This window comes from Lysobacter sp. HA18 (assembly GCF_054057595.1).
Genome location: NZ_JBSRZL010000001.1, coordinates 2,732,017 through 2,788,741, shown reverse-complemented (window position 1 = coordinate 2,788,741; position 56,725 = coordinate 2,732,017). Strand labels below are relative to the sequence as shown.

General features: G+C 65.7%; 52 protein-coding genes and 1 tRNA gene (2 of these 53 running past the window's edge). 40 read left to right on the top strand and 13 right to left on the bottom strand.

What is annotated here, in order from left to right; genetic code table 11:
• The 12 genes from ACVWWW_RS13630 to ACVWWW_RS13575 all read left to right on the top strand — a co-directional run.
• Nucleotides 1–1,732, top strand: the 3' portion of a protein-coding gene (locus tag ACVWWW_RS13630) for a potassium transporter Kup (RefSeq protein WP_027081924.1). Its footprint begins 206 nt before the window's first position; 1,732 of the gene's 1,938 nt are visible here — the last part of the coding sequence; the start codon falls outside the window, past its left edge; it ends in the stop codon at nt 1,730–1,732.
• Between the two features lie 39 nt (nt 1,733–1,771).
• Nucleotides 1,772–2,818, top strand: coding sequence for a Holliday junction branch migration DNA helicase RuvB (ruvB, locus tag ACVWWW_RS13625; RefSeq protein ID WP_027081925.1), 1,047 nt, complete (start codon nt 1,772–1,774; stop codon nt 2,816–2,818).
• 92 nt (nt 2,819–2,910) lie between these two features.
• On the top strand, nt 2,911–3,315 hold the full coding sequence (gene ybgC / locus ACVWWW_RS13620; RefSeq protein ID WP_051234699.1) for a tol-pal system-associated acyl-CoA thioesterase: 405 nt from the start codon (nt 2,911–2,913) through the stop codon (nt 3,313–3,315).
• 88 nt (nt 3,316–3,403) lie between these two features.
• A complete protein-coding gene (tolQ, locus tag ACVWWW_RS13615) occupies nt 3,404–4,204 on the top strand; it encodes a protein TolQ (protein WP_036141013.1) in 801 nt (266 codons plus the stop codon).
• Nucleotides 4,205–4,207: 3 nt separating this feature from the next.
• Nucleotides 4,208–4,645 carry a protein TolR gene (gene tolR, locus ACVWWW_RS13610; protein WP_027081928.1) on the top strand — a complete coding sequence of 146 codons (438 nt, stop codon included), beginning with the start codon at nt 4,208–4,210 and terminating at the stop codon, nt 4,643–4,645.
• Nucleotides 4,642–5,544 carry a TonB C-terminal domain-containing protein gene (locus ACVWWW_RS13605; protein WP_027081929.1) on the top strand — a complete coding sequence of 301 codons (903 nt, stop codon included), beginning with the start codon at nt 4,642–4,644 and terminating at the stop codon, nt 5,542–5,544. The genes tolR and ACVWWW_RS13605 overlap by 4 nt, the downstream gene beginning before the upstream one ends.
• 112 nt (nt 5,545–5,656) lie before the next feature.
• Nucleotides 5,657–6,964: a Tol-Pal system beta propeller repeat protein TolB gene (gene tolB / locus ACVWWW_RS13600; protein WP_027081930.1), complete on the top strand. Its 1,308-nt coding sequence runs from the start codon at nt 5,657–5,659 to the stop codon at nt 6,962–6,964.
• Nucleotides 6,965–7,007: 43 nt separating this feature from the next.
• Complete coding sequence (gene pal / locus ACVWWW_RS13595) at nt 7,008–7,535, top strand: peptidoglycan-associated lipoprotein Pal (protein WP_027081931.1); 528 nt, start codon at nt 7,008–7,010, stop codon at nt 7,533–7,535.
• Nucleotides 7,536–7,670: 135 nt separating this feature from the next.
• Nucleotides 7,671–8,519 carry a tol-pal system protein YbgF gene (gene ybgF, locus ACVWWW_RS13590; protein ID WP_027081932.1) on the top strand — a complete coding sequence of 283 codons (849 nt, stop codon included), beginning with the start codon at nt 7,671–7,673 and terminating at the stop codon, nt 8,517–8,519.
• A gap of 85 nt (nt 8,520–8,604) precedes the next feature.
• Entirely contained in the window at nt 8,605–9,279 is a 675-nt protein-coding gene (gene queE / locus ACVWWW_RS13585) for a 7-carboxy-7-deazaguanine synthase QueE (RefSeq protein ID WP_051234701.1), read from the top strand.
• Between the two features lie 99 nt (nt 9,280–9,378).
• A complete protein-coding gene (gene queC, locus ACVWWW_RS13580; protein ID WP_081671931.1) occupies nt 9,379–10,095 on the top strand; it encodes a 7-cyano-7-deazaguanine synthase QueC in 717 nt (238 codons plus the stop codon).
• Between the two features lie 29 nt (nt 10,096–10,124).
• Nucleotides 10,125–10,200: transfer RNA gene (locus ACVWWW_RS13575), tRNA-Lys, on the top strand.
• 255 nt (nt 10,201–10,455) lie between these two features.
• On the opposite strand, the gene ACVWWW_RS13570 is transcribed toward ACVWWW_RS13575, so the two are convergent.
• The 4 genes from ACVWWW_RS13570 to ACVWWW_RS13555 form a co-directional block, all read right to left on the bottom strand.
• Nucleotides 10,456–11,178 (bottom strand): response regulator, encoded by a 723-nt coding sequence (locus ACVWWW_RS13570; protein ID WP_051234703.1) that lies wholly within the window; start codon nt 11,176–11,178, stop codon nt 10,456–10,458.
• The gene (locus tag ACVWWW_RS13565; protein WP_027081936.1) at nt 11,175–12,221 is read right to left on the bottom strand and encodes a histidine kinase; all 1,047 of its coding nucleotides are present in this window, start codon (nt 12,219–12,221) and stop codon (nt 11,175–11,177) included. The genes ACVWWW_RS13570 and ACVWWW_RS13565 overlap by 4 nt, the downstream gene beginning before the upstream one ends.
• A gap of 8 nt (nt 12,222–12,229) precedes the next feature.
• The gene (locus tag ACVWWW_RS13560) at nt 12,230–13,150 is read right to left on the bottom strand and encodes an alpha/beta fold hydrolase (RefSeq protein WP_036141015.1); all 921 of its coding nucleotides are present in this window, start codon (nt 13,148–13,150) and stop codon (nt 12,230–12,232) included.
• Nucleotides 13,151–13,359: 209 nt separating this feature from the next.
• The gene (locus ACVWWW_RS13555) at nt 13,360–14,766 is read right to left on the bottom strand and encodes a S41 family peptidase (RefSeq protein WP_196804306.1); all 1,407 of its coding nucleotides are present in this window, start codon (nt 14,764–14,766) and stop codon (nt 13,360–13,362) included.
• A gap of 78 nt (nt 14,767–14,844) precedes the next feature.
• Between ACVWWW_RS13555 and ACVWWW_RS13550 the strand changes: the two genes are divergently transcribed.
• The 11 genes from ACVWWW_RS13550 to ACVWWW_RS13500 all read left to right on the top strand — a co-directional run bounded on the left by ACVWWW_RS13550 (nt 14,845) and on the right by ACVWWW_RS13500 (nt 23,188).
• Complete coding sequence (locus tag ACVWWW_RS13550) at nt 14,845–15,435, top strand: winged helix-turn-helix domain-containing protein (protein ID WP_027081938.1); 591 nt, start codon at nt 14,845–14,847, stop codon at nt 15,433–15,435.
• Nucleotides 15,436–15,762: 327 nt separating this feature from the next.
• Nucleotides 15,763–16,173, top strand: coding sequence for a hypothetical protein (locus ACVWWW_RS13545; protein ID WP_155914105.1), 411 nt, complete (start codon nt 15,763–15,765; stop codon nt 16,171–16,173).
• A gap of 761 nt (nt 16,174–16,934) precedes the next feature.
• Nucleotides 16,935–18,998, top strand: a complete 2,064-nt coding sequence (locus ACVWWW_RS13540) for an alpha/beta hydrolase domain-containing protein (protein ID WP_155914107.1) — start codon at nt 16,935–16,937, stop codon at nt 18,996–18,998.
• Between the two features lie 250 nt (nt 18,999–19,248).
• A complete protein-coding gene (locus ACVWWW_RS13535; protein ID WP_027081940.1) occupies nt 19,249–20,082 on the top strand; it encodes a type II CAAX endopeptidase family protein in 834 nt (277 codons plus the stop codon).
• A gap of 16 nt (nt 20,083–20,098) precedes the next feature.
• Nucleotides 20,099–20,545, top strand: a complete 447-nt coding sequence (fosX, locus tag ACVWWW_RS13530) for a FosX/FosE/FosI family fosfomycin resistance hydrolase (RefSeq protein ID WP_027081941.1) — start codon at nt 20,099–20,101, stop codon at nt 20,543–20,545.
• Nucleotides 20,546–20,576: 31 nt separating this feature from the next.
• Nucleotides 20,577–20,924 (top strand): MmcQ/YjbR family DNA-binding protein, encoded by a 348-nt coding sequence (locus tag ACVWWW_RS13525; protein ID WP_027081942.1) that lies wholly within the window; start codon nt 20,577–20,579, stop codon nt 20,922–20,924.
• Nucleotides 20,925–20,980: 56 nt separating this feature from the next.
• Nucleotides 20,981–21,352: a DUF6404 family protein gene (locus ACVWWW_RS13520; RefSeq protein ID WP_027081943.1), complete on the top strand. Its 372-nt coding sequence runs from the start codon at nt 20,981–20,983 to the stop codon at nt 21,350–21,352.
• Between the two features lie 64 nt (nt 21,353–21,416).
• Complete coding sequence (locus ACVWWW_RS13515; protein WP_027081944.1) at nt 21,417–21,869, top strand: VOC family protein; 453 nt, start codon at nt 21,417–21,419, stop codon at nt 21,867–21,869.
• Nucleotides 21,870–21,964: 95 nt separating this feature from the next.
• Nucleotides 21,965–22,303 carry a helix-hairpin-helix domain-containing protein gene (locus tag ACVWWW_RS13510; RefSeq protein ID WP_051234707.1) on the top strand — a complete coding sequence of 113 codons (339 nt, stop codon included), beginning with the start codon at nt 21,965–21,967 and terminating at the stop codon, nt 22,301–22,303.
• 63 nt (nt 22,304–22,366) lie between these two features.
• The gene (locus tag ACVWWW_RS13505) at nt 22,367–22,699 is read left to right on the top strand and encodes a nuclear transport factor 2 family protein (RefSeq protein ID WP_051234709.1); all 333 of its coding nucleotides are present in this window, start codon (nt 22,367–22,369) and stop codon (nt 22,697–22,699) included.
• 84 nt (nt 22,700–22,783) lie between these two features.
• Nucleotides 22,784–23,188: a VOC family protein gene (locus ACVWWW_RS13500; RefSeq protein WP_027081945.1), complete on the top strand. Its 405-nt coding sequence runs from the start codon at nt 22,784–22,786 to the stop codon at nt 23,186–23,188.
• Between the two features lie 91 nt (nt 23,189–23,279).
• On the opposite strand, the gene ACVWWW_RS13495 is transcribed toward ACVWWW_RS13500, so the two are convergent.
• Nucleotides 23,280–24,023: an ABC transporter permease gene (locus tag ACVWWW_RS13495; RefSeq protein WP_027081946.1), complete on the bottom strand. Its 744-nt coding sequence runs from the start codon at nt 24,021–24,023 to the stop codon at nt 23,280–23,282.
• On the bottom strand, nt 24,016–24,936 hold the full coding sequence (locus ACVWWW_RS13490) for an ABC transporter ATP-binding protein (protein ID WP_027081947.1): 921 nt from the start codon (nt 24,934–24,936) through the stop codon (nt 24,016–24,018). Before ACVWWW_RS13490 ends, ACVWWW_RS13495 begins: the two co-directional genes overlap by 8 nt.
• A gap of 64 nt (nt 24,937–25,000) precedes the next feature.
• Between ACVWWW_RS13490 and ACVWWW_RS13485 the strand changes: the two genes are divergently transcribed.
• From ACVWWW_RS13485 to ACVWWW_RS13450, 8 genes are all read left to right on the top strand, one after another.
• Complete coding sequence (locus ACVWWW_RS13485; RefSeq protein ID WP_027081948.1) at nt 25,001–25,510, top strand: hypothetical protein; 510 nt, start codon at nt 25,001–25,003, stop codon at nt 25,508–25,510.
• Nucleotides 25,510–25,758 (top strand): helix-turn-helix domain-containing protein, encoded by a 249-nt coding sequence (locus tag ACVWWW_RS13480; RefSeq protein WP_027081949.1) that lies wholly within the window; start codon nt 25,510–25,512, stop codon nt 25,756–25,758. Before ACVWWW_RS13485 ends, ACVWWW_RS13480 begins: the two co-directional genes overlap by 1 nt.
• Before the next feature lie 317 nt (nt 25,759–26,075).
• Nucleotides 26,076–26,564: a GAF domain-containing protein gene (locus ACVWWW_RS13475; protein ID WP_155914111.1), complete on the top strand. Its 489-nt coding sequence runs from the start codon at nt 26,076–26,078 to the stop codon at nt 26,562–26,564.
• A gap of 307 nt (nt 26,565–26,871) precedes the next feature.
• Entirely contained in the window at nt 26,872–28,611 is a 1,740-nt protein-coding gene (locus ACVWWW_RS13470; protein WP_027081951.1) for a ShlB/FhaC/HecB family hemolysin secretion/activation protein, read from the top strand.
• 11 nt (nt 28,612–28,622) lie between these two features.
• On the top strand, nt 28,623–33,809 hold the full coding sequence (locus ACVWWW_RS13465; RefSeq protein ID WP_081671935.1) for a YDG domain-containing protein: 5,187 nt from the start codon (nt 28,623–28,625) through the stop codon (nt 33,807–33,809).
• A 670-nt stretch (nt 33,810–34,479) separates the two neighbouring features.
• Complete coding sequence (locus ACVWWW_RS13460; protein WP_027081953.1) at nt 34,480–34,905, top strand: hypothetical protein; 426 nt, start codon at nt 34,480–34,482, stop codon at nt 34,903–34,905.
• 318 nt (nt 34,906–35,223) lie between these two features.
• Nucleotides 35,224–36,168 (top strand): cation diffusion facilitator family transporter, encoded by a 945-nt coding sequence (locus ACVWWW_RS13455; RefSeq protein ID WP_456998715.1) that lies wholly within the window; start codon nt 35,224–35,226, stop codon nt 36,166–36,168.
• 92 nt (nt 36,169–36,260) lie between these two features.
• Nucleotides 36,261–37,688: a M20/M25/M40 family metallo-hydrolase gene (locus ACVWWW_RS13450; protein WP_027081955.1), complete on the top strand. Its 1,428-nt coding sequence runs from the start codon at nt 36,261–36,263 to the stop codon at nt 37,686–37,688.
• A gap of 130 nt (nt 37,689–37,818) precedes the next feature.
• Here ACVWWW_RS13450 and ACVWWW_RS13445 read toward each other — a convergent pair whose 3' ends face one another.
• Nucleotides 37,819–39,180: a M61 family metallopeptidase gene (locus tag ACVWWW_RS13445; protein WP_081671936.1), complete on the bottom strand. Its 1,362-nt coding sequence runs from the start codon at nt 39,178–39,180 to the stop codon at nt 37,819–37,821.
• A gap of 612 nt (nt 39,181–39,792) precedes the next feature.
• Entirely contained in the window at nt 39,793–40,086 is a 294-nt protein-coding gene (locus ACVWWW_RS13440; protein ID WP_155914113.1) for a hypothetical protein, read from the bottom strand.
• Nucleotides 40,087–40,250: 164 nt separating this feature from the next.
• Here ACVWWW_RS13440 and ACVWWW_RS13435 point away from each other — a divergent pair, with 164 nt between their 5' ends.
• From ACVWWW_RS13435 to ACVWWW_RS13420, 4 genes are read left to right on the top strand one after another with little or no spacing between them, the layout of a single operon-like run.
• Nucleotides 40,251–41,339 (top strand): AI-2E family transporter, encoded by a 1,089-nt coding sequence (locus tag ACVWWW_RS13435; protein WP_196804310.1) that lies wholly within the window; start codon nt 40,251–40,253, stop codon nt 41,337–41,339.
• 6 nt (nt 41,340–41,345) lie between these two features.
• Nucleotides 41,346–42,884, top strand: a complete 1,539-nt coding sequence (locus ACVWWW_RS13430; protein WP_027081957.1) for an efflux transporter outer membrane subunit — start codon at nt 41,346–41,348, stop codon at nt 42,882–42,884.
• Nucleotides 42,881–43,990 carry an HlyD family secretion protein gene (locus ACVWWW_RS13425; protein ID WP_027081958.1) on the top strand — a complete coding sequence of 370 codons (1,110 nt, stop codon included), beginning with the start codon at nt 42,881–42,883 and terminating at the stop codon, nt 43,988–43,990. Before ACVWWW_RS13430 ends, ACVWWW_RS13425 begins: the two co-directional genes overlap by 4 nt.
• Nucleotides 43,991–43,995: 5 nt before the next feature.
• Nucleotides 43,996–45,030, top strand: a complete 1,035-nt coding sequence (locus tag ACVWWW_RS13420) for a DUF2955 domain-containing protein (protein WP_456998714.1) — start codon at nt 43,996–43,998, stop codon at nt 45,028–45,030.
• Nucleotides 45,031–45,095: 65 nt separating this feature from the next.
• Here ACVWWW_RS13420 and ACVWWW_RS13415 read toward each other — a convergent pair whose 3' ends face one another.
• From ACVWWW_RS13415 to rnk, 4 genes are all read right to left on the bottom strand, one after another.
• Nucleotides 45,096–46,352: an RsbRD N-terminal domain-containing protein gene (locus ACVWWW_RS13415; protein ID WP_027081959.1), complete on the bottom strand. Its 1,257-nt coding sequence runs from the start codon at nt 46,350–46,352 to the stop codon at nt 45,096–45,098.
• Nucleotides 46,353–46,985: 633 nt separating this feature from the next.
• Complete coding sequence (locus ACVWWW_RS13410; protein WP_027081960.1) at nt 46,986–48,356, bottom strand: hypothetical protein; 1,371 nt, start codon at nt 48,354–48,356, stop codon at nt 46,986–46,988.
• Nucleotides 48,357–48,395: 39 nt separating this feature from the next.
• A complete protein-coding gene (locus ACVWWW_RS13405) occupies nt 48,396–48,668 on the bottom strand; it encodes a hypothetical protein (protein ID WP_155914115.1) in 273 nt (90 codons plus the stop codon).
• Between the two features lie 156 nt (nt 48,669–48,824).
• Nucleotides 48,825–49,232, bottom strand: coding sequence for a nucleoside diphosphate kinase regulator (rnk, locus tag ACVWWW_RS13400; RefSeq protein WP_027081962.1), 408 nt, complete (start codon nt 49,230–49,232; stop codon nt 48,825–48,827).
• A gap of 477 nt (nt 49,233–49,709) precedes the next feature.
• Here rnk and ACVWWW_RS13395 point away from each other — a divergent pair, with 477 nt between their 5' ends.
• Nucleotides 49,710–50,099: a BlaI/MecI/CopY family transcriptional regulator gene (locus tag ACVWWW_RS13395; protein ID WP_027081963.1), complete on the top strand. Its 390-nt coding sequence runs from the start codon at nt 49,710–49,712 to the stop codon at nt 50,097–50,099.
• The gene (locus ACVWWW_RS13390; RefSeq protein WP_051234715.1) at nt 50,092–51,960 is read left to right on the top strand and encodes a M56 family metallopeptidase; all 1,869 of its coding nucleotides are present in this window, start codon (nt 50,092–50,094) and stop codon (nt 51,958–51,960) included. The genes ACVWWW_RS13395 and ACVWWW_RS13390 overlap by 8 nt, the downstream gene beginning before the upstream one ends.
• A 6-nt stretch (nt 51,961–51,966) precedes the next feature.
• Here the strand turns inward: ACVWWW_RS13390 and ACVWWW_RS13385 are convergent, their stop codons facing one another.
• Nucleotides 51,967–52,554 (bottom strand): NAD(P)H-dependent oxidoreductase, encoded by a 588-nt coding sequence (locus tag ACVWWW_RS13385; RefSeq protein WP_027081964.1) that lies wholly within the window; start codon nt 52,552–52,554, stop codon nt 51,967–51,969.
• Between the two features lie 85 nt (nt 52,555–52,639).
• On the opposite strand from ACVWWW_RS13385, the gene ACVWWW_RS13380 reads away from it, so the two are divergent.
• The 3 genes in view from ACVWWW_RS13380 to ACVWWW_RS13370 are tightly spaced (each overlapping or abutting the next) and all read left to right on the top strand, a layout consistent with a single transcriptional unit that may run on beyond the window.
• On the top strand, nt 52,640–53,089 hold the full coding sequence (locus ACVWWW_RS13380; RefSeq protein WP_027081965.1) for a DUF2946 family protein: 450 nt from the start codon (nt 52,640–52,642) through the stop codon (nt 53,087–53,089).
• Nucleotides 53,086–55,515, top strand: coding sequence for a TonB-dependent receptor (locus ACVWWW_RS13375; protein WP_196804312.1), 2,430 nt, complete (start codon nt 53,086–53,088; stop codon nt 55,513–55,515). The genes ACVWWW_RS13380 and ACVWWW_RS13375 overlap by 4 nt, the downstream gene beginning before the upstream one ends.
• Nucleotides 55,505–56,725: the 5' portion of a sialidase family protein gene (locus ACVWWW_RS13370; protein WP_155914120.1), read on the top strand. It continues 87 nt past the right edge of the window; 1,221 of the gene's 1,308 nt are visible here — the first part of the coding sequence; the start codon lies at nt 55,505–55,507; the stop codon falls past the right edge of the window. The genes ACVWWW_RS13375 and ACVWWW_RS13370 overlap by 11 nt, the downstream gene beginning before the upstream one ends.

The following is a 56,725-nucleotide window of genomic DNA, read 5'->3' as shown; positions in this document are numbered from 1 at the left end:
CCTGCTGTCGCTCGCGTTCTGGGCGTTGATGCTGGTCGTCACCCTGAAGTATGTCATCGTCATCATGCGTGCGGACAACGAGGGCGAGGGCGGCATCATGGCGCTCACCGCACTCGCGCAGCGGTCGCTGAAGCAGGGCTCGCGCCTCAACTATCTGGTCGGCATCCTCGGCATCTTCGGTGCGTCGCTGTTCTTCGGCGACGGCATGATCACGCCGCCGGTCACCGTACTCGGCGCGCTCGACGGCCTTCGCGTGATCTCGCCGGAATTCGGCCACTGGGTGATGCCGGTCGGCCTCGTCATCCTCGTCGCGCTGTTCGCGTTCCAGCGCTTCGGCACCGAACGCGTGGGCAGGATCTTCGGGCCGGTGATGATCACGTGGTTCGTCGTACTGGCGATTCTCGGCGTCAACAACATCGTCCGCTATCCGTCGGTGCTGACCGCGCTGAATCCCTACTGGGGGCTGCGCTTCTTCATCACGCACGGCGGCCATGCGCTCTTCATTCTCGGCGCGGTGGTGCTGGCGATCACCGGCGGTGAAGCGCTGTATGCCGACATGGGCCACTTCGGCAAGAAACCCATTCGCTGGGCATGGTTCGGCTTCGTGCTGCCGGCGCTGGTCCTGAACTACTTCGGACAAGGCGCCGTGCTTCTGCAGAATCCCGGGGCGCGCGCGAATCCGTTCTACATGTCGATGCCCGACTGGGCGCAGGTGCCGATGCTCGGCCTCGCGACCGTCGCTGCGGCGATCGCCTCGCAGGCCGTGATCACCGGCGCGTTCTCGGTGACGCGCCAGGCGATCCAGCTCGGCTACCTGCCGCGCCTGTCGATCAAGCACACGTCGCGACAGACGATCGGCCAGATCTACGTGCCGTCGATCAACTGGACGCTGCTGGGCGCGGTGATCCTGCTGACGCTCGCGTTCAAGAGCGCGACGAACCTGGCCACCGCGTACGGCCTGTCCGTTACCGGCACGATGCTGATCGACACGCTGCTGCTCGCGCTCGTCGCATACACGCGCTGGAATGACTCGCGTAAATGGGTGCTGCCGCTGTGCGGCCTGTTCCTGATCATCGACGTCGCGTTCCTCGTCGCCAACGGCGGCAAGCTGCTGACCGGCATTGGTGCATGGGTGCCGCTGTTCATCGGCATCACCTCGTTCACGCTGATGCGCACTTGGCGTCGCGGCCGCGCGCTGCTGCACGAGGAAGTGCGCAAGGAAGGCATCCAGCTCGACGTGTTCCTGCCCGGCCTGATGCTGTCGCCGCCGGTGCGCGTGCCGGGCACCGCGGTATTCCTCACCGCCGATCGTGGCGTCGTGCCGCAGGCGTTCCTGCATAACCTCAAGCACAACAAGGTGCTGCACGAGCGCAACGTCTTCCTCACCGTCGAACCGATGACGGTGCCGATGGCGCCCAAGGACAAGCGCCTGAAGATCGATTCGATCGGCGAGAACTTCTACCGGGTGACGATCAAGTTCGGCTTCATGGAAACGCCGGACGTGCCGCTCGCGTTGATGCGTTCCTGCGACAAGGGCGGCATCCATTTCGACCCGATGGACACGACATATTTCGCAAGCCGCGAAACCATCGTCGCCAGCAAGCACCGCGGCATGCCGTTCTGGCGCGACAAGGTGTTCGCGCTGATGCATCGAAATGCCGCACCGGCGACGACGTTCTTCCGCATTCCGGGCAACCGCCTCGTCGAGCTGGGCGCGCAGATCGAGATCTAGCGTCGCACCGGCTGAGCGGCGGCGGGCCATAATCCCGGCATGACCGAGAACCGCATCATCGCCCCCGGCGCCACGCACGAGGACGCCGCCGTCGAGGCCAGCATCCGCCCCAAGCGCCTGGACGAATATCTCGGCCAGGCGCCGGTGCGCGAGCAGATGAAGATCTACATCGAGGCCGCCAAGGGCCGCGGCGAAGCACTCGACCACGTGCTGATCTTCGGGCCGCCGGGCCTCGGCAAGACCACGCTCAGCCAGGTCATCGCCAACGAACTCGGCGTTAATCTGCGGCAGACCTCCGGCCCGGTGATCGAGAAGGCAGGCGACCTCGCCGCGCTGCTCACGAATCTGCAGCCGCACGACGTGCTGTTCGTCGACGAGATCCATCGCCTGTCGCCGCTGGTCGAGGAAGTGCTGTATCCGGCGATGGAGGATTTCCAGCTCGACATCATGATCGGCGAGGGCCCGGCCGCGCGCTCGATCAAGATCGACCTGCCGCCGTTCACGCTGATCGGCGCGACCACGCGCGCGGGGCTGCTCACCGCGCCGCTGCGCGACCGCTTCGGCATCGTGCAGCGCCTGGAGTTCTACAGCGCGGAGGAGCTGACCAAGATCGTGCAGCGCTCGGCGCAGATCCTCGGTATCTCGTGCACGGCGGACGGTGCCGGCGAGATCGCGCGTCGCTCGCGCGGCACGCCGCGTATCGCGAACCGCCTGCTGCGCCGCGTGCGCGACTTCGCGCAGGTGCGCGGCGACGGCACGATCACCAGCCAGACCGCGTTTGATGCGATGACCATGCTGAAGGTCGACCCGGAAGGCTTCGACGAGCTCGATCGGCGCCTGCTCGGCATCGTCATCGAGTCGTTCGATGGCGGGCCGGTGGGCGTCGAATCGCTGGCCGCGGCGCTGAGCGAGGAGCGCGGCACGCTGGAGGACGTGGTCGAGCCCTACCTCATCCAGCAGGGCTACCTGATCCGCACCGCGCGCGGCCGCATGGCGACGCCGAAGGCGTATCGCCACCTCGGATTCACCCCGCGCGCGAAGTCGCCAGACCTGTTCGAGCCGCCGGCCGCGCCGTCGATCGACTGAACAGCCGCTTGCCGCAGCGTCGGCACGGTGAGGCACCGCGGGTAGACTTGGCGCCCCCACGCACGGCCCGCGAATGCGGGCGTTCGGAGCGCATGTACAGCCTGCCGGTCCGCATCTACTGGGAAGACACCGACGCCGGCGGCGTGGTCTACCACGCGCGCTATGTCGCTTTCCTCGAGCGCGCACGCTCGGAGTGGATGCGCGCGAACGGCCACGGACAGGCATCACTGCAGGCCGAAGGCCTGGTGTTCGCGGTGCGTGCGATGACGCTGGATTTCCTCAAGCCGGCCCGCCTCGACGACGCGCTCGACGTGCGTTGCGAACTCGCCGACTGCCGCCGCGCAAGCCTCGTGTTCAAGCAGTCGATCGACCGCGACGGGGAACGTCTTCTCGACGCCACGGTCCGAATCGCTGCGCTCGACGCCGCGACGTTCCGTCCCGCGCCGATTCCGGCCGGGCTGCATGCGCAGCTCGCCGCCCTGCAAACCCCGAACTGATCGTCCGCCGCATGGACCGGAGAGCCCGAATGACCGCATCGCATCGCCCGCGCACGTCCCTCACGCACACGGCTGCAGGGGCCGCCCGATGAGCGCGCTGTCGCTGATGCTGCAGTCCAGCCCCGCCGCGCTGCCGGATGCGACGCCAGTCGATGCGCAGCCGCTCGCCGATGCGGCGCAGGCCGCGAGCGCCGCCGCCGCGCCGCCCGCCGGCTCGCTCGACCTTGTGCAACTGGTCACGCACGCCAGTCTTCCGGTGCAGCTGATCATGCTGCTGCTGATCGTGGCGTCGATCGCGTCGTGGGTGATCATCTTCCGCAAGTCGGCGCTGCTGCGTCGTGCGCGTCGCGAAGCGGTGCAGTTCGAGGAACGCTTCTGGTCGGGTTCCGAATTGAGCAAGCTCTACGAAGGTGCGAGCGGCCGCGGTCGCGGAATTGGCGGCATGGAAGCGATCTTCGAAGCCGGTTTCCGCGACTTCAACCGTCTTCGCCAGCGCCGCGGCGCCGATACCGACGCGCAACTCGAAGCCGCGCAGCGCGGCATGCGCGCTACTGCATCGCGCGAACTCGATTCGCTGGAACACAACCTCGAACTGCTCGCCAACATCGGTTCGACGTCGCCCTACATCGGCCTGGTCGGCACCGTGTTCGGCATCATGGTGACGATGCATTCGCTGCTCGCGAGTTCGCAGCAGGTCGGCATCAAGGACGTTGCACCGGGTATTTCCGAAGCGCTGCTCGCGACCGCGATGGGCCTGTTCGTCGCGATTCCCGCGGTGTGGGCGTACAACCGTTTCGCCACTGCCGTGGAGCGGCTTGCGTCGCGCTACGAGGCGTTCGCAGAAGAGTTCTCGTCGATCCTGCAGCGACAGTCGCACCTCGAGGGCTGAGCCATGTCGGTCTCCCTCCGTCGCCACCGGCGACGCAAGCTCAAGTCCGAGATCAACGTCGTGCCGTACATCGACGTGATGCTCGTGCTGCTCGTCATCTTCATGATCACCGCGCCGCTGCTGAACCTCGGCGTCGATGTCGATCTTCCCAAGTCGAACGCGAAATCGCTGCAGCAGAAGACGGACCCCGTCGTCGTGCAGGTCGATGCCGACGGTAATTACTTTCTCGCAGTGAAAGCGGGCAGCAACGAAGCGGTCAGTGGTGCGGAACTCACCACGCGGCTGTCGACGATCGTCGCGCAGAATCATGACGCGCAGGTGCTGATCGGCGCGGATGCGAAGGCGAGCTACCAGACCGTTACCGACGCGATCGATCTGCTCAAGAAGGCGGGCGTCGACAAGGTGTCGCTGATCAGCTCGCCGAAGGGTCAGGCGAAGTGAGGGTTCGGCCGGCCGACGACGCCACCGCGGTCGCGCTGGCGATCGGCTTGCACCTCGCGCTCGCGTTGCTGCTATGGCTCGCGATGCGACCGCACGACATGACGCAGGCCAGTGCCGGTGGCATGTCCGCGGACGTCGTCGATGTCGGCCAGCTGTCGGCGGCGATGCAGCGCACCTTGAACCATCGTCCGCAGCCTGCACCCGAGCCGTTGCCGGAACCCGTGCCCGAACCGCAGCCGGAACCCGAAACCGCGCCGCCGGAAGCGCAACCGAAGCCGCAGCAACAGCTCACGCAGCCGGACGACGTGGAACAGCAGGCGGTGGTCGAAACGCCGACGCCGCAGAAGGCGATCGAAACCAGGCCGCAGGACGAGAAGCATCGGCAGCAGCAGGCCGACCTCACGAATCCTGTCGATGCGCAGCAACAGGCGCAGCAGCGCCAGCAGGCGGACAAGGAAGCGCAGCTTGCGGAGATCCGTCGTCGCCGTGCGGCGGCGTCGCGCGAGGCCATGGCGGCCGAGGAGCGCCTCGCGCAGCTGACCGCGCCGACGCGCAGCGGGTCGGCCGCGCAGCAGGCGGCGCAGTCGGATGCCGATGCGGGCGGCAGCGGTCCCGCCGATGACGGCCTGCTCGGTCGCTACGCCGCCGCGCTGCAGGACGCGATCCGCGCGAAATGGATCCGCCCCGACAACATTCCGCCGAATGCGATGTGTCGCCTCGTCATCCGCCAGTTGCCCGGTGGTGAGGTGATCGACGCGCAGGTCACGTCCCCCTGCGTGTACGACGAGGCCGGCCGTCGCTCGATCGAGGCCGCGGTGCTCAAGGCGCAGCCGCTGCCCTACGCGGGCTTCGAAAAAGTGTTCAAGCGCGAACTGACGCTCAACTTCCGCGCGCCCTGACGGGACGCGACGGGTCGCATCTGTCAACCCGCTAAACGGTTCAGGTGTGAGCTAGGATTCACGATCGGGCTGCTACCTGTATGCGCCCACACCGAAAGACCGAGGAATCACGATGCGTCGTCTCGTGTCATGGCTGGTCCTGTGCATCGCATGCCTGTTGCCGATGGCGGCGGCCGCGCAGCAGCAGGGCCTGGAGATCGACATCGTCGGCGGCAACGCGGCCGCGCTGCCGATCGCCGTCGTGCCGTTCCAGAACGGCACCGGTGCGAACGACGAAGCGTCGATCGTGGCCGCGGACCTCAACCGCTCCGGCCAGTTCAAGTCGTTGCCGGTCGACGGCCTGCCCGAGCGCCCGACGCGCAGCGAGGACGTCAACTATCCGGTCTGGCGTGCGATCAACCAGGATTACGTCGTCGTCGGTCGCGTGCTCGATGCGGGCGGCGGTGCGTATCGCGTCGAATACGAACTGCTCGACGTCGCCAAGCAGACGCGCCTGCTCGGCTTCGCGCTCACCGCGCGCAGCGGGCAGATGCGCGATGTCGCGCACCAGATCGCCGATGCGATCTACGAAAAGGTCACCGGCGTGCGCGGCGCGTTCTACACGCGCATCGCGTATGTCACGCAGAGCGGTACGGGCGGTGGTGCGCGCTATGCGCTCGTCGTCGCCGACAGCGACGGCTACAACCCGCAGACCGTGGTGCGTTCGACCGAGCCGCTGATGTCACCCTCGTGGAGCCCGGATGGCGCGCGCCTCGCGTACGTCGGTTTCGAAGGCGGTAGTTCGGCGATCTACATCCAGACGATCGCCAGCGGCGCGCGCGAAATGGTTGCGCATTTCCGCGGGATCAACGGTTCGCCCGAGTTCTCGCCGGACGGTCGCCGCCTCGCGATGACGCTGTCGCGCTCGGGCAACCCCGAGGTCTACGTGATGGACCTCGGCAGCCGCGCGCTCACGCAGATCACGAACCACTACTCCATCGACACCGAGCCGACGTGGAGCGCCGACGGTTCGCGCCTGTACTTCACGTCCGATCGCGGCGGTCGTCCGCAGATCTACACGGCGTCGGCATCGGGCGGCAACGCGACGCGCGTGACTTTCCAGGGCACGTATAACGCGAGCGCCACCGTGTCGTACGACGGCAAGAAGGTCGCCACGGCGCAGGGCTCGGGCAACACGTACCGCGTCGCGCTGATGGACTCGAGCCTCGGCAGCCCGCGCTGGAGCCTGTTGTCGCCGGGCAACCTCGACGAATCCCCGAGCTTCGCGCCCAACGCGAGCATGCTCATCTACGCCGCGCGCGAGGGCGGCCGCGGCGTGCTGTACGCGCTGTCGGCCGACGCGCGCGTTCGCCAGCGCCTCGTGCTCGCCGACGGCGATGTGCGCGAGCCGGCGTGGGGCCCTTACCGCACGCCGCGCTGACGCGGCAGACGTCCATCCGAAACGACACACAAGGAAAGAACGAATGAACGCCAAGTCCGCCAGCCAGCTCCTGATCGTCGCCGCGATGTGCACCCTCGCGATGGCGTGCTCGAAGAAGGTCAAGGAAACGCCGCCGACCGATACCTCGACCGGCACCACCACGACCATGCCCGCCACCACCGGCCCGACCACCGCCGGCGCGTACGGCCCGAACGACCTCGATACCGACACCTGCCTGCGCCAGCGCATCGTCTACTTCGACCTCGACCAGGACACGCTGAAGCCGGAGTTCCAGGCGATCGTGAACTGCCACGCGAAGTACCTGCGCGACCGTCCGTCCTCGCGCATGACGCTCGACGGCCACGCCGACGAGCGCGGCAGCCGCGACTACAACCTCGCGCTCGGCGAGCGCCGTGCGAACGCCGTGTCGTCGGCGATGCAGGCCGCGGGCGGACAATCGTCGCAGCTGACGACGAACAGCTTCGGCGAAGAAAAGCCGATCTGCACCGACTCGGGCGAGGGTTGCTGGTCGAAGAATCGTCGCGTCGAGATCAGCTACAGCGCGCGCTGATCGATACGCGGTAGTTCGCCAACGGGCCGCGCCATGCGGCCCGTTTTCGTTGCGGCAGACATTCATCGTGGCGACAGTCGGATCGCGACCTGCGCGCGGCATACTCGCCGCACGCTCCAACACCGGGGAATCGTCATGAACTCACCTCGCGCCCTCGCGCTCGCCATCGCGCTGGTCCTCGTCGCACCGCTGCCCGTATTCGCGCAGCGCGCCAGCCTGGCAGACCGCGTCACCGCACTCGAAGTGCGCGCCGCGAATCCGCAGAACGTCGAACTGGTCAACCAGATCGCGCAGCTGCGTCAGGACGTGCAGTCGATGCGCGGGCAGCTGGAGGAAATGCAGCAGGCGAACGAGCAGCTGCGTGCGTCGATGCGGACGCAATACCTGGATGTCGACGGCCGCCTGCAGCGGATTGAAGGTGGTGCGACGCCGGCTCCGGTAACGCCGACGCCGGCGCCCGCAGCCACTGCGAAGCCCGCAGCCGGTGCTTCCACAGCGACCGCGCGTCCTTCGGCGTCGACCAAGCCCGCGGCGCCTGCGACGACCAAGGCCAAGCCGTCCGCCGCCCCGACTGCCGCCGCCGGCTCCGCGACGCCCACCGGCAATGAACTCACCGCCTACAACGCCGCCTTCGACGCGCTGAAGGCCGGCCGCTACGCCGACGCGTCGCGCCTGTTCTCGGACTTCCTCGACCGCTATCCGGGCGGTGTCTACGCGCCGAACGCGCTGTACTGGCTGGGCGAGAGCTACTACGCGACGCGCAACTACGAGCAGGCCGTCGAGCCGTTCACGCAGCTGCTCGATCGCTTCCCGACCCACGACAAGGCGCCCGGCGCGATGCTAAAGCGCGGCCTGACCCGACTGAACCTGCATCAGGACGACGCGGCGCGCGCCGATTTCGAGGGCGTGGTCGCCCATTACGCCGGCAGCGACGCCTCGCAGTCGGCGGCTGATCGCCTGCGCGCGATGGGCGCCGCGCGCTGACGCGAGCGCCCGCAACGCGACGGGCGTCCTGAACGGCGCCGCCCGTCCGCACCGGCGCGGGCGGGCAGGGCGGTAAAATCGCCGGATGAGCGTCCCCGTTACCGCGGCCGCCGCAGCGCCGGAGCGCTTGCGGCTGACCGAGATTTTCCTGTCCCTGCAAGGCGAGTCGAACAGCGTCGGCTGGCCGACCGTGTTCGTGCGCCTGACCGGCTGCCCGCTGCGCTGCCAGTACTGCGACACCACGTATTCGTTCCACGGCGGCGACTGGTGGGAGATCGACGCGATCATCAAAGAGGTCGCGCGCCTCGGTGTCCGCCATGTCTGCGTCACCGGCGGCGAGCCGCTCGCGCAGAAGCGCTGCACGATCCTGCTGCAGCGCCTGTGCGACGCGGGCTACACCGTGTCGCTTGAGACGTCCGGCGCGCTCGACATCGGCGCGGTCGATCCGCGCGTGTCGCGCGTGGTCGACATCAAGACGCCGGGCTCGGCAGAAGTGCATCGCAACCGCTGGGAGAACATCCCGCTGCTGACGCCGCACGACGAGGTCAAGTTCGTCATCTGCTCGCGCGAGGACTACGAGTGGTCGCGCGCGATCGTTGCCGAACATGCGCTGCCATCGCGCTGCGACGTGCTGTTCTCGCCGAGTTTCGGGCAGGTCGCGCCGCGTGATCTCGCACAGTGGATCGTCGACGACCGCCTGCCGGTGCGCTTCCAGCTGCAGCTGCACAAGATCCTCTGGGGCGACGAACCGGGGCGTTGATGCGTCGCATTGCGTGATGTCGCCTTGCGCGATGCATGCATGCCGCACGGTCCGCGTGTTCGTCGCACATCAATCCGCATTCTTTCGTTCAAAGCACCGATGACTTCCACGTCTACACGCAGGGCCGTCGTTCTTCTTTCCGGCGGCATGGATTCCGCCGTCGTCGTTGCGATGGCGAAGTCGCAGGGTTTCGACGTCTACGCGCTCAGCGTTCGCTACGGCCAGCGGCATACGTCGGAACTCGACGCCGCCGCGCGCGTGTCGCAGGCGCTCGGTGTCATCGAGCACAAGACCGTCGTCGTCGACCTCGGCACCATCGGTGGCTCCGCGCTGACCGACACCGCGATCGACGTGCCGACGGCGGGCGATACCGGCTCCAGCATCCCGATTACCTACGTGCCGGCGCGCAACACGATCATGTTGTCGATCGCGCTGGGCTGGGCCGAAGTGGTCGGCGCGAACGACATCTTCTGCGGCGTGAATGCGGTCGACTATTCGGGGTATCCCGATTGCCGCCCGGAGTTCGTCGCCGCATTCGAGCGCCTCGCCAACCTCGCAACCAAAGCGGGCGTCGAAGGCGCCGGACTGCGCGTGCACGCCCCACTGCAGTTCATGAGCAAGGCCGACATCGCGCGTGAAGGCGTGCGCCTCGGCGTCGACTTCGGCCTGACCGTCTCCTGCTACAAGGCCGACGCCGAAGGCCGCGCCTGCGGCGAGTGCGACGCCTGCCGCCTGCGCGCGCAGGGCTTCGAAGCGGCCGGCGTGCCGGACCCCACGCGCTACGCCGCGGCTGAAGCCAGCGGGCGTCTGCGGTAAGATCGCGCCCCCGGCGATGCCGGGACTGTGGGTCGTTAGCTCAGTCGGTAGAGCATCGGACTTTTAATCCGCTGGTCGATGGTTCGAATCCATCACGACCCACCATTCAGTCTTCTCACATGCCCGGCCGTGACCCCGCAGAGCCAGTACCCGCGCGTTTTCGCGGCGAACGACGCACGCGAGCATTCTCTGCGTCCCGCTTCTTAACGTCGCGTCCGTGCGCGATGTCCGCCGACGCCAAGCCCTCGAAAATCGTGCGCCAGCCCGGATGCTTCGGACAACCGCAGTCGGGAGCCTAGCCACGCCGATGAAAAGCTCGTTGCAAAAAATGCAACCCTGCAACAACTTGATCAAACCGCGTCAGAGCGCAAGCCGTTCGCGAAGTTCGCGCGCCTGCCGGCGCGACACATCGACTTCCGCGCCATCTTTCATGGTGAGCGTGTAACCGTCGCCGACTGACAAGTCGATCGCCTGCACCATCCGCAGGTTCACCAGCGTATTGCGGTTTGCACGGAAGAACACGGCCGGATCGAGCCGTGATTCGAGCGTGGCGAGGCTACGTCCGAGCATCGCGTGTTCGTTGCGGAAGAACACGGTCGCATAGTTGCCGTCGACCTCGATGCGACTGATCTGTCCGAGTTGCACGAACCAGCAGCGGGCACCGTCGCGCAGGAACACTTGGTCCTCTGCGTGTAGCGTCCTGCCTGCATCGCGTGCGGCAATCGGCTGCGCCGCACGGGCTTTCGTAATGGCGGCCGCAAGGCGATCGGCTTGGACCGGCTTGAGGAGGTAGTCGAGTGCGTTGGCTTCGAAGCCACGCACCGCATAGTGGTCGTATGCGGTGGTGAAGATGACCTGTGGCGCGGGATCGAGGCCATCGAGCACGTCGAAGCCCGTGCCGGACGGCATCTGGATGTCGAGTAGCAGCACGTCGGGCGCGAGCCGGGCGATCGCTTCGCGCGCGGCCGGCACGTCGTCGGCCTCCCCAACACACTCGACATCTCCGATGCCCGCGAGCAGCGTGCGGAGTTCCTGTCGCGCCAGCCGCGTGTCGTCGACGATCAGGATGCGCAGCGGGCTCATTGCGGGATCTCCAGGTGCGCCTGCACGCAGCCGTTGTTGTCGTCGAGTGCGAACGTGCCGGCGCAGCGCTCGAGGCGTTGCGTCATGAATGCGAGACCGACGCCGGTACCGTCGGACGCGTCGCCCAGCCGGCCGGGATTGAACACGTCGATGACGAGGGCACCGTCCCGCCGCGCTGCGCGCAACGACAACGTGCCGCCGCCCGCGGTGCGTGCGATGCCGTGCTTGATCGCGTTCTCGACGAGCAGTTGCAGTGACATGGGCGGCAGGCGCGCATCTAGGGCTGCGGGATCGACGTCCATCGCGACGCGGAGCCGTTGTTCGTAATGCACGGATTCGACTGCGAGATAGTCGTCCACGACGGCGAGTTCCTCCCTGAGCGTCGTCCACTCGCGCTGGCTGTGGTCCAGCGCGTGGCGAAGGCTGGCCGATAGCCGCGTCACCAGTTCGCGTGCACGTTCCGGGTCTTCGAGAATCAGGGCACGTACGTTGTTGAGCGCGTTGAAGACGAAATGCGGGTTGAGGCGTGCGCGCAGTGCGTCAAGTTCGAGCGAGCGACGATCCGCATCGGCACGCAGCGTGGCGATCTCGCTCTCGCGCGCTCGACGAATCGCGCGGCGTCCGGCCCAGGCCGCGGTCCACAACCCGAGCAGGATGCAGGTGTTGATCCAGTAGCCGAGCAGCGGGCCCCAGCCGTACGGCGTCATGTCACCGCCCGGCAGCCGCACCCAGTGCAGTCTTACGGCCGGCACCAGCACGGCTGCGATCCCGGCTTGTGCGACCGCGGCAATAACTGCGATCGCCATCAGCAGGCGCAGCGCGAGCGCGCCGCCGTCGAGTGCGAACCAGTTGCGACGTATCGCCTGAGCGCGCAGCACGCCGCTGCCGATCCACAGGAAGAAGGCGAGCGCCACGCTGATCAGCACGATGCCGGAGGACATGTCTCCGGCAAACACGCCACCCAACCCGGTGGAGATCGCCGCATACAACGCCCAGATCACGGCATTGAGCGACCAGAACCACCGGGAGGACGCATCGGACATCGGACGACTCACTTGGCCTGCGGATGGGCCGCGAGCACGTCGCGGATGTTCGACTGCACCCACTTCGGGTCGTCCCACATCAGGAAATGGTAGCCGGCCTCGCTCATGTCGATGCGCACGCCATCGAGAGTCGCGTACTGCGTGCGGAAGATGTTCGCGGTGGATTCCTTCGTCGAGCCGTAGGGCTTGTACGCGGCCCAACTGCCCAGCACGAGCGTGGGCGACTTGATCTTCGACAGCTGCGGGCGAAGGTCGGTGGTCATCAGTTCGTACATCGCTTCGGTCGTGGTCGTGCGATCGCTCTGGTGGCCCCAGGTCTTCAGCGTTTCGACACGCGCCGGGTCATGCGCCATCGTCGCGACCGACGCCTCCACGCCCTTGAAATACGTAGCTTCGTCCGACGCACGCATCTGCGTGCGCATGCCGTCGGCCATCGGTCGCGCGGTGTCGACGGTCGCGGCCGGGTTCATAGCGGCCGGGAAGAACGGCAGCGAGTCGACGATCACCAGCGGGCCGACGGCGTCCGGCGCGGCGATCGCCATCTCGAGCGCGAGCATGCCGCCGAGACTGTGGCCGACCACGACGGGCTGCTTGAGGTGGCGCGCCTTCGCGTAGGCCAGCAGGCGATCGCGCATCGAATCGACGAAGGCCTGGTCGACGCCGCTGACCGGTGCGACGCCGGCGAAGCCCGGCAGGTTCACCATGTGGCATTGCACGTGGTCCTTCTGCAGCGCGGCGCAAGTGTCGCGCCAGGTGTCGGCGCCGCTGTTGAGGCCCGGGATCATCAGCACCGGACGACCCTTGCCAACGACGTCCACCGTCAGGCCCTGGAAGTTTTCGGTGGCCGCGAACGCGTTGCCGGCGGTGGACAGAAGGGCGACGGCGAGCAGGGACATCGCGGTGCGAGTGCGCGGAATCGAAACGTTCATGGCGGGCTCCTTGGAAAGTGGAGCCATCGTCCCGGGCGCGGTCACGCCCCTGTCGGAAAAAATGACAAGCGGTCGATGCGGTCCGTGAGTGGCGGAAGAGGGTGCATCGGACCAGGCGCTGGGCGCTCATGGCCCTCAGCCGATGTCCGCTAATGGCCAAAAGCAGGCATCAGGCGGCGCAGGGCAAGCTGTTTAGATAGCGACTTTACCTACCGGCTAGCTTGCAGTTTTGACCGCCTGGGCGACGCCGCAGGTGCATAACTATCGCCTCTTGCTGCTCGAACGGCCGCGTCGACCATTGCGCTCTGGTTCAACGGATCGTCACCAAGTGGGAGATCGGGCGTCAGCCACGTCGAGGTGTCGCGTCCCGACGGGCGAGTGAGTACGAAGCGGGGCAACCAAAGTGCCAGCCCCGTGTTGGGCAGATCGATGCGTTGAACGCCACCGCTCTGTTTGGCGCGCACACTCCGCCCTTCGCCGGCGACGACGCCGAAACCGAAATCCTGCATGGTGTTCGCGAACAGCACGGCCGACGAATAGGTGGTTCGCCCGACAAGCACATAGGTCTTTCCGCGGAAGCGGTAGGGCTGCGCAGGATCCGGGGTCGTCCAGGAGTCGATGGCTCCCTCCAGTACGTCGCCGACATGCTCGCCCTTGGCCGGGTCCGGCTTGTTCACCTTCTTGATGTACCGCGACGCCCATCGATACGGCTTGTCGGCGATGTACGGCAGCAGCCCCTCCAACCACATCGCATCGTCGCCGCCGCCGTTGTGGCGCACATCGACGATAAGCACGCGCGTGCCGGCCGCCTGCATTTGCTCGAACGCAGTGCGAGTGAACGCCGTGAATGCATCGGGCTCCGGCCACGCGAACGTGTTGACCGTCATGACAGCTACGCCGTCGGGCCGGATGTCGAGATGGAACTGACGGTCGAACACCGTCTCGTTGGCCAGCACGGCAGGCACCGCCGTGCCGCCGCTGCTCTCGACGACCGGCAGTTGCTTGCTCGCAAGACCGATGCGAAACGCCCTTGGCGCGCCGTAGATCTTCCAATAGAAAAACCACCAGCGTTCGGAGAGGAGACCCGCCCGAAAGTTGTCCGTGTCTCCGTGCACGTGCCTAAGCAATTCATCAACGACCACGTTTGCGCGGAGCCCGTTGATTGTCGTGATCCGCGATCCGGCCAGCGGTGTCGCCGCGCCGCCCAGCTTCGCCACGATGCGCGCGGTCTTGTCCGCACCGACAGTTACTTCGAACGGAAAGAGCTGGCCGCCCGACTTGAGGTGGCGTGTTGCCTCGTCGCGCCAGCTCGAATAGCCGACGAAGAAGTGGCCGTCGGCGAGTACCGGGTTCAACCGGGAAAGCGCTCGCCACGCATCGTCCCGATCGACGTCGTGATCGGCCTCGGCGCGCATCTTCGTCAAGACTTGATCGAGATGATGGGGATCCACTGAAAAGCTTGGCTGTGGATGCGTTGCTGCAATGCCCGCCGCGGTAGCGTCGATGTCCTGTCGGACTTGTTCGGGCGTGTAGCGGGGGGTGTCGGCGGCTGCAGGAAGCGGACTGCCAAACGCGGCGATGGCCAGCAAAAGCCATCCGGCAAGACGGTGGGTCATGGTTGGACCGAAAGCAGTGCGTGTGCACCGGTGTTGAAAAAGTATCATACTATTTCAACACAACGGGAGTACCACGACATGGCATTGGACCCACGAGCGGTACGCGACCCCGAGCACATCCGGGTCTTGGCCTCGCCGATCCGGCACGAGCTGGTCGATACGTTGGCGGCGCTCGGCGGACGCGCCACCGTCGGCTCTCTCGCCGAGCATCTCGGTCGGCCCGCCGACGGCCTCTACTACCACCTCGAACTCCTCGGTGCGGCTGGCTTGGTGTGCGAGTCGCTTGACGACGCGAACGAGCGATGCTTCAGCCTCGAGGCGCCCGCCGGTGTCCCGCTGCGGCTGGCATACGACGCACGTGACGACGACGCCACGTCTGCATTGAAGGCGTACGTAAAGGGACTTTTGCAGGTGGCCGAGAAAGACTTCAGCAGCGCGTTGGAGCGGTCTGATGTCGAGGTCGGCGGGCGCCGACGAGAACTTTGGGCAGCACGCAATAAGGGCTGGTTGAGCGACGACGATGTGGTGGAAGCAAACGCGTTGTTGGAACGGTTGTGCGAACTCATGAGTCGACCGCGCGACACATCGCGTACGCGGCTGATGTCGTTCGCGTTCGTCCTGGCGCCTGCACCGGCGCGGGGCAAGCGCCGGAGCGCACGTCGTTCGTGACGTCACATGCGCATTGAAGGCCGAGCGATACGTCCGCTTTCGACTCGAAGCGGACATCCGACGCACGCTGGCGTCGCCAAACATCTGAAATGTGTTGCCAGCTTAATTACGTCATCTCGACGTAGCCGGAACCGGTCAGTGGCAGTTTGTCTCGCACAGGACGGAGGGTTTTGCTGATCCGCCTAAGCGCTGCAGATCGCCGTCTAACAATTCGTAAGTAGACGCCGCTTCGCGGCGCGGCTTAATTCATGTACTAGCCCGCGCTTGGGAGACTCATCCGCGATTGCGGTAGTCTGCATGCGGTTCCGTCCGTTTTGGAGGCCGATCATGTTCGCTGAGCTAAAACGCTGGTGGAAAAGAATATGGCACGAAGAGACTAGATCGATTCAGGTGCCGTTGGTCGACACCCTAAATCTAGCTAGTGTTTCTGGCATCAAGCCAGTTGCGGACTTCTATCTCCAGAAAGGTCGCTGGATCGTCTTCGCTAAAGGCACGGCCGTGGGATCTGGCGGGAACGACCGGCAAGTTGACTTGCGATTGAAGGTGGTGGGCAACGAAGGCGATGTAACACAAAGCGATGAATCATACGGAACGGCCTCACCTTTGCTGGGAACCACAATGACGGCAATCCTTCCGTTTGATGTTGCTTCTAGCGCTCACTTCCAAGTCAATGTGGCCGCACAGGGTGGCCAAGCAGAGTTCAGCCACATTGTGGTCGTAGCCGTACGCGAACCGTAGTACGTCTGCTGCGCCGCCTAACACTTCGTCCAAGCCGAGAGTGTTTCGCGACGCGACTTATCCCAGGTGTCACTCGCGCTGCCTATGTCCATTTCTGGCCGAAAGTGGACGTAGCGACGTTCCGAGGAGCGGCCAGCGCCCGCCGGTGAAACTGGCCGGGGCGGGCGGGCAAGCTGTGAGGTGCGTCCATCGCCACGTCCGACGTTTAAGGGCAGCAACGCGCGGCTCAGGAAACTAGGCCGGATTGCGGAACGTCGGACGGGGACCGCCGCCACGCGGTTTGACCGGAGCGTCTTCGATTTCTGCAGCCGCCTGAATCACTTTGCGGAGCTGCCGAGCGCGATTGAGTACGACGGGATCAAGGTCCCATCCTGCCGCGCGAGCCGCGTTGGATTGATGTGTCGCCGCGTCGGCGACTTCCTGGGCGACACGCGCCGCGTGTTGCAACAGGAGGCGACGTCGCCTTGCCGGATTCGAAACGCCGCGAAAGAGATCTTCATCCATTGCAATGGGGAACGGGAGGCGACGCGACCAGATTGTCGCGGCGCAGTCGCGGCGACTAGGCACATACGCCATCCTGACTTTCGGCACTCCGCCCATGTCGGTCGGTGTTGATGTTCGATGAGCGGGTGGCTTCGACACGCGCGTCCGCACGAGCCGGACGATGTGCGGCTACATCGCGCCGCGGTTACCAATTGCACTGGGCGCACCGACTGCGTACCGATAGCGTGCCGCAATCAATCGCGCGCCAAGGACGACATGTGTCTAGCAACCTGAAGTACCTCACGCTGCTTGCCTGTATGGCGGTTGCCCCGGTCGTTCGCAGTGAGGTGGTGTCCGTGGACATTGCCAGTCGGCAGCCATGGGTCGGCGGGAAGACCTTCGGCAACGTCGGTGCGTACGAGGTGCTGCGTGGCACCGTTCACTACGCGATCGACCCGCGTGCACCTGCAGCGAAGGACATTGCGGACATTCGTTACGCGCCGACCAATGCACGTGGCTTGGTCGAGTACTCAGGCCCGTTCGTCATCATTCGTCCGGTCGACGCTGCGCGCGGCAATCACACGACGCTCGTTGAAGCTGCCAATCGTGGTCGCACCGAAATGGATGGCCTGTTCTTCGAGACCGACGGTGGGCTCGATCTTTCGTCACCCGATACCATAAAGGCGCTCACCGATCCGACCTTCTTCCACCTGGGCTACTCACTGGCATGGGTCGGCTGGCAGGGTCGACTGGACGCGGATCAGTTCGGCCTGCAGGTTCCCGTTGCGCACACGCACAGTGGCGCGCGTGCGACGTTTGCGGCCGACGACATGACGGATGCCCTGGCATTCGATCTGGCAGAGAACGGCTTCTACTGCGCGCGAGATGCGCAGCAGCGCGACGCGGTACTTCGATTGCACGTGAGTTTCGATGATCCGGGTAAGGTCGTGCCGCGAAGCGCTTGGGGGTTCGCGCCCGCGTCTGCCGACAAGAATGCCGAGGCGCGTTGCGGCATCGTGCTGAACGAGCGAGCTGCGGCGGACGCGTACTTCAGCCTCGTGTACGAGGGCGAGGATGCGCCCGTCATGGGGCTGGGCGAGGCGGCCTTTCGCGACTTCGCCGATCACCTGAAGTTCAAAACGGTTCCGTCTGCAATCAATGATCGCCCGGCGGACAGCAAAGCGGTGCTCGCCTACGGCTACTCACAAGGCGGGCGATTTCTTCGGGATTTCCTGTACCGCGGCTTCAATACGGGGCCGGGCGGTCGACGTGAATTTGACGGCATGCTCGTCACCACGGCGGGCGCCGGACGTGGCTCGTTCAATCACCGGTATGCGTTGCCCGGAGAAGCCGGCAATTCGGTCATGAGCAGTTTGAGGGCGGTCGACCTGTACCCATTCGCGGATGTGTCGACACCGGACATCGACGGCAAGGGTCGTGCAGGTCTTCTGGACCGAGCGGTTCGCGATAAGACCGTTCCGAAAATCATGTACGTCGTCGGAAGCTCGGAGTACTGGGCGCGCAACGCATCGCTATTGCAGACGACCGCGGATGGAAAGCATCCGGTCGCCCTTGGACCCGACAGTCGCCTCTATTTCTTTGCAGGCGTGCCGCATGCGCTTCGGGCGCCGGGCCGATTTACCGAGCCCGGCAAGGAAGCCGCGTATCCGTACAACGCGAATGTCGACCTCGCGGACGGGATGGATGCACAGCTCGAGAACTTGCGGGCGTGGGTTGTCGACGGAACGCTGCCGCCGCCCACCACGGCGCCGACCGTCGGCAGCACGTTGGTCGCGGCAAGTGATCTGCACTTTCCAGCGATCCCCGGCATCCGCGTTCCCACGGCACCGCCGCCCTTGTGGCAACTCGATATGGGCGACGCCTACGCCAGCCACGGCGTGATTACCGAGCCGGTGCGAGTGGGTATGCGATATCCGCTCCTTGTGCCTGCGGTCGACAGCGACGGCAACGAATTGGGCGGCTGGCGCGGTGCGATGTCCTCGGTCCCTCTGGGCACGTTCACCGCTTGGGACTGGAAGTCCCCGCAGCTCGAAAAGTTCGGATTCATCTCGGGACTCAATGGAGCATGCATTCCGTTCGCGCGCACGCGCGCCGAGCGGCTGGCGGCAAACGACCCTCGGCCGTCGATCGAAGAGCGTTATGGAAACCGCCAAGGCGTCCTAAAGGCTGCGACGGCGTCGATCGACGATGCGATCAGCAAGCGGTTCCTGCTCCCGATGCAACGCGAAGCGATCATCGCGAAAATGGGTACTGCTTGGGATGACGCCATGAAGTTCGACTGGTATCTGGGGAAGCGCGAAAATTCTTCGGGCGCACCGTAGAGCCAGGCAATCGTTCGTGTGGCGTGCTCGCGACGGCCACCGTTTTTTGCATCGTTCGGTCCGGTGCAAGACGTGACTAGACGACAGATGGCCGGATAAGTATGTCGGTGCACGTATCAGGTCTGCCGTGAGCACCACGGGCCTTGTTCCGGCTGTCGTCCAGCGTCGCTGCAATCGTTCGTGCAAACCGACGTCGTCTCTCGACGCGCCTTAACTCAGGCATTCGCCGTTGCTCACTGCTGGGAAGCTCATGACTCGTAACGCACTGCTGGGGGCAATCACGTTCGCCTTGGTTGCATTTGGCATTCCGTGGATCGGCTGGCTATTCGTGCGGAACGAAGCGCTTGGCCTTTGGCTCTTCCCCTGCTTTGCAAGCATCGGCGGCTTCGCCGCGGCGTTTGCGGAAGGTGGATCTGCGGGACTTACCGGCTTTACACGTCGCGTACTAGGCGTGATCGGCGCGTTCCGTTATGTGTTGGCCGCAGCTCTGATCCCCGTCGCGATTGGCTTTAGCTATCTGTTCGTTACCGGCACGCCCTTCTCGAGTGTCGTCCTTTCGCCTGCGGCCGTGCTTGGCTTGTCCTTGGGCGCCGCGTTGGTCACCGGCCCGCTAGCGGAAGAGTTCGGTTGGCGCGGATACGTCCAGCCTGCCTTGCTCCGCGGTCTCGCGCCGTTCTGGGCGGCGCTGGTGGTGGGCTTCATCTGGTGGATCTGGCACTTCGCGCTTTACCGTGACTCGGTGTTCGCAGCACCGGCGTCCGGGTTTCACTTCCTCGCTTACCTGGAAACGTGGTCCATCTTCGCCATGTTTCTTGTGCAGCGGGCGCGCGGTTCCGTGTGGCCTTCCGTGATGCTGCATTGGGCAGCCAACACTCATCCGGATGTCCTTCGCGTGCTAGTGCCGTCCGTTGATGGCGGTGCACTGCCGGGCGGGTCCAAGGGCTGGCTTTACTACCTTGCGGTCGCCTGCGCGTTTGCGCTCTTCAACCGGCGCTTCTTCTTTGTCAGACGGCCAAGAGCCGTCGTGCTGCACGAAGGGGCTAACAACTCGTCCGAGCCGACACCGCTTCGCGGCGCGGCCTAACTCAGGTGCGAGCCCCATGGAAGGAATCAGCCACCTCACTTTTATCTGTCGCGATCTGGAGCAGATGGCGCGAGTTCTAGTCGAAGGTCTCGGCGCACGTGAGGTCTACGACAGCCAGTCGGAGCAGTTCTCGCTATCTCGCGAGAAGTTCTTCCTGCTCGGTGGCGTCTGGCTGGCTGCGATGGAAGGCGAGCCGCCGCTGAGCCGTTCGTACCAGCACGTCGCATTCGCGGTCTCGGCATCAGACCTGCCGCAGTACCGCGCCCGGCTCGAGGCACTTGGCGTGGAGCTCCGGCCGTCCCGCCCGCGAGTCGAAGGCGAAGGCGAGTCGTTGTACTTCTACGATTTCGACAACCACTTGTTCGAGCTGCACACCGGCACCCTGGCACAGCGACTCGCGCGCTACATGAGCTTGGGCGCTAGCGATGCGTGCCAATTGACGCCGCTTCGCGGCGCGGGTTAACTCAGGCGTTGGGCCACTGTCGGGAGCAGCAATGAACGTGCAGTCCGTTCGTGCAATCGCCTTGGCCTTGCCGGAAGTCACCGAGGCGCCGCACTTCGATTACGGCTCGTTCCGGGTCAAAGGAAAGATCTTCGTTACCGTGCCGCCGGACGGGGAACACATCCACGTGTTCGTGGACGAGCAAGAACGCCTGTTGGCCATTGCCATGTACCCGGCTGCAGTGGAGGCATTGCACTGGGGCCAAAAGGTTCTCGGAGTGCGGATAAATCTCTCGCATGCCACGCCCGAAGCCGTCGAGCATCTTGTACGGTCGGCGTGGCGCAACAAGGCGCCCAAGCGTCTCGCTGCGACAGCCACGTTGTCCGGTCCAGTGCCCTGACAATTCGTTTCGCGGCCGCCGCTTTGCGGCGCTTAACTCGGGCGTTAGGTGCGCTTATGAACCATCAGCAGCGTGTGGATCTCTACAAGCGGCACATGGTGGCGTCCGGCGCCGATCCAGACGCCGCGGCTCCGTACCTCTGGCAGTTGGCCTGGGCGCGCGGCTGGGAGATTCCACCTCCACCTTTCATGAGCGTCCTCGCGTTGGCTGCGTTTGCCGCGGTCGCCTACCCGGCGCTTGCGTTTTTCTTGTGGCTGCTCACCTTTGTCTATCCCAACCACCGTGTTCCGTTTGCCTATGCCGCGTGTGTCGCCGTTGGCATCGGCGTGTTCGGCGTCATCGGCACGCCCATCTACTTTCATCGCATGGCCAAGCAATACGGGCTGGGGCATTGGTCAACATTCGTAGGTGTGCGACAGCGCGCCTGACAATTCGTCCAAGCCGACGCCGCTTCCGGGCGCGACTTAACTCGAGTGTTAGGCGCTAGAGCTCATGGCCGTGAAGCGTATGGACAATGTTGGCATCGTGGTCGAGAACCTCGACAACGCGATCGAATTCTTCAAGGCGCTCGGCCTCACGCTCGAAGGCCGCATACCCATCGAGGGCGAATGGTCCGGCCGCGTCACCGGGCTGCGAGGCCAGCGGGTCGAGATCGCCATGATGTGCATGCCCGACGGGCACAGCCGCATCGAACTGTCCCGTTTCGATCACCCGTCCATTGCGTCAGATCACCGTGCAGCACCGGTCAACGCACTTGGGTATCTGCGGGTGATGTTTACTGTCGAGAACGTCGACGAAACGCTGAAGCGCCTCGAAAAGCTCGGGGCCTCGGTCGTCGATGAGGTCGTCAACTACGAGAACGCCTACCGTCTCTGCTATATCCGAGGCGTTGAAGGCATCCTTATCGGCCTCGCGGAAGAGCTCCAACAGAAGGGCGGGGCTTAAGTTCGGCGAGCTACCGTGGCTGCGGGTCGCGCGGTCTAACAATTTATCCAAGTGGACGCCGCTTCGCGGCGCGGTTGACTCAGGTATTCGCTGACATGAATCCAGCAAAGGTCGTGCGGGAAAAGGTCCGTCGCTTCACCGACCTGCCCAACATCGGGCCTGCTATGGCCAAGGACTTCGAACTGCTCGGGTTTACCCAGCCTCAGCAGCTGGCAGGGGTCGATCCGCTCAAACTGTATGAATCGCTTTGCGTCGCAACCGGGTCGCGTCACGACCCGTGCGTACTCGACACCTTCATGTCGGTCACGGACTTTCTCGGTGGCGGCGAGCCGCAGCCTTGGTGGCATTTCACGGAGCAACGCAAGCACCAGTACGGCCATTTGGAGTTGGTCAGCCGAAAACCCTCGCTGTCAGCTAACAATTCGTCCAAGTAGACGCGCCGTCGCGGCGCGGTTTGACTTAGGTGTCAGCTGTCGAGAATGTATGGAGGTGATCTGATGGATCCGGTGCAAGAGCAGCTCGACGCCTACAACGCACGCGACCTCGAACGCTTCCTGGCGTGCTACGAGACTGACGTCGTAGTCAGCGGCGCGGATGGCGTCGCGATGATGAGTGGCGTCGACCAAATGCGCGCCGCTTATTCCGCGCTGTTTGCGAATAGTCCGAATCTCAGGGCCGAGCTGGGTGTGCGGTTCCAGGCCGGTCGCTACGTGGTGGACGAGGAGCGCGTTACGGGGCTGAACCTGCCGGGTCTGCCCGAGTCCATGCATGCCGCTGTCGCGTACCGTGTCGAATCCGGCAAGATCGTTCACGTTGTTGTTCTCGCCTGACGGCCGGCACAGCTGACAATTCGTCGAGTCGGCCCTGATTGGTGGCGACCCAACTCCGGTGTTAGAGCTCGTAGGGAAGCCAGCATGGCTCAATCTATTTTCATCAATCTTCCGGTAGAGAACCCCTCGCGCTCGCGGGACTTCTTTGTTGGGCTCGGCTTTGGAATCAATGAGCAATTCAGCAATGACCAGGCCGCTTGTGTGGTGGTCGCTGAAAACATTCTCGTAATGCTCCTTGCCAAGCCATTCTTCGCCGGCTTCACGGACAGGCCAATTGCCGACGCACGGGCAACAACCGAGGTGTTGAACTGCCTGAGCTGCGAGAGCCGCGAGCGCGTCGATCAACTCGTAGCGCTCGCCGAGCAACATGGCGGCCGGGCATACCGCACGGCAAAGGATCATGGCTTCATGTACGGGCACGGATTCGAGGACCCCGATGGGCATATCTGGGAGCTCGTGCATATGCGGCAGCCGGCCGGTGAGCCCTAACGACACGTCAAAGCGCACGCCGCTTTGTGGCGTAACCCACCTGTTCCGGTAGAACACGAAATGCCCGCTATTTACCGATGGTGGTCTTCGTTCAGCGCAGTAGGCGCCTTTGGGTGTCCAGCACCATCAGCACGCTGCACACCGCGCCACCGAGCAGGCCGACGATGAGCGCGGTCGTGGCGGCATCGCCGGATCGGGCCAGTGCGTTCGTCGGGATCAGCCACGGAAAGTACGGGCCGAGGTCCGAACCCGTCGCCGCGACGGCGACGAACGTGCCGCCGATGCCGAGCACCAGGGGCGGCACGAAACTGCGCCAGCGCAGCGCCGCCCAGAGTTGAAGCGCGATCAGGAACCAGCCGCTTATAAGCATCCGACTCAGCAGGCCAGCGAACGCGTGGAGATCGGGAGAGCCTGCGAGTGATCGCCCCGGTGTGAGCGCGTCGGCCAGCAGGCCGCTTACAGGCGCGAGCACGCCGAGTGCAAACGTCATCGCCGCACACAGCAACAGCGCGACGAAGAGCTTGGCGAGCAGCACCGCCGCCCGCGGCACGGGCAGGGCGAGCAGGTGATTCCAGAAACGCGGCCCGTGCTCCATCTGTGCGATCAGCACGGTGAGCGCGGTCACCGACATGGGCAGCATGAAGAAGCCCCACGTCGCTGCATTGCCGGTGAGGTACATCGACCACGCCAAGTCCTTTCCACCCTGGCGATTGAAGATGACGGCCATCAAGACCGCGACGAACAGCGGCGCTGCTGCGCACAGCAGCAGGGCGAGGGAGCGCCGGAGTTTGGCGAACTCGACGACGATGCAATTCAGAAGCGACAGGTCAGCCATGGGTGCCGACCGGTGCGAGTGTGAGTTCATGGAACATGTCCTCGAGGCAGGCCGTGCTGGCGCTGAGGCCGTGCACGGGAATGTCGTGACGGACCAGCAACGCATTGAGCGTCGCGAGTTCGGCCGCCTGAGCGGCCCCACGCACGAGCACGCGATCGCCGTCGACGCGCACATCGAGCCCGGTGTCGTGAAGCAGTTCGCAGGCGGCGTCCGGTCGGTCGGTCTGGATCTCGATGCGCGCGCCATGACGCCGGCGAAGGTCGTCGACGGTGCCCTGAAGAACGAGCGCACCGCGATCCATCAGTCCAACGTGCGTCGCGATCTGGTCAATCTCGCCCAGTGCATGGCTGGACACGAAGACGGTCACGCCCTCGCGCCCGGGCAGCTCGCGCAGCAATTGGCGCATGTCGCGCACGCCGTGTGGATCGAGCCCGTTGGTGGGTTCATCCAGAACGAGCAGCCTTGGACTTCCGAGCAGCGCGCGCGCCACGCCGAGCCGCTGGCGCATGCCGAGCGAATACGCGCCAACGCGACGATGAGCGTCACCCGAGAGCGAGACGATGCCGAGCACGCGGTCGATCGCACTGCGCGGGGCGCCCAGCAAGCGCGCCGTGATCGCGAGGTTCTCGCGACCAGTCAGGTGGTCGTAATGGCACGGCGTTTCGACCATCGAGCCCGTCAGGCGCGCGGCCTGCAGGCGCTCGCCATGTACGTCGTGGCCAAGCACGGAGACAGTGCCGGCCGTGGGGCGAAGCAGCCCGAGGATCATCCGGATGGACGTCGTCTTCCCCGCCCCGTTGGGGCCGAGGAATCCGTAGACCGCGCCGGCGGGCACGTCGAGATCGAGGTCCCGAACCGCGTCGACGCCGCCGAAACGGCAGCCGAGGCTTCGGGAGTGGATGGCGGCTGTCACGCGAGGCCTACCGGGCGTAGAATTTAAGTTAGAGCTAAATATATTTAAGTAGCACTTAAAGTCAATGAGCAGCAAAGACCTCGAGCGGCTCCAACAACACAGCCGCTGGCTCAGCGCGGTGGCCGGCCTGATGTTCCTCGGGCTGGCGGCCTTGGTCGTCCTGCCGACCCTGGCGGTGATCCAACGCAACGACCTCACGCTCGATGAAGTGCTGGGGCCGGGGCTCTGGATGCAGTGGCTGCCGACGGTGCCGTACCTATTCGCCATCCTTGCGATCCGTCGAGGTTTCGCGGTGTTCGCCCGCGGCGGTGCGGTCGGTGCGGCGATGGGCGTTGCCTGTCGGCGCGCGGGGTGGGCCTTGGCGATCGGCGCGGGCTTGAGTGCCTTCGGCGTGCCGATGCTGGTGCGCGCGATGGACACGCATTCGCGGACGCTGATGAATTTCGATCCGGCCTACGTCGCGATCGGCGTCGTCGGGCTCGCGCTGGTGCTGCTGGGCGGTCTCCTGGATCGAGCGTCGTCAGCCGAAGCGCGCGTGCGATCGCTCGAGCACGAGTTGCGGGAGTTCGTCTGATGCCTGTCGGTGTGACGCTGGATGCCGTGCTCGCGGCGCGGCGGATGACGGCCAAGGAACTGGCGCGCCGGGTCGGGCTGAGCGAAACGCAGTTATCGATGCTGCGGACTGGAAAGGTTCGCGGCATGCGTTTTTCGACCATGGCAGCGCTATGCGCCGTTCTCGACTGCCAGCCCGGCGAGTTGCTGTCGTATACGTTCGATGCGTCGGATGTTGGTCGTCCCGCAGATGATGGAGATCAACCGTAGAGACCCAAGCCGTTCGAGTGCTATCGCCTGTTGCGGATCGCGCAGCGGCACGCGGTGAGGCGAGTGTTGCGTCTGACCCCGACAATCTTGTGCACCGCCGCTTGCCCTGTGCGATCGACTCCGCAGCGATTCGACGGCTGCGTTTTCACGGCAGTCGCGAAAACACCGATGTCCGACCGGCAGCAAAGGTGCGACGCGTCCCGTTCCAAGTGGATCCAATCGCGGTTTCGCAGTCGCCGCGCACGCAGCGCGACGCCTCGTCACTTCGCGCGACCCGCAAGAGCGCACAATGCACGGCGATCGAATCGGCAACCCGCGTGCAAGCATCGGATAGAGAACAGCAGCTTTCGTACATGCTGGAAAATGGCAACAGCCGCGACGCGCTGGTGTTGCTGAACTGGCAGTCGGAGTTCCGCTTCACGGCACTGTTCCGCTTCGACGGTGAATGGCTTCGGCAGGTCGAGTTGTACGACCGGCTCAATCCGGCGGGAACCGAGCCGTCGGACATCCCGATTCTCGCGTCGTACTGCCTGTTCGTTCGCGACACCGGCAAGCCCGTCGAGATCTACGATTCGTACGCCGACGAACGCGTGCAGACGCATCCGAAACGACCCGTCGTGCGTTCGTACTGCAGCGCGCCCTTGGTCGACATCGAAGGGCGCGCGATCGGCACGGTCTGCCATTTCGATCCGGACATCCGTCCGATTACGCCGCAGACCGTCGACGCACTCGCGATGTTCGCGCGTCTCATCCAGGACAACCCTGATGCGATGGCCGGCCTGATGGCGTCCGCAGGTCACGCGTAATCGCTGCCGGGTGGCCGCTCGCTGACGCAGTTACGGCGCATATAAACCGAAGCGCGCGTGTCCGCTTCTGCCCACCGATGTGTACTAACGAGCCGGTGAACCCACGCCGATCGCAGTGGCGATGCGTTCCGCATCCGCGGAACTCCTGGTGCGGCAAATCGGATAAGTCCGCGGGCCGTCACGTGACCGGTTTCAGATTCGACGGCCCCGGCCGATAATCCGCTCAGCGGGCCAGTGCCCGGCCGCACGACCGGCGCTCCACGAGCGAGCGGCCGGGTCGTCCAGATTCGAAAAACAGGGGAAATCGATGAAGTTGAAGGCGAAAGCGGCCATCGGGCCGCTGGGGCGCGGCATTGCCGTGGCCTTGGGTCTTGCGTTGGCAGCACCCGCATGGGCGCAGCTTGTTCCGCCCGGTGCGGTCGGTCGTACCCCGCAGGACGTGGACCCGGCCAAGCGCACGCCCGCCTTGCCGCCTGCACTCATCGATCCCAGTACGTTCGCCGTCGCCGGTGCTTGCCCCTTCACCGGCAAGGGCACGATCACCCTGACGCGCATCGACGTGAGCGGTGCAACGCTCGTGTCGCGCGAGGCGATCGATCGTGCGGTCGCCGACCTGCTCGGCCACCAGGCCGACACTGCGGTGTTGTGCGCCGCGCGCGATCGCGTCGCTTCGGTGTATGCACGAGATGGCGAAGCACTGGCCGCGGTCGACATCCCGGAACAGAGCATGACGGATGGCGTGCTCAGACTGCAGGTGACCGAAGGGCGCATTCGCAGCGTCGTACTCGAGAACGAGGAAGCGCTCGGTCCGTCCGCCGCGCTCGCACGTTCGTATCTCGAAGCGCTCAAAACCAATGCCGCGACGCACTGGTCCGACGTGGAGCGTGCGTTCCTTCTGGTTCGCGAGATTCCCGGCGCGGACGTGCGCTTTGCACTACGCCGAGCTGGGGACGGAAGCAACGATGGACTAGAGGTCGTCGCAACGGCGATGCCGCGACGCACGTTCGATATCGGCATTGGCGCCGACAATCTGGGTTCCGACGAGCTCGGTCGCGAAAGCGTGTCGCTGCGCCTCGACGCCAATAGCCTGACGCGCTTCGGTGACCGCACGAGCCTAGTGCTGTTCTCGAGCCTCGGCGGCGAGCAGAAGGTCGTGCAGTTGCTCGAGGAAGTGCGCTTGGGCGCTACGGGTTGGATGCTCGTGGGCGACTACGCGGACGGCCGTTCGCGACCCGGCGGGGCACTCGAGCCGCTCGAACTCGAAGGCCATTCGCGCGTCGCACGACTCGGTGTTCGTCATTCCATGATCAAGACGCGCGCGCTGTCGCTCGACAGCGGTGTGCGGCTCGAGGCGATCAACCAGACCAACGATCTCGGCTTCCTCCGCGCGCTCGGTTACGACGCGATTCCGTTGTCGGACGAGAAGCTCCGCGTTCTCGCGTTGGATATGACGGCGCGCTGGCAGAACCCTGTGCGCGGCGTGGGCGCGACTGCCAGCTTCGAAGTGCGCAAGGGTCTCGGCATCTGGGGAGCGACCGATGCGGGCGACCCGCTGCTATCGCGTGCCGAGGCACGTCCTGATTTCATCTCCGCCCGGGTCGGGTTCGGCGCGCGCTGGTCGGTCAACGCGGGCGCGACGGCATCACCGTTCCTCGGATTCAACGGCGCGGGTCAGTGGTCAAATGCGCCGTTGCCGACGTACGAGGAATTCCAGGTCGGCAACTACACCGTCGGCCGAGGCTTCGACCCGGGTTCGGCGTCGGGCGACAGCGCCGTGGGCGGACAGTTCGAAGCGGGTTGGGATTTCCGCAGCGCCACCACATCGACGAGCGTCTTCGCATTCACGGACGTGGCGCGCCTTTGGAACCGCGATACCGCGTCCGAAGCCGCGACGCTGCGCTCGGTCGGGCTCGGCGCACGTGCGTACACGCGTTACGGGCAGTTCGCACTGATGTGGGCGGTGCCGCAGACCGACGCTTTCCCGGGCGGCCCCGAGCCCGACGCACGCGTGCTGTTCACGTTCCACCACACCTTCTCGATCCACTGAGGACGACGACCATGACTTCTTCCAATTCGCATAGCGGGCTGCGCGTCGCCGTCCTTTTCGCTGCCATGGCGCAGGTGCTGTGGCCGGCGCAGGCCGCTGCGCAGACCGCGCTGCCGGTGGCGACCCCTGCGGGAACAATCAGCAGCAGTGCGATCCCGTCCGGGACCGGGCCCACGGTTACCACGTCCGCCAACACGACGACGCTGACGATGGGGAGCCCGCGGACGATCCTCAACTGGAACAGCTTCGACGTCGGCACAGGCCAGACGGTCAACGTGGTGTTCGGCGGTTCGAGCGATCTCCTGGTCAATCGCGTGGTCGGTGGCACCTTCAGTTCGATCGACGGCAATGTCGCGAGTTACGTCGGCTCGGTCGGCGGGACAAAGGGTGGCAGCGTGTGGCTGCTAAACCCGAACGGCATCGCTGTCGGCAGCACCGGCAGATTCGACGTGGGCAGTCTGCTGCTGTCGACGGCGGGCGTCACAGATGCGGACATCCTCGACGGGAACACGACGTTCGCGCTTTCGGGTAGTGGCAGCACGGGAATCTCGATCGCGCAGGGCGCCCAGCTGAAGGCCAACACGGGCGGCATCTTCGTGCAGGGCAACATCGTCAACTCGAACGGCAGTTTCGTTTCTTCGGGCACGAATGCATTGATCGGTTCGGGCGGCATGACCGTTACCTTCGACGCGAACCTCAGCGCGATCACCACACTGGATCTCGGCGCGGGCAGCAGCCAGGCAAATGCAGTGACGGTGGGTAACGGCGCGGCGTTCACCGGTACGCGCAATCTGATCACTGCGGCCGGCATGACGAACGCGCAGGGCAACGTGCTGCTCGCCAATCCGGGCGGCGCGAACGACATCCGCTTCAACGCGGGCAGCGTCGAGCTCGTGTCGCGCAATGCGAACGTCACTGCACAAGGTGTGTTCACCGCGCCAGGCGATCTGACGATCAGCGCAGGCGAGATGATCTCCGGCAATGGTGGGCCGACGGTTGGCGGTAATTACTCGGTCACCGCGAAGGACTTCAGCGGCGGCGTTTTCCAGCCGATCTTCGTCGGCACGACCAACAGCTTCTCGATCACTGACACCGAAGGCGGGATAAGCGTTGCCGGCGCGTTTCTACATGCTCCCGGCGACCTGAGCATTACGACCACGAACGGTGGCCCGTTGAGTGTGACGAATTTTGGCGGCGTGCCGCTCTCGTCCGACAACGGCAATGTGGTCCTGAATGCCAGCGGCGGCATCGACCTCGGCGGCAATGTGTCGACCTCCGCCGGTCATTTCGTCCAGCTCAACTCGGGCGATTCGATCACGCAGAGCGGCGGCGTGATCACGACAACCAACCTGTTCGCATCCAGCAACAACAGCATCACGCTGGGCGGTAACAACAGCTGGACGTCGGCGTCGTTGATGAATTCGGTGTCCGGCAACATCCTTGCGACCTCGGTCAGCAATTGGTCTTTGGGCAACGGCTCCACTAGTCGCGGCTCGATGACCCTGGTCGGTCCTACGGTCGCGCTCGCGGGCAGCGTGAGTGCCATCGGCAACATTGCGGTACAAGGCAACGCGTTGCTTGCGGGCGACACGTCGGTCTTGTCGGCCGGCGGCGGCGTCACGTTCGGCGGTACGCTCAACAGCGGGGTGGCCCCGTACGACCTGTCGGTCACGTCCGCCACGAGCACTACATTTGCAGACAATGTCGGCGCGACGCAGGCGCTCGACACGCTGACCGTGAATGGAGCGAGCACTTTCAATGGCACGTCGCTCAGCACGGTGGGTGCGGTCGACCTCGACGCGGTCGCGCTCGGCGGCCCCACCTCGTTCACGGTGAATGCCGGTGGCGCGTTCAATGCGGCGTCCATCGCATCTCCCAGTTCATCCGTGACCATCAATGCGAACGGCATCCAGATCGGGTCGGTGGTGGCAGGCGACTACCACGGCGGCGTCTTCCGGTCGGCCTTCCTGCGTGGCGGCACGGGCGGCGTCCAGCTCGGCAGCGGCTATGCAATGGCGTTCGACGTCACGGGGGCGGGCAGCTTCGGCGTGAGCGGCGCGCTCGACACGATCCGCCTCAGTGGCGCCGTGGGGGGCAGCGCCACGCTCTCCGGCGACAACTACATCAATTCGATCGGTCCCTTCAGTTCGAACGGACTCGTTCTGCGCGACCTGACCTCCCTCACCGTCGACAATGTCGTCGATGCAGGAGCGGGTGACGCGCGCATCGAAGTCGTCGGTGATTCGCTGCAGATCAATTCCGGCGGCCAGATCCGCGGTCACGACGTTGCGGCGTCCTCGACGCAGTTCTTCAACCAGTCCGGCAACGATGGCATCGTCGCGGCCGGCCACTGGGTGATCTACCAGCAGTACCCATTCAACGGCGCGACCGACTACGACGGTCTGGATAGCGGGCAGACCGCGGTTTGGGGCCAGACGATCAGCACGCTGGCGCCGGGTTCCGTCGCCGGTAACCGCTACGTCTTTGCGTACCACCCGAACCTGACGTTCACGACGATCGACACGACGAAAACGTACGGCACCGACCTCACGGGCTCGGCCGGTAGCTTCTACACGGTGACGGGCTTCCAGCCGGGCATCACGGGCGCCTACCTCGGCGATACCTCTGCCACTGCGTTTACGGGTGCGCCGACGGTGACATCGAGCGGCTTCGGTACGCATGCCGGCGTTGCCGGCGGGCCGTACGCGATCAACATCGCAAGCGGCTCCGTCGTCGGCACCAACGGATACAACATGTTCTTCAACGGCGCCGGAAAGGTCACCGTCGACCCCAAGGCACTGACCGGAACACCGACCGCGACCACCAAGACCTACGACGGAACTGCAAACGGCAACGGCAGCATCGGCTTGGCCGGCATCGTCGCGGGCGATACGGTCGGCGCGACCGGCACCTTCACCTTCGTCGACAAGAACGCGGGTGTCGGCAAGACGGTAAACCTGACCGGCGCGACGCTGACAGGCGCCGATGCCGGCAACTACACACTCAGCGTGCCGGCCACGACCGTGGGTGACATCCTGCAGAAGGCGATCAGCGGCACCGGTACGGTCACCACCAAAACCTACGACGGCAGCGCGAACGGCAGCGGCACGATCACGCTTTCTGGCGTGGTCGCGGGCGACACGGTCGGTGCCGCGGGAACGTTCACCTTCGCCGACAAGAACGCCGGTACCGGCAAGTCGGTAACGTTGTCGGGCGTGTCGCTTACGGGCACCGACGCCGGCAACTACACGCTCACCGTTCCGTCGTCGCTACTGGGCGACATCCTGCAGAAGGCCATCTCGGGCACTGTCACCGTCAACACCAAGACGTACGACGGTAATGTCGCGGGCACGGGTGCGGTGACGCTCGGCGGCGTGGTTGCGGGTGACGACGTCGCCGCGACTGCAACCCTCACGTTCAACGACAAGAACGCGGGCACGGGCAAGACCGCCACGGTGTCCGGCGCGTCGCTGTCGGGCGCGGATGCCGGCAACTACTCCATCACGCTGCCGGCCAGCGCGCTCGGCGACATCCTTCGTAAGGCAATCACCGGCACGCCGGTCGCCACCACCAAGACCTACGACGGCACGACCGCTGCGACTGGAACGATCGGCCTCAACGGTGCAGTCGCAGGCGACGATGTCGGCGCGACCGGCACGTTCGTTTACGCGGACAAGAATGCGGGCACCGGCAAGAACGTGACGGTATCCGGCGCCGCGCTCAATGGCGCGGATGCAAACAACTACACGCTGAGCGTTCCGGCGAGCGTCCTCGGCGACATTCTGCAGAAAGTGATCAGCGGCACCGCGGTGGTCACCACCAAGACGTACGACGGGACCGCCAGCGGCAGCGGCACCGTCGCACTGGCTGGCGTCGTCGGTGGCGACGACGTCGGTGCGTCGGCATCGTTCACCTTCGCCGACAAGAACGCGGGCACGGGCAAGACGGTCACCGTCAACGGTGTCGCGCTCAGCGGTGCGGACGCAGGCAACTATGTCGTCAACGTGCCCGCTTCCGCTCTTGGCGACATCTTGCGCAAAGCCATCACCGGCACGGTCACCGTCAACACCAAAACGTATGACGGTACGACCGCGGCAACGGCAACTTTCGGACTCACCGGTATTATTGCAGGGGACGACGTCGCGGCTGCTGGCGGCACGCTGGCATTCGCCGACAAGAATGCGGGCAGCGGCAAGACGGTGTCCGTCTCGGGCGTCACATTGAGCGGTGCCGACGCGGGCAATTACACGCTGACGATCCCGACCAACGCCACTGGCGACATCACTCGCAAGGCCATCACCGGCACGACGACGGTCAATACCAAGACCTACGACGGCAACACGTCCGGCAGCGGATCCATCGCGGTCAGTGGTGTGGTCGCCGGCGATACCGTGACGGCAGGCGGCACCTTCGCGTTTGCCGACAAGAACGCAGGCACCGGCAAGCTCGTCACGGTGTCTGGCGTTACGTTGAACGGCGCGGACGCGGGCAACTACACGATCAGCGTGCCGGCCACAGCGATCGGCGACATCCTGCGCAAGTCGATCACGGGCACCGCGACGGTCAACAACAAGACCTACGACGGCAGCCGAGCGGGCACCGGTTCGATCGCGCTCAACGGCGTGTTGACCGGCGACAACGTGAGTGCGAACGGCACCTACACGTTCAATGACGCGAACGCAGGGAACGGGAAGTCGGTCGTCGTCGGCGGCGTCAGCCTTACCGGTGCGGACGCCGGCAACTACACGGTCGTAGTTTCCGGCGCGACGGTTGCAGACATCCTCCGTCGCGCGATCACCGTTACGGCGATTGCGAGCTTCAAGCCGATGGGAAGCACCGACCCGGCGTTGACGTACACGGTGACGCAGGGTTCGCTCGTTGCGGGCGACACGCTCAGCGGTGCGCTTTCGCGCAGCGGTGGTGAGCTCCCGGGCCAGTACTCGATCGGTCGCGGCACGCTGGACGCCTCCGCGAACTACCAGCTGACGTTCGTCGGTTCCACGCTCACCATCGTGCCGGCGCGCATCGCGGTCGAAGGTGCGGGTGTCGCCGAGGTCGCCCAGGCTGTTCGTTTCCTCAACGATGGTCATGACGCGGCCAACGAGCAGGCCGCGCCCCTCACGATCGTCGACGAACGCGCGAAGTGTCAGGCAGGCGATGATCGTTCGGCGGCCTGTGAGGCAGGTCGACCGCACTGACATCTGGTTGTCTGAGTCGTGCAAAAAGCCCCGCGCAAGCGGGGCTTTTTGTTGCACCGGAAGGCTCCGCCCGACTTGCGAGACGAATTCGCGGCGCGCCGCGGAGAATCGCCTGATCGCGGCATTCGTTTTTCGCCACTGCGGACACAATCTAGGCACGACCGCGCAACTGTCCGCTTCCCACCCAAGGCGGACAACGGTCAGCACGGCAGCCGGACGTGGCCTGGTCACTGCTGCGACTGATCAAGTCGTGCCGGCCGATGGTGCTGTAGCTCGCGAATAGCACGGAACGGATCGACCGGGTGCAGACGGTCGTCAGCCAGATGAAGACGCGCGTCCGGTATCCGTCACGACTTGCGCCCCCGAAATGAGTTGGCTGCCGTGCGACCGATCACTCGATCACAGTTTCGAAGCCGGCGCAGCAGGGAGAGCGGGATGAGATACGCCTTGCCCCGTTCAACAGCTTGCGACGCGAACACCATAGCGACTGGGGCACCGACGATCCCGCAGACAAGCTAGCAGGCGACATTGTCGACGAGCATCGCGCCGAAGCGGCGACGTTGCCCCGTCGGGCGCTCGGGCGCGACCACACTGAATCCGTTTAACGAGCGCTGACGTCGGCCATGCAGTTTGACGCTGCACTCACACCGTCTCTTCGTACCGTCGCTGCATGGGGGACGCGACGGTGCACGACTTCTTCGACTGCCGGGCTGCAGCGGAGCTACTGACGTATGACGTCATGCGGGTCGTGCGCACGATGCAGTTGGACGCGACCCGGCTCGCGCGCGTGATCGGCTCCGACGAGCTGCACGCGAACGCTGTTTTATCGGGCCAGGCGCTCGTGCAGCCGGGCTCGCCGATTGGGCAGCGCTGCATCCGCCTCGTGCGTCTGCATCGCGCATTGGGTGACGCATTCGGCAGCACCGATGCGGTCGCTGCATTTCTCAACCGCGCGGATCCCGACGATGGCGTGGTTCCGGCGTTGATCCTCGAGCAGTCGGACGGTATCGAGCGGGTGTTTGCTCGTTTGACGTGCACCGGCGCGGATGAGTGGCGACCTGCGTTGTACGTGTCTCTCGGCGCGATGTCGGCGTAGCGGCCCACACGACTGGCCGGCGTCGCCCGTCGGGCGGCGATCCTCGCAACGAGTAACCATGTCGATCGCAGCGACGCGCTACAGTGCTCAGTGCGGACGCGCCGGCGGACGTCGCGGTTGCGCAATTCGGCGGCGGATACGATCGACGTCGCCGGCAACCGTCGAGATCCGACCTGTCCAAGCTGATTTGAATCCGCGCGCAGGCTGTCCACTGCCGTGCTCCACCGTAATTCTTCGACGCGATTGCGGCTTACCACGCGCATTCCGTACGTCCGCAACATCGCAGCCTGACTCCATGTCCACACAGCGGCGAGGACCATGGCGCATTCCCCGCCAGGCCGTCGCATGTCCGGAAACACGCATCGCGCCATCGTCGTGGCACTCGGCGCCAACCTTGCGATCGCCTTGGCCAAGGGCGCTGCGGCGCTTTTCACCGGGTCGGGCGCCATGCTCGCCGAAACGGTGCATTCGTTCGCCGACTGCGGGAACCAGTTGCTGTTGCTGCTCGGCCTGCGCCAGGCCGCGCGTCCGCCGTCGCCTGACCATCCGCTCGGGCACGGCAAGGCCGTCTATTTCTGGTCGTTCCTCGTCGCGGTGATGTTGTTCACCGTCGGCGGCATGTTTTCGCTGTACGAAGGCGTGCACAAACTGCAGCATCCCGAGCCGGTGACGCAGTGGGGCTGGGCGGTCGGCATCCTGGTCTTCAGCCTGGTCGCGGAAGGCGTGTCGACGCGCGCCGCCCTGCGCGAAGCTGCGGACGAACGACGCGGGCGGTCGCTATGGCGCTGGTTCCGTGACACGCGCCAGGCGGAATTGATCGTCGTGGTCGGCGAGAACATCGCCGCCATGTGCGGGCTCGCGGTCGCACTGCTGGCCATCGCCCTGACGGTGCTGACCGGCAATCCGCTCTGGGACGCGCTGGGCACGGTCCTGATCGGCGCGCTGCTCATCGTGGTCGCCGTGTTCGTGGCCATCGAAGTGAAGGCGATGCTGATCGGGCAGAGCATCGACCCCGCACGCGAAGCCGAGATGCGCGAGTTCATCGCGTCGCAACCCGGAATCACCGGCGTGCTGTCGCTCATTACGTTGCAGATGGGCACGGACGTCGTCGTCTCCGCGCACGTGCAGATGCGCGGGGACGTTCTGCTGTCGACGCAGGTGGAGGCGATCGACGCGGTGGAGCGCAAGCTCAAGCAGCGTTACCCGGAGGTGCGCTGGTCGTTCTTCGAGCCGCAGGTCGACGCCGGCAGCGCGCGGGACTGACTCCGTTCGAGCGTGAAGCGTGACCGTGATCGCACCGAGCCGATCGGCGCTGCCAACGTGCGACGATCGCCGTTCAAGCCACGAGGTCGCCCATGAATCGCCACGCGCTCGCTATCGCCACGTCCCTGGTCCTCGCCGTGACCGCGTCGCAGGCCGGAGCCGCTACCGCGGACCCGTCGGAGCCCGCATTTCGCGCGCTCTACAAGGAACTGGTCGAGATCGACACGACCCGCTCTTCGGGCGACTGCACGCGCGCGGCCGAGGCCATGCGCGCGCATCTGGCCGCAGCGGGCCTCCCGGCCGACGACATGCACATCTATGCACCGGCCGACCGCCCGAAGGACGGTGCACTGGTCGCGGTGTTGCGCGGACGCGACGCGTCGCTCAAGCCGCTGCTGCTGCTCGCGCACATCGACGTCGTCGAAGCGCGGCGTCAGGACTGGGTGCGCGATCCGTTCAAGCTGACCGAGGAGAACGGCTGGTTCTACGCACGCGGCGCCGCGGACGACAAGGCGATGGCCGCCGTGTTCACCGACGCACTCGTGCGCATGAAGCAGGAGCGCTACGTGCCACGCCGGAGCCTGAAGCTCGCGCTGACCTGCGGCGAGGAAACGGCCGACGTCTTCAACAGCGTGCGTTGGCTGACCCGCGACAAGCCCGACGTGCTCGATGCCGCGTTCGCGCTCAACGAAGGCGCGGGCGGTGAGCTCGATGCCTCCGGCCGCGCGGTCGCGTTGCAGGTGCAGGCCGGCGAAAAGGTCTATCAGGACTTCACGTTGTCCATGACCGACAGCGGCGGGCATAGCGCGCGTGCGAAGAAGCGCAACATCATCAGCCTCATGGGCGGCGCGCTCGCGCGCGTCGGCGAGTTCCGCTTCCCGATCCGCCCGAACGCGGCCACGCGCGCGTACTTCGAGGCGCAGTCGAAGCTCGTGTCCGCCGACGTCGCTGCGGACATGCGCGCAGCCATCGCGGCCACACCGAACGAGGATGCGGTGTCGCGACTGTGGGACATCAATCCGAGCTGGAACAGCATGCTGCGCACCACGTGCATCGCCACGATGATCAATGGCGGCCACGCGCCGAACGCGCAGCCGCAGAACGTCACCGCCAACGTGAACTGCCGGATCCTGCCCGACACCACGATCGCCGACGTGCAGGCCACCCTGCAGCGTGTCGTGGCCGATGACGGCATCAAGATCGCGACCGTGGGCGAGGCCGCGGTGTTCGCACCCGTCCCGCCGCTGGGCGCCGACATCCTCGCGCCGGTGCGCGATGTCGCCGCGTCGATCTGGCCCGGTGTCGCAATCGTCCCCACCATGTCGAGCGGCGCGACCGACGGCCGTTTCCTCAATGCGGCCGGGATTCCCACCTACGGCATCTCCGGCATGTTCCAGGACGCCGAGGGCAGCCATGCGCACGGTCTGGACGAGCGCATCCCCGTCAAGTCGCTGATGGACGGTCGTCGCTTCCTGTATGCGCTGGTCAAGCGCTACGCGGACGCGCCGTCGACGAAATAGGTTTCGTCGTGACCGGTCGTGCGCGCGGCGTGGGTGTAATACACGTCGCTGCATGGCGGCGTGCGTAAGCGTGGACGGCCACGTGCGTGGTTGATCGGAGCAAAGGCGCGTCACACGCCCGTTCTAAACGTCAGGGATCTGTTGAATCGACCACGTCTCCCGACGCGCTCACCTGTGCATCGGTGAAGCGCGAATCGCCCGAAACGTATTGCGCATACAGCGCGTCCCAGCCGACATCCGGCGCGACTTCGGTCAGGGCCGCGCGGATGTCCGTCCACGTATATGCGCGCGTGCCCTGATCCGTGTTTCGCCAGAGCGCGCTCATGGCGTCGTCGACGGTTAGACGCCCAGACGTCGACTGCCTGATCAACGCATCGAAATGCAGCGCGACGAGCGCGCCTCCGCTGTAGAGCGGCGGCCCCTTGTACGTGCCGGGCGTGGCGAGCGGCGTTTGCAGGCGCGCTCCGTTCTGCACATGCGCAGCGAATTTCGCGCGGAACTGCTGGGGAGAGACGATGGCCGCCTTCCGCAACGTCGTCGTCGCCATGTAGTCGGTGAAACCCTCCTGGAACCACTGCGTCGACGCGTAGTCGGCGCCACGCAGTCGCCAGCCGTTCCAGTAATGAAAGAGTTCGTGTGCGACCCGGCGCTGCAATTCGGCGGTGCCGTCTGCGCCGGCATCCATCGACGTGTTCATTGCAAAGCTCGCGCGGAACGATTCACCACCGGTGTCGTCCTGCGGAAGCAGGACCACGAGATAGGACTGAGGTTGCGACAGCGGCATCATGCGGGTGTAGCGCTCGAGCGCCGCGCGCACGGTGGTCTGTACGACCGCTTCACGGTCGCGCCATGCGCCGAACGAGAGAACGCGTACGTCGAAACCGTTGACGGACCAGCGTGGCAGTGGCCGCTCCGAGAATGCGAACAGGTTGTCGACGAGGTCGGCGGTCGAATTCGGAGCGAACGCGTTGTTCTTTGCCACGGGCCAAGGCGTCGTGACGTTCCAGCCGGGCGGGAGATGGAATGAAACGCTGCTTGGCGCGTCGGGCCCGCGGGTGATGAACAATGATCGTCCGATGATCGACACGCCCCTCGCGTCGCGAAACGCTGTTTCACGCGGCGCGGGCCATTGCGACTTCTGCAGTGGCGTGTAGTCCACGTCGTAGTCGAGCGTGAGCGCACCGCGGCATGTCGGAGCCACGTCCCAGCCACTGCTGCCTTTCGCAACAACGGCACAGGCGTGGCCGTGTGCGTCGTGGATCGACAGGTGTTGCACCAGTGCCGGCCAACCACCGCTTGCGACGGGTTCCGCATCGCCCGGCCACGACTGCGCCATGACCAACGGCCCCTCACTCGCGGGAAGCACCGCTCTGACATGCAGGCGAAGGTCATGCTCCTGCGACCACGAGACGTCGTAAATCGTCGACGGCGGCGATGCCGAGGCTGTCCCCGCGCAACAGAGAAGGGCGAGAGTCAGCACGGCAGATCGCATACGGGCGCTATCCCGGTGTCGGCGGAGAAGCGTCGGACGTTACACGAGCGCCGGTCGCGACCACCAAGACCGCCATCGGGTCGATGAGCAGATCGCTACCAAGCCTGCGAACGCCGCCGCCGGGCAAGTAGTGCTACCCCGCGTTGATCGGGTCGGCCTCATCAACGCGGTGCATCCGGGAACCGCGGCAGACGCGCGCTGTCCCGGTGCGGGTGTTCTGCTCTGCCATGTTGCTCGATCACGGTCTTAGAGCAGCGAACGGATCGCGTCGAAAGAGTCTGGACGGCGTCAGGGGAAGTCGGGCGAGCATTCCGCTAACAGCGAATCACCGTCACTGCATCCAGCACGTGCTCATCGCCAGCGTCGTAACGCATCAAGCAATCCAAAATATTCACAGCACGGTCGAGCCCGGCAAAGCGGCAAATGTCCGTCGGTCGGATGTGTTCGCATGACCAAGTATTCCTCACGTACGGGTAACGCAATCGGGTCGAGATTCAATGGCGAATGAACGGTTTCGCCTGCGCTGCGCTTGGCGTCTTATCAAGTTGAGCGTTGGCGAAATGACAGATGTCGCGAGCGTCAAGTCGACCTCTTTTGAATGCCGTGCCTTTGTCAGATGCGGATGTGAAGGATCGGGCGGCGCGCGGGTTGCCGATGGCGCTGAGGTTGTGAGTTGTGGATGTACATGACGAGCCACTCGCGCATAAGTGCGTCGATGGAACGAATTACTTGTAGTCGAGGATCAACATCGACGGTCGCAGCAGGGCTTCGGGTACGGGCCGAAGCACTATTGAAGTTGTGAACTACGCGACCGGGAAGCACGGCAAGGAACTGCCGCGTCACGTCAAACGTGACGCGTGCGGCGAGCTGCGCCATGCAATAGCGATACGAAAACGGCTCGGTCATGGAACCCGATGGTGGCCGCGTTTGCATCGAGGACCTGTTTGACCCGTACGCGTTGAACGACTGACGCATGCGCATGTCACCAGGCGAACCGTCGGGTTTCGGCGTCCCGGAGCAACATCATGCAAGTCGACCAGGCAAGCCTTCGCAGGCTCGTGAACCATGACTTGACCGACACGTTACTCCGCGTCGTGCTGATCATCCTCCTGGTGTTCCTGTGCGTTCGCGTGTTCTCGCCGTTCGCGCGTCTGTTGACGCTGGCGATGATCCTGGCGGTCGCGTTGTATCCGCTTTACCTGCGCGTGGTGCGATGGTTCGGTGGAAGGCGAGGGTGGTCTGCCACCGCGCTCGTGCTGTCGAGCCTGCTGTTGCTCGGTACGCCGATCGCGCTGCTCGGGGCGACGGTCACCAGCGAGTTGAGCGAGCTCTACCAGCGCGTGGAAGACGACAACCTGGCAATCAAGTCGCCGGACCCCAGTGTCGCGGAATGGCCGGTCGTCGGTCCGCGCGTGTTCGCGACATGGAATTCCGCCGCGAGCAATCTGCCGTCGTTCCTCAAGCAGAACCGCGAGGTGCTGCGCGGCTACGCGAAGAAGGTGCTCGCGATTGCGGCGGGCGGCGCGTCGACCGCCGGCATGTTTCTACTGGGCATCATCGTCGCAGGGGTGCTGATGGTTTACGCGGACGCGGCGCACAACGTGTTCCGACGAATCTTCATCCGGTTGACGAGCGCGGAGCAGGGGCCGCAGATGCAGACGCTGTGCATCGCGACGATTCGTTCGGTCGCGACCGGCGTCGTCGGCGTCGCCTTCATCCAGGCCATCCTGTTGGGCGTGGGCTTCATGCTCGCGGGCGTGCCGGGTGCGGGCGTGCTCGCGTTGATCGCGATGTTCCTCGGCATCCTGCAGGTGCCCGCGTTGCTGGTTTCGCTGCCGGCGCTGGCATGGCTGTGGATGGCGGACGACGGCAGCTCGACGGTCTTCAAAGTCATCTTCAGCGCGTGGTTCGTGGTCGCCGGGCTTGCGGACAACGTGCTCAAGCCACTTCTGCTCGGACGCGGCGTTGACGCACCGATGCTGGTGATCCTGATCGGTGCGATCGGCGGCATGGTGACCGGCGGCATGGCCGGCCTGTTCCTCGGTGCGGTGCTGCTGGCGGTGGGCTACCAGATCTTCATGCAATGGGTCGATCGCGGCGTCGCCGAGGCGACCGTCCCCGCGCCCGTCGTGATCGCGCCCGTGGCTATTCCCGAGTAGCGGCCCGTGCGACGCATCGGCACCGTGTTGATGCTGGCGTCGGTCGTGCTGCTCCAAGGCTGCGTCACGCTGGGTCCCGACTATCGCGAGCCCGACGTCGTCTGGCTGCAGTCATGGCAGCCCGGTCTCTACGGCGAGGTTGCGAATGGCGATGCGCGGACGCAGGTCGACCTGCACTTCTGGTGGCGCGCATTCAACGACCCGGTCCTGAACGGGCTGATCGAAACCGCGCGTCGCGAAAACCCATCGCTGCGAATCGCGGGACTTCGGATCCTCGAGAGCCGGGCCGTGCTCGGCATCGCCGGCAGCAACCAGTACCCGCAGGTGCAGCGTCTCAGCGGTTCGGCGACGTATGTCGACAATCGCGAAAGCGGCGGCGCCGGGCCCGACACGCATCAGCACGTCACCGCCTACAACGCGGGCTTCGAGCTGGCGTGGGAGCTGGATTTCTGGGGCCGGTTCAAGCGCGGTATTGAGTCAGCCGAAGCGGGCTACTTCGCCTCGATCACCAACCAGCAGGACGTGCAGGTGCTGTTGAGCGCGCAGGTCGCGTCGCTGTATTACGCATATCGCACGACATTGTTGCGCATCGACATCGCGCGCAAGAACGCGGCCATCCAGAAGCGCAGCCTGGACATCACGCAGCGCCTGCATGTGCAGGGCCAGGAATCGGAATTCGACTTCCAGCAGGCGCAAGCGCAGTACCTGGGAACACTTGCGACGATCCCGGAACAGGAAGCCGACCTCGTCCAGCTTCGCAATGCGCTGTCCGCCGTGCTGGGGCGGCCGCCCGGCGACCTCCCGGAACTCGCGTCGGCAGGCGGGCCATTGCCGACCGTGGAATCCGCCGTCATCACCGAGCTGCCCGCGCAGCTGCTGCTGCGTCGTCGCGACGTGCGCACGGCGGCGTGGCAGGTGGCCGCGCAGTCCGCGCAGATCGGCATCGCGAAGGCCGACTACTTTCCCGCGATCACCTTGCTCGGCAGCATCGGCTGGTCGTCCGACACACTCGGTGCCACGCCGAACGTGACGCGCATCGCCGGTGGCCCCGCGCTGACGTGGAACATCTTCGACTACGGCCGCATCCGCAATAACGTGCGCCTGCAGGACGCGCGGCTGCAGCAGTCGATCGAGCTGTTCCAGAACAGCGCGCTGCTCGCGGCGCAGGAAATCGACGATGCGGCCATCGTCGTGGTCAAGACCGGCGAGCAGCAGGTGCCGCTGCATGGTGCGGCGCGCGCCGCGGAGCGCTCGCTCGATCTCGCAAACACGTCGTACAAGGAAGGCTATCTCGGCTTCGATCGCGTGCTCGACGCGCAACGTGTGCTGTTCACGCAGGCCGAGCGCGAACTTCTCAACGACAGTGCGCACATCAACGCGGTCATCGCCATGTACAAGGCGGTCGGTGGCGGCTGGGTGGACATGCCGATCAACGACATCGTGCCCGAACAGACCCGCGCCACCATGGAAGCGCGGACACGATGGGGCGACCTCTTGCGTGCACCGCTTCCGGCGGACGCCAGCCACGGAAAGGATTCGAAATGAGCGACGAACAAGCACCGCCCGTCGATGCGAAGGCGACCGTCGGCAGAGGCGGGCGCATCGTCGGCATCGTGATCGCGCTCAGTCTCGTGCTGTACCTGCTGGCCGACCGCTACACGCCGTACACGTCGCAGGCGAGGGTCGAAGGCTACGTCGTCGGCGTCGCGCCGAAAGTCGCGGGCGCGGTGACGAAGATTTCCGTGGCCAACGACCAGTCGGTCAAGGCCGGGCAGGCATTGCTGGAAATCGATCCGTCGCAATACCGCATCGCGCTGGCGAAGGCGCAATCCGACCTTGCGAACGCGCACCGGCAGTTCGGCGCCGGCAGTGCGACGGTGCAGGCCTCGCGCGCAAAGCTGCAGGCCGCGCGTGCTGCGGAACTCGCCGCGCGGCAGGACGCGATGCGCCTGCGTCGCCTGCGCGAGGAAGACGAAGGCACGATCTCGGTGCGCCGGCAGGAAGTCGCCGATGCCGGCCTGCAACAGGCCGCCGCGCAGGTGAGCGCCGCCGAAGCCGACATCCGTCGCGCCATCGAACAGATGGGCGGCGACAACGTCAGCGACAACACGGCGCTGGAAACCGCGATGACCGCCGTCGACAAGGCGCAGCTGGACATGGCGAACACCGTTGTGAAGGCGCCGGCCGCCGGCGTCATCACCGACCTTCGCACCGATGTCGGCCTGTACGCGGGCACAGGCAGCCCGGTGCTGACGCTGGTCGCGATCCGCGATGTGTGGATCGATGCGGAGTTCACCGAGAACAACCTCGGCCACATGCGCGTGGGAACGCCGGTCGACATCGTGTTCGATGCCTTGCCGGGTCGCGTGTTCAAGGGGCAGGTGCGCAGCATCGGACTGGGCGTCAGTGCGGGCAACGCGCCGCCGCCGGGCACGTTGCCGTCGATCGACAACAACCGCGACTGGTTGCGGCAATCGCAGCGGTTCCCGGTGATCGTCGGGTTCGATGCGCGACAGGATCCCGACCTTCGTGACGCGCTGCGCGTGGGCGGTCAGGCGTCCGTGCTCGCGTACGGAAGCGGTGGCGGCGTGCTGGCGGTGCTCGGAAAGCTGTACATCCGCGTGGCGAGCCTGCTGTCCTACGCGTACTGACGACCATGATGCCGCTGGGCGCCAGGAGAACGTTCCGGTTCGCCGCGGTCATGGCGCTGTCGCTCGCGATCGCCTACGGCATCGCAACGCCGTTCCCGTTCCTCGCGCCGCTGTTCGCGATCTTCCTCACCGCGAAACCGGCACCGCCGATGGGGCCGAAGACGCTTTTCAAGCTTCTGCTGGTCGTGTTCGTGACGTTGGGAACGGGGCTCGTGCTGGCGCCGGTGCTGCGCTACTACCCGTTGACCGGCGTGTTGCTGGTCGCGCTGGGCGTCTTCGTCAGCACCTACATGGGCGTGGGCATGGGGAAGGGGTTGGTGTCGACGCTGTTCACCGTCGGCCTGACGATGATTCCCGCCGCCGCGCTGATCGAACACGCGGTCGCGTTGTCGGTGGTGCAGGCGTTGATGATCGGCATCGCGGTGGCGATCGCATGCCAGTGGTGGGTGTATCCGTTCTTTCCGGAAGACGCAGCCGTTGCGCCGGCTCCGAAGGCTGCACCCGCCGACACCACCGACGCCGCATGGATCGCGCTGCGCACGATGATCATCGTGTTGCCGCCGGTGCTGTTGGCGTTCACCAACCCCTCGCTGTACATGGCGATCATCATGAAGGCCGTCCTGCTGGGTCAGCAGGGCTCCGTGGTCAATGCACGCGCGGCGGGAATCGAACTCGTCGGGTCCACCGCGCTCGCCGGCGTCTTCGCCACCGCGTTCTGGATCGCATTGCAGGCGTGGCCCGAGCTCTGGATGTTCTTCCTCTGGACGCTGCTGTTCGGTGTCTATCTCGGCGCCCGGTTGTATCGCGTCGCCTCCACGCGCTTTCCGGCGTCGTTCTGGATCAACGTCGGCGTGACGATGCTCATTCTCGTCGGCCCCGCGGTGTCGGACAGTTCGGGCGGTGGCGTGCGTGCCGCGTTCGTGCAGCGGCTGGCGCTGTTCCTTGCGGTGACTGTGTACGCGTGGGGCGCGATCGTCGTGCTCGAGCAATTACGCGTCGCACCTTCTGCACGACGCGTTCATAAGGTGGCACCGACCTAGAGAAATGTCCCGACTCGACCACCTTCGTGTGGCGCGTCAGTCCAACCGTGGCAGCGTCTCCGGGCTCAGCCGTATTCGCGTGGCAGGCTCACCCGGAACGTCACGATTCCTTCGTCGGCCACCAGCTCGAGGCTCGCTTCCAGAAGCTCGGCGAGGTGTTTCGCAAGCAACAAGCTGACGCCGTCTCGCGACGCAACCGGAATGCGACCTTCGATCAACGCCCGCTCGCATCCGGTCGGCGCGATACCCGCGGCTTGTTGAGCGCGATCGGTGGCGTCGGCGATCGCCTGCGTGATGGCGGGCGTGCCGTCGGACGGGAAATGCCCGACGTGCTGGCGCACGACGATCACCCATCGTCTGGTGTCACGTCGGTCATCGCTCCATTCGACGTCGATCGGGCCGACCGATTCGGACATCAGGCCCGACAGCATGAGATGGCGAACCAGCAGCCGCACCTTCGCGGCATCGGCTTCGACGACGTAGGGCTCCGGGCCGTCCCACGTCAGCTGGCTTCCGGAAAGCTCGGCGTGCGGTGCCATCCCGGCGACGAGCAACATCAGCGCGGACCCCATGTCGACAGGTGCGGCGTCGCACTTCTCGACACCTGCTTCGAGCCGCGCCAGCAGCACCATGTCGTTCAACGACCGGTCCAGCGCGGAAACGCTCTCGCGCGCCAGTGCGTACAGTTCCGCGCGTTCGGCATCGGTCTGTGCGCCTTCAAGCAGCGTGCTGGATGTCATGACGGTCGAAAGATTGCCTCGAAGACCGGTCACTGCACGCCCTAGGCCATGAGCCCGCTCCACGCTTAGTTGCCGGAACTTGTCCAGGACGTCGCCCAGCTCTTGCAACCGCGTCGCGGCTTCGGCCTGGTGCAGCCGCTGGAATTCGAGTGCGCTCTCGCAAAGCTGCTCGCCCGCGAGGTCCGCCCACAGCATTTCGGCCTTGATGAAGCCGTCCGCTTCTGCGGTGGCGCGCTTCATGCGGGCGTTGGCGAGTTCGAGCACGACCGCGGCGTTGAAGTGCGTCCACTCGCGGATGACGTCGCGCAGCGAATAGCCTTGGAGCCAGCGTGTCTTCGCGTGTGCGTGCGCGTAGTGGAACTGGTCGGATTCGGCGGTGACCGCTGGTTGCGGCCAGCTTTTCAGAATGCGGAAGAATGCTTCGAGCACATCCGGGAAGTGGTCGTAAAGCTGCTTGCGCGTCCAGTCCGACGTCGAAAGCGTGTTGTCGTTATGCAGACGCTCCCGCCAGTGTTCAAGAATTGTCTGGCGTCGCTGCTCCAGCTCTGCTGCCAGCACCGCGAGTGTTCCTTCTGCGATCACAACGTCTCCATGGTGGCCTGCGAGGGTGAAGCGAGCGGTGCGATCTCATGCGACAGGCCTCGCGTCGTTGTGCCTGCGGCCGCCGTGTCGCGTAAGGATCGCAACCGCGAACGCGGTGCGCCGATCAATCGCGCTTGTGATGTGCGCGGACCTCCGACGGCGTGGTGCACGCACCGGCAACCGTCGGTATCTGCCGTCGGAAGCATCGACTCGACGTCCACGGCGGACGCAGCGTCATCCTCGATACGCCCATCTTTCAAAACGGCGCTCGCGACGTCGTGAAGCCAGCCGTAGGTCGGACCACTACGGTTGCCGTACGCGATGCGTCGGCGTTACTTGATGCGGCTACATGCGACGCGTTTCGTCAGCCGCGACGGCCCGCGGAGCAATCGAATGCAACCGGCAGAACGAATCAATACGCGACGGCGCGATTCCGAGTACTGAACCTATGGGCCGCTCAGGGCGCAAGATTGAACGTCCCCCGGCAGTTGATCGCCACGGCCGGCAGAGCACCGCCGCTGGGTCGAAAAATCTACCTACTCCATGACGGCAGCGCACCACGACGCGGACTGACAGGCAGCCGCGTGCACTGCGATGCGGCTCCCGTGCCGTGCGCGTTGCGAGCCGATGCGGTCAGTCCAGCTTGAGTCGGACGAAACCCATGGCGCCGGTCGGATGACGGCCGCCGTACGCGTCGTCGAGCGCTTCCGGAACAAAGTTCAGTGCGACCAGGCCGCCGACGCCGAACGAAAGGTGCTGCGCGATGCGGAAGTCGCGCACGACACCCACCGACACCTTGCCCACGCGATACGCCGGGCCGTGTCCGTGGTCACCTTCGACGAGTTCGCGGTTCTCGGTGACTTCGCCGCGGCTGAAGAGCGTCCAGTTGTTCTGCTTGATCGATGCTTCCGCAGCGAACGCGTCGTCATTGAACGATTCGCCGTGCTGCGTGATCGACTTGCGACCCCAAGCGAGCGTGGTGGCGAGCTTGCGTCCGGATGCGAGTTCGCGTGCATACAAGGCGCTTGCCGACCAGCGCTTCTGGTCGACGCCGGGTTCGAGTTGCTCCGGGTCCTTGAAGTCGCCCCAGCTGGCTTGCAGCGCGAGCGTGTCGGTCGGGTTCCACGATGCGCGGATCGATGTCGAATCGAGCGCGCCGGTTTCGATGTTCCAGCGATGCTCGTCCGGCTCGCGTGTGTTGAAGCGGCTGACTTCGATTTTCGCGCGGTCGAACACGAACCCACCGGTGAGCACGCCCATGCTGATGTGCGTGGAGTCGAGCCAGTGATGCGTGATCGGCGCTTCGGGCGAATCCATGATCGCTTCGCGATGCATGAAGGCGGGTGGGCCGAACGCGGGCTCGCCGGGAAGACCGGCGTACGCGAACACGCTGCGGTTCGCGCCGATGTTGTGCGATACGGACGCCGACAACTCCATGAAGGCATCGTGCGGATGCTGGCGGTCGACTAGCGGGTCGACGCCGTTCGCCGTCTCCCCGCTGGCGAGCAGCAGCGGATAGCCGCGCGCGCCCATCAGCGGATCAGGGCTCAGCATCGCCTTGAGCTGCAACGTGCCGCCGCCCAGCGGCCGCTGCGCCATGCCCATCCACATGCCGGACGCGAACGTCGCATCGTCGCCGCGCGGACCGGATTGGCGATCGGCAACGACGTTGAGCACGCCGTGCGACATCAGCATCCAGTTGCCGTGCATGAGGTGCAGGCCGGCATGACTCGAGGTGTCCGGTTGCCAGGACGTGCCGGAGCTCTCGCGGTTCATCGTGTACGGACCGAGCGCACCCTGCATCGACATCGCCATGTGATGCGTCGCGGGCATCGACATGTCGCCCATGTGCTCGTGCTGCTCGGTCGAGGGTTCGGAAGATGAGGGCGCCTGTTCCGTCTGCGGCGGCGACATGTCCATGCCGGCGTGGGTGTCGTGCTGCGCGGCCGCTGGCGTCGCATAGACGACGAGCGCGGCGGCTGCAGCGATGAGGCGGGTCTTCAAGCGCTATTCCCGGGATGTAGAAGCGAATGCCGCGCCATTCTAGGTCGGCATGTCGTCCGTTGCGGTCGCTTCAACGGGCAGGGGCACGGCGCGACGCGAGTCGCCGGCCGTTGCGACGGTCAAGCCGCCGTCTCCTGCAGCGACATGAACGCGGCGAACCGACGTGACGCGCACGATCTCACCGTGCAGGGTGCCGGGCTCGATTTGCACGACTGCATCGACGACAACGCCGGCCAACAACACGTGCTGCAGCGCGATCAGCTCGTCGGTCGTGACCAGACGAGTGAGGTGCAAGGGTTCGTCCGTCGCCATGCAATCGCGACGCGACCAAGGCGCAAGGCGCATGCGCATCGTCCAGACGTCGCCGTTTAAACGTTCCGCGCAGGCGCCCTCGTCAGCCACGACGCCACTTACGTGCAGAGTCGACGTCCGAATGCGACGCCAAAGTCGGGCGAGCACGACGCACTCTTACTCGGGCATGCCCGCGGCGTCGGGCTGATACAGCACGGCTTTCAGGCGCAGACGCGACAGTCGGCCGCCCGGCATCGGCCAGTCGATCGCATCGCCCACGCTCAGGCCAAGCAACGCGGCACCGACAGGCGCGAATACCGACACGTATTGAGGACATGCGGACGCAACATCCGGATACACGACACGCACCGTGCGCTCGACGCCGGTGCCTTCGTCTTCGACGACGACGCTCGAGTTCATAGTGACGACGTCCGCCGGAATTTCGCTCGGCTGGCGTACGTCGGCGCGAGCGATTTCTTCTTCGAGCCGCCCGGCTTCTTCGGAACCGGCGAACACCGGCGACGCCAGCAGCGCTTCGAGGCGTCGCGCATCGCGAACGGACATGATCAGGCGCGGCGTGTGCATGGCGGCTTCCCCAATCGCTCGACGATCGTCGACGTGACAAGCACAACCGTAGGTCGCGGCTCCGTGCAGGGTCAATCGACGCAGCACGTTCACGACAGCGATCGTTCAGATCGCGACGGCCTTCACATCTTTTGCCGCGGGCGATTGCGAGTCGCGTGTGCAAGTCGGGCGAGGCGCATCCTTTCGCGCTGCATCGAGACAGAGCGCGTAAGTGCGCGATGCATGACGGAACAAATGTGGCACAACCTCGTTCCTGCTTCGCTAAAGCACGTGGCGGCGCGCGCGTGCTCTCAGTGCGCGGCGAATCATTTGCATGATCCTGCGCGTACGTCGTCACGCCCTGCCGCAATGGCGGCACATGTACGCCGCGGCCACCCAAACCGCCCGTCGGAACATGACCAATGACCTAGACCAATCGGTCTAGACAGTCCGGTCTAGTTGGCGCAGGATCGCCGCAGTCCCATCGCGAGCACCTCCGTGCCCCAGCCCCGCCGCAAGCCGCCCAAGCCCACGCCCGCCGAACTCGAACTGCTGCGCGTGCTGTGGTCGCTCGGCCCGGCGACCGTGCGCGACGTGCACCAGGTGCGGCAGCAGGAGCGGCCGGATGCCACCTACGCCACCGTGCTGCGCCTGATGCAGGTGATGCATGGGAAGGGCCTGCTGCTGCGCGACGAAAGCCAGCGTTCGCACGTGTACAGCGCGGTGCAGAAGGCGGACACCCTGCGCACGGGTCTGCTGGGCGACCTGATCCAGCGCGCGTTCGCGGGCTCCGGCAAGGATCTCGTGCTTGCCGCGCTTAAGGGCCACGTGTCGAGCGAAGAGCGTGAGGAAATCCGCCGTTTCCTGAAGGAGTCGGGCGATGAATGACGCATGGGTCGATCTGGTCCCGTTGCTCGGTCGCGTGCTGCTGCACTTTCTCTGGCAGGGCGGGCTGATCGGCGTCGCGGCGGCTGCTGCGCTGTTTGCATTGCGACATGCGCGGCCGCAGGCACGATATCTCGCAGGCTGCGTCGCGATGCTTGCGTGCGTTGTCGCGCCGGTCGCCACGTTCATGCGTCTCGCGCAGACGTCGCGTGCAGTGACGACGGTAGCGGGCGACACGTTTTTCCACGCAACGCCTGTCGCGATCACCGCATCGCCGCAGTCGTCGATCGATGGGGTGCTGCCCTGGCTTGTTGCGATCTGGGCCGGCGGCGCAGTGGTGTTCGGCGTCCGCATGTTGATGGGCGTTGCCTGGGTCGAGCGCCTGCGTCGTGCGGCGCAGGACGACACGCATGGTGCATGGCAGTCACGCATCGACGCGCTCGCCGCACGCATGGGAATTTCCGCCAGCGTCCCACTCCGTTTCGTGGACGGCCTGGCATCGCCGGTGACCGCCGGCTGGTGGAAGCCGGTCGTGTTGTTGCCGACGGCGCTTGCGATGCAGATGCCGGCCGCGCTGGTGGAAGCGCTGATCGCGCACGAACTCGCGCACATTCGGCGCCACGATTACATCGTCAATCTGATGCAGTCGATCGTGGAAGCGCTGCTCTTCTACCACCCGGTGGTCTGGTGGTTGTCGAAGCGTGTTCGAGCCGAACGTGAACTTGTCGCGGACGCCATTGCGGCCGACACCATCGGTGAACCGCGTCGCCTGGCGATCGCGCTAACCGAACTTTCCGAACTCAATGCCGCGGCGCCATTGCCGCGTCCCATGCTCGCCGCCCGAGGAGGTGACCTCATGTCCCGCATCCAGAACCTGCTTCGTCCCGCGACCCCCGCCGCCGGCGGCCGTCTCGCGATCCCCGTCATTGCGCTTGTCGGACTGGGCCTCGCCGTGTATGCGCAGGCCACCGTCGCGCCGCAGCCGGTCAAACCGGTAGCACCGCCGACGCCTGTCGCGGCTGCGTTGCCCGCACCGAAAGTCACGAACGCCGCGATCCCGATGACACCCGTCGCCGCTCAGGCCGCTGCCGACGCCGCCAGCGCTTCGATTGCACGTGATCCGACGCCGAGCCGGCGTCCGGTCGAGCCGGTCGCGCCGATCGCGCCGATCGCGCCTATCGAAACCCGGGCGGTCGAGCGCGCGGTCGAACAGGCTATCGATTCGCAGCGCGACGCTTACGCCGGCATCGCGCAGGCACGCGACTCCATGCATGCCGGATCCATGGATATCGATGACGACGTTCTGATGTTCGATCGCGACGGCAAGCGCTATCGCGTCACCGATCCCGCGTTCGTCGCACGCGTCAATCGCACGTGGACCGATACCCGCGCCATCGCCGACCGCATGAGCGCGCTCGGCAAGCAGATGAGCGCACACGGCGCGAACATGAGCGCGATCGGGCAGTCGATGCACGAAGCGGCGCTCGATCCGCAGCGGACCGCGGCGATGAAGGCCGCGGAGGTCAAATTGAACGCGACTGCACAGGAATACGGGCGGCTTGCCGCGCAGGCCGCGTTGTCGGATCACGATGCCGCGATGGATGCGCAACTCGAGAAGCTCAACGCGGAGATCGGTCGTCAGAGTTCGATCATCGCGGAGCAGGCGCGACTGTCGACGGCGCCGATGGCGAATTTGGAGCGACGCATGAACGAAGCCGCCAAGCCCATGCACGAACTCGAAGGCCAGATGCACGAGCTCGAGAAGCAGGAGCGCGCCGCGTCGAGCGTAGCCCAGCGCGAAACCGATCGACTGATCGAGGAAGCGGTGTCGCGCGGGCTGGCGCAGCCGATCGAGAACCGCTGAGTCGCGTTACGACGCGGCGGCGCCTGCCGTCGTCGCGTCGAGCAAGGCAGCGACGGCGCGTTGCACCGCCTGCACGTTCGCAGGCGCGACGAACTCGCCCGATGCATCGAATGCATCGCCCGCACGACTGACCGACACCATCGTCGGCAACACGCGCGCGTTGAGCCCGAGTTCCAACGACTGCCGCAACGCCATCAGCCCGCGATAACCGCCGAGCCCACCCGGCGACGCCGAGCCCAGCGCGAACACCGGGCCGCCGAACGCAGCCGGGATGCCGCCGTCTTCGCGAACGCGCGAGATCCAGTCGATCGTGTTCTTCGTCAGCGGCGGAATGCCGGCGTTGTACTCGGGGCTGACGATGAACACGCCCGCGCTCTCGCGAAACATCGCATGCAGTCGGCGCGCGGGTTCCGGCACGCCTTGCTCGGCTTCGAGGTCGCCGTCGTACAGCGGTAGCGCGTACTCGCGCAGGTCGACCTCGGTGACGTCGGCGCCTTGCGCGCGCAGCTCGCGCGCGACGAGTTTCGCCAGGCTGCGGTTGAACGAGCCGGTGCGGTTGGACCCGGGGATGACGAGGACGCGCGGACTGGACACGGGGGCGGCTCCGTTCGGAAGCCCGAGAGTGCCACGTCGCCTGTGTGTCGACAGGCCGTTGCGACCCCGCCGGCATAATGCGCACATGTCTGCCGTCGCCCACCGCCGCCTCGCGCTGCTCGCCCTCGTGGCGATGCTGCTGCTTGCGCTGCTGCCGACGGTGGGGCGCCTGGGCGGGCGCGCGGTTGCCTGCGAGGAAGGCGGCGCGACGCAGCATGCGATGTCGCACGATTCCGCCATGGCCGAGGCGATGGCGCATATGACGCCCGAGCAACACCGTGCGCACATGGCGATGATGGCGCGCATGGGCTCGCAACACGGCGCGCCGTCGCCCAGGCCGGCTGCGCACGACGGACACGACTGTCCGTACTGCCCGCTGCTGTCGGGTCTGGCGGGCGGTGACGTGCTGCCGTGGTCGCCCGCTGCGCCCGTCGCGCTCGCGCCGTGGTCGGTGCGTGCGGTAGTGCATCGTCCGGTCGACGCGCCGGTGCCTGCGCTGGGTGCTCAGGGTCCGCCGCACGGCTCTACGGCTTGACGACCGCGCGCGGCATCGCCGCGCATCCGTTCCTCGCATCGCGTGCGCGACATGGCGCGTGCGATACGCCGTTCGAGCGTTCCATGACTCTTCTGCTACCTCCACCGTCGCGCCTTGCGACGGCATTGCTGCTGGCCGCGTGCGCGTTGCCCTCGGTCGCTGCGTCGCCTGATCCAACGGAAGCTGCTGAGCACGCGGCGACCAACCCATCCGGCAAAGCCCGCGCGCCCGTTCCGCAGCTCGGCACCGTGCACGTGCGCGGCCTGCAGCCCACGTCGCTGCCGACGCGCCTTCCAACGACCGTCGAAGGCGTAACCGGCGCACAGGTGACACGCACCATCAATGCGACCGACGCCGAGGACGCGCTGAAGTACCTGCCGAGCCTGCTGGTGCGCAAACGCTACATCGGCGACTACGACCACGCAGTGCTCGCCACGCGTGCATCCGGTACCAACAACAGCGCGCGCTCGCTGGTGTATGCCGACGGCATCCTGCTGTCGAACCTGCTCGGCAACGGCGCGACGTTCACGCCGCGCTGGGGGCTGGTGAACCCGGAAGAGATCGAGCGCGTCGACGTGCTATACGGGCCGTTCTCCGCCGCGTATTCGGGCAACTCCGTGGGCGCGGTTGTCGACTACGTCACGCGCATGCCGAAGCAGTTCGAAGCGCATGCGCGACTCGGCTACAGCGTCGAACACTTCCATGTGTACGGCACCGACGACACGTTCCCGGCGACGTCGCTCGGTGCGTCGTTCGGCGACCGCTGGGGTGCGTTGTCGGCGTGGCTGTCGGTGAACCGCCTCGACAGCCGCGGCCATCCGATCGCGTTCGCGAGCGTCACGCCGCCGACCACGGCCGCGCCTGCGAATCCGACCGGTACCGTCGTAACCGGCGCCTCGCCCGACCTCAACACGAAGAACGCGCCGTACTTCCTCGTCGGCGCCTACGGCCAGACGGATACGCGGCAGGACGAAGCCAAGCTCAAGCTCGCGTATGACATCACGCCCGCGCTGCGCTTGAGCTACGTGTTCGGCGTGTGGACCAACGACGCCGACCGCGACGCGGAAACCTACCTGCGCGACGCCGCCGGCAATCCGGTGTTCGCCGGGCCGGTGGTGATCGACGGGCGGCCGTACACGCTGTCGGCGACGGCGGTCGCGCCGACGCGCAACGAACAGCTGCATCGCATCCACGGCCTCATGCTCAAGCACGATCGCGACCGCGCATTTGGCTACACGCTCTCGGCCAGCCGCTACCAGTACGCACGCGACCTCGCGCGATCGCCGCTGACCGCGGTGCCCGCGTCGGCGACCGGTGGTCGCGGTCGGATCGCCGATGCGGCCGGCACGGGTTGGACGACGCTCGCGGCGGCGGCGATGTGGGCACCGAATACCGCGCATGCCATCGAAGCCGGCCTGCAGGACGACACCTTCAAGCTCGCGACCACCGTCTACGACACCAGCGACTGGCTGCGCGGAACGCCGGGCGCGCGTGTCTCGGGCTTCGGTGGCTCAACCGAGCTGCGCAGCGCTTACGTGCAGGACACCTGGACGATCTCGCCGCGCTGGACCGCGATGCTGGGCGTGCGTCACGAACGTTGGGAGGCGCGCAACGGCTACACGGCGACGGCCAACACCGACACGCCATACGAATCGCGGCATGCATCGAACGTGTCGCCCAAGGCCGCCATGCAGCTTCGTCTGTCCGATGACGCATCGATCAAGGCATCGATCGGCCGTGCAGTGCGCTACCCGACGGTGAGCGAACTGTTCCAGGGCGCCACGGCGACGAATGCGATTGTGATCAACGAACCCGACCTTGCGCCGGAACGCTCGGTGACGTCCGAGCTGTCGTACGTGCGTGCCGTCGAGCATGGCAACCTGCGCGCCACGTACTTCCACGAGCAGACGCGCGACGCGCTGTACTCGCAGACCAACGTCACGGTGGTGCCGAACGTCACCAGCATCCAGAACGTCGGGCTCATCCGCACTAACGGTTTCGAGCTTGCGTCGTCGCTCACCGATGTCGGCATCGACGCGCTGGACCTCGACGGCAGCGTGACCTTCGCGGACTCGATCATCGAAGAGAATGCGAATTTCCCCGCGAGCGAAGGCAAGTGGCAGCCGCGTGTGCCGCGCTGGCGTGCGAACCTCGTGGCCACGTATCACCCGGGCGAGCGCTGGAGCTTCACCGGCGCCGCGCGATACAGCGGCCGCCAGTTCAATACGCTCGACAACAGCGACGTGAACAGCCATACCTACTTCGGGACCAGCCCGTTCCTCGTGGTCGACGCACGCGTGCACTACCGTGCGAACACGCACTGGAGCGGTGCGGTCGGCGTCGACAATATCGGCGATCGCACGTACTGGAATTTCCATCCCTACAACCAGCGCACGTGGTCCCTGGAGGTGCGGTATGACGACTGAGACCCGCGTGCGCGTTGCGTCGCTGCTTGTCGGCGCGATGTTGTTGGCGTCGTGTTCTCGGCACGAATCCAGCGATGCCGCGGCACCAGCGGCGACACCTGCGAGAGCGAAGGCGACAACGCTCGCGATTACGCACGCCGCGTGGGCACTTCCCGTGGACTCCGCGCAGCAGCCGGATCTCGCCACCGCGCCGGACGGATCGCTGCTGTTGTCATGGATCGAACAGGCCGGCGACACGCAGCACCTGCGCTTCGCCCGCTGGCGCGACGGAGCTTGGACGGCGCCGCAACAGATCGCGGCGGGTGAGGGCATCGGCAATACCGCCGACATGCCGCACGTGCGGCAGACCTCGGACGGCGCGCTGTGGGCCACGTGGTTGCGTCGCACCGGTGGCGGCGAGGCGCGCGACGTCGTGCTCACGCGGTCGACAGACGACGGCCGTACGTGGGCCGTGCCGATTGCGGTGAACACCGACGGCACATCTACCGAACATGGCTTCGCCGCACTCTGGCCCGAAGGCCGCGATGCGCTCGGCGTCGCATGGCTCGACGGCCGCGCGAAAGCCGGCGAATCGCACGATATGTCGGGCATGGCGCATGACATGCACGGCGTGCACGCAGGGCGGGGCGCGGCGACCATGCTGCGCACTGCGACGTTCGACGCCTCGCTCGCACGCCACGATGAACGCGCGCTCGACACGTCCACCTGCGACTGCTGCCAGGTCGACGTTGTCGATGCGAATGGTGGGCCGCAACTCGTCTACCGCGCACGTCGCGAAGGCGAGATCCGCGACATCGCCATCCTGCGTCGCGATGCCGGCACATGGACGGCGCCGAAGCCCGTGCACGACGACCACTGGAGCGTCGACGCGTGCCCGATCAACGGCCCCGCGATCACCGCGCGCGGCAATGCGCTCGCCGTCGCCTGGTACACGATGCCGGCGTCCACGCCGATGGTCCGCTTCGCGACGAGCAGCGATGGGGGCGCAACGTTCGGCCCCGCACGCGACCTCGCGACCGGCGCGAACGTGCTCGGCCGAATCGACGCGGCTTCGGACCCGAACGGCACATGGGTGAGCTGGCTGGAAGAGCAGGGCGATGCGCAGCGTTTGCGCGTCGCGCGGATTCCGGCGGACGCGTCCGCGCCGGTCATCAGCGACATCGCGAATGTCGCCGGTCGAGGCCGCGGAACGGGCTGGCCGCGGCTGCTC

What these genes read in the sequence shown, in the direction of transcription:
- ruvB (WP_027081925.1), top strand. Translation starts at nt 1,772, where the DNA reads ATGACCGAGAACCGCATCATCGCCCCCGGCGCCACGCACGAGGACGCC.
- ybgC (WP_051234699.1), top strand. Translation starts at nt 2,911, where the DNA reads ATGTACAGCCTGCCGGTCCGCATCTACTGGGAAGACACCGACGCCGGC.
- tolQ (WP_036141013.1), top strand. Translation starts at nt 3,404, where the DNA reads ATGAGCGCGCTGTCGCTGATGCTGCAGTCCAGCCCCGCCGCGCTGCCG.
- tolR (WP_027081928.1), top strand. Translation starts at nt 4,208, where the DNA reads ATGTCGGTCTCCCTCCGTCGCCACCGGCGACGCAAGCTCAAGTCCGAG.
- tolB (WP_027081930.1), top strand. Translation starts at nt 5,657, where the DNA reads ATGCGTCGTCTCGTGTCATGGCTGGTCCTGTGCATCGCATGCCTGTTG.
- pal (WP_027081931.1), top strand. Translation starts at nt 7,008, where the DNA reads ATGAACGCCAAGTCCGCCAGCCAGCTCCTGATCGTCGCCGCGATGTGC.
- ybgF (WP_027081932.1), top strand. Translation starts at nt 7,671, where the DNA reads ATGAACTCACCTCGCGCCCTCGCGCTCGCCATCGCGCTGGTCCTCGTC.
- queE (WP_051234701.1), top strand. Translation starts at nt 8,605, where the DNA reads ATGAGCGTCCCCGTTACCGCGGCCGCCGCAGCGCCGGAGCGCTTGCGG.
- queC (WP_081671931.1), top strand. Translation starts at nt 9,379, where the DNA reads ATGACTTCCACGTCTACACGCAGGGCCGTCGTTCTTCTTTCCGGCGGC.
- ACVWWW_RS13570 (WP_051234703.1), bottom strand. Translation starts at nt 11,178, where the DNA reads ATGAGCCCGCTGCGCATCCTGATCGTCGACGACACGCGGCTGGCGCGA.
- ACVWWW_RS13565 (WP_027081936.1), bottom strand. Translation starts at nt 12,221, where the DNA reads ATGTCCGATGCGTCCTCCCGGTGGTTCTGGTCGCTCAATGCCGTGATC.
- ACVWWW_RS13560 (WP_036141015.1), bottom strand. Translation starts at nt 13,150, where the DNA reads ATGAACGTTTCGATTCCGCGCACTCGCACCGCGATGTCCCTGCTCGCC.
- ACVWWW_RS13555 (WP_196804306.1), bottom strand. Translation starts at nt 14,766, where the DNA reads ATGACCCACCGTCTTGCCGGATGGCTTTTGCTGGCCATCGCCGCGTTT.
- ACVWWW_RS13550 (WP_027081938.1), top strand. Translation starts at nt 14,845, where the DNA reads ATGGCATTGGACCCACGAGCGGTACGCGACCCCGAGCACATCCGGGTC.
- ACVWWW_RS13545 (WP_155914105.1), top strand. Translation starts at nt 15,763, where the DNA reads ATGTTCGCTGAGCTAAAACGCTGGTGGAAAAGAATATGGCACGAAGAG.
- ACVWWW_RS13535 (WP_027081940.1), top strand. Translation starts at nt 19,249, where the DNA reads ATGACTCGTAACGCACTGCTGGGGGCAATCACGTTCGCCTTGGTTGCA.
- fosX (WP_027081941.1), top strand. Translation starts at nt 20,099, where the DNA reads ATGGAAGGAATCAGCCACCTCACTTTTATCTGTCGCGATCTGGAGCAG.
- ACVWWW_RS13525 (WP_027081942.1), top strand. Translation starts at nt 20,577, where the DNA reads ATGAACGTGCAGTCCGTTCGTGCAATCGCCTTGGCCTTGCCGGAAGTC.
- ACVWWW_RS13520 (WP_027081943.1), top strand. Translation starts at nt 20,981, where the DNA reads ATGAACCATCAGCAGCGTGTGGATCTCTACAAGCGGCACATGGTGGCG.
- ACVWWW_RS13515 (WP_027081944.1), top strand. Translation starts at nt 21,417, where the DNA reads ATGGCCGTGAAGCGTATGGACAATGTTGGCATCGTGGTCGAGAACCTC.
- ACVWWW_RS13510 (WP_051234707.1), top strand. Translation starts at nt 21,965, where the DNA reads ATGAATCCAGCAAAGGTCGTGCGGGAAAAGGTCCGTCGCTTCACCGAC.
- ACVWWW_RS13505 (WP_051234709.1), top strand. Translation starts at nt 22,367, where the DNA reads ATGGATCCGGTGCAAGAGCAGCTCGACGCCTACAACGCACGCGACCTC.
- ACVWWW_RS13500 (WP_027081945.1), top strand. Translation starts at nt 22,784, where the DNA reads ATGGCTCAATCTATTTTCATCAATCTTCCGGTAGAGAACCCCTCGCGC.
- ACVWWW_RS13495 (WP_027081946.1), bottom strand. Translation starts at nt 24,023, where the DNA reads ATGGCTGACCTGTCGCTTCTGAATTGCATCGTCGTCGAGTTCGCCAAA.
- ACVWWW_RS13485 (WP_027081948.1), top strand. Translation starts at nt 25,001, where the DNA reads ATGAGCAGCAAAGACCTCGAGCGGCTCCAACAACACAGCCGCTGGCTC.
- ACVWWW_RS13480 (WP_027081949.1), top strand. Translation starts at nt 25,510, where the DNA reads ATGCCTGTCGGTGTGACGCTGGATGCCGTGCTCGCGGCGCGGCGGATG.
- ACVWWW_RS13470 (WP_027081951.1), top strand. Translation starts at nt 26,872, where the DNA reads ATGAAGTTGAAGGCGAAAGCGGCCATCGGGCCGCTGGGGCGCGGCATT.
- ACVWWW_RS13465 (WP_081671935.1), top strand. Translation starts at nt 28,623, where the DNA reads ATGACTTCTTCCAATTCGCATAGCGGGCTGCGCGTCGCCGTCCTTTTC.
- ACVWWW_RS13460 (WP_027081953.1), top strand. Translation starts at nt 34,480, where the DNA reads ATGGGGGACGCGACGGTGCACGACTTCTTCGACTGCCGGGCTGCAGCG.
- ACVWWW_RS13455 (WP_456998715.1), top strand. Translation starts at nt 35,224, where the DNA reads ATGGCGCATTCCCCGCCAGGCCGTCGCATGTCCGGAAACACGCATCGC.
- ACVWWW_RS13450 (WP_027081955.1), top strand. Translation starts at nt 36,261, where the DNA reads ATGAATCGCCACGCGCTCGCTATCGCCACGTCCCTGGTCCTCGCCGTG.
- ACVWWW_RS13445 (WP_081671936.1), bottom strand. Translation starts at nt 39,180, where the DNA reads ATGCGATCTGCCGTGCTGACTCTCGCCCTTCTCTGTTGCGCGGGGACA.
- ACVWWW_RS13440 (WP_155914113.1), bottom strand. Translation starts at nt 40,086, where the DNA reads ATGACCGAGCCGTTTTCGTATCGCTATTGCATGGCGCAGCTCGCCGCA.
- ACVWWW_RS13425 (WP_027081958.1), top strand. Translation starts at nt 42,881, where the DNA reads ATGAGCGACGAACAAGCACCGCCCGTCGATGCGAAGGCGACCGTCGGC.
- ACVWWW_RS13420 (WP_456998714.1), top strand. Translation starts at nt 43,996, where the DNA reads ATGATGCCGCTGGGCGCCAGGAGAACGTTCCGGTTCGCCGCGGTCATG.
- ACVWWW_RS13405 (WP_155914115.1), bottom strand. Translation starts at nt 48,668, where the DNA reads ATGGCGACGGACGAACCCTTGCACCTCACTCGTCTGGTCACGACCGAC.
- rnk (WP_027081962.1), bottom strand. Translation starts at nt 49,232, where the DNA reads ATGCACACGCCGCGCCTGATCATGTCCGTTCGCGATGCGCGACGCCTC.
- ACVWWW_RS13390 (WP_051234715.1), top strand. Translation starts at nt 50,092, where the DNA reads ATGAATGACGCATGGGTCGATCTGGTCCCGTTGCTCGGTCGCGTGCTG.
- ACVWWW_RS13380 (WP_027081965.1), top strand. Translation starts at nt 52,640, where the DNA reads ATGTCTGCCGTCGCCCACCGCCGCCTCGCGCTGCTCGCCCTCGTGGCG.